The 53,718-nt window shown below is 66.6% G+C and carries 61 protein-coding genes and 1 tRNA gene (1 of these 62 cut by a window edge); 25 read left to right on the forward strand and 37 right to left on the reverse strand.

Features of this window, described 5'->3' with window-relative positions:
* Positions 1–2,126 carry the 5' portion of a GumC family protein gene (locus tag B6S44_RS05950; RefSeq protein WP_129155838.1) on the reverse strand. Its footprint begins 52 nt before the window's first position, so only the first 2,126 of its 2,178 coding nucleotides appear in the window; its start codon is at positions 2,124–2,126; the stop codon falls past the left edge of the window.
* A gap of 184 nt (positions 2,127–2,310) precedes the next feature.
* Here B6S44_RS05950 and B6S44_RS05955 point away from each other — a divergent pair, with 184 nt between their 5' ends.
* The 4 genes from B6S44_RS05955 to B6S44_RS05970 all read left to right on the forward strand — a co-directional run bounded on the left by B6S44_RS05955 (position 2,311) and on the right by B6S44_RS05970 (position 5,915).
* A complete protein-coding gene (locus tag B6S44_RS05955; protein WP_129155839.1) occupies positions 2,311–2,868 on the forward strand; it encodes a polysaccharide biosynthesis/export family protein in 558 nt (185 codons plus the stop codon).
* A gap of 22 nt (positions 2,869–2,890) precedes the next feature.
* On the forward strand, positions 2,891–4,054 hold the full coding sequence (locus B6S44_RS05960) for a glycosyltransferase family 4 protein (protein WP_129155840.1): 1,164 nt from the start codon (positions 2,891–2,893) through the stop codon (positions 4,052–4,054).
* A gap of 125 nt (positions 4,055–4,179) precedes the next feature.
* Positions 4,180–5,550 carry a sulfite oxidase gene (locus B6S44_RS05965; protein ID WP_129155841.1) on the forward strand — a complete coding sequence of 457 codons (1,371 nt, stop codon included), beginning with the start codon at positions 4,180–4,182 and terminating at the stop codon, positions 5,548–5,550.
* Positions 5,551–5,555: 5 nt separating this feature from the next.
* Positions 5,556–5,915, forward strand: a complete 360-nt coding sequence (locus B6S44_RS05970) for a hypothetical protein (RefSeq protein ID WP_129155842.1) — start codon at positions 5,556–5,558, stop codon at positions 5,913–5,915.
* Positions 5,916–5,930: 15 nt separating this feature from the next.
* Here the strand turns inward: B6S44_RS05970 and mdtI are convergent, their stop codons facing one another.
* Both mdtI and B6S44_RS05980 read right to left on the reverse strand, forming a co-directional pair.
* Positions 5,931–6,269, reverse strand: a complete 339-nt coding sequence (mdtI, locus tag B6S44_RS05975; protein ID WP_129155843.1) for a multidrug/spermidine efflux SMR transporter subunit MdtI — start codon at positions 6,267–6,269, stop codon at positions 5,931–5,933.
* The gene (locus tag B6S44_RS05980; RefSeq protein ID WP_129155844.1) at positions 6,266–6,622 is read right to left on the reverse strand and encodes a DMT family transporter; all 357 of its coding nucleotides are present in this window, start codon (positions 6,620–6,622) and stop codon (positions 6,266–6,268) included. Before B6S44_RS05980 ends, mdtI begins: the two co-directional genes overlap by 4 nt.
* A gap of 515 nt (positions 6,623–7,137) precedes the next feature.
* Between B6S44_RS05980 and B6S44_RS05985 the strand changes: the two genes are divergently transcribed.
* Positions 7,138–8,679, forward strand: coding sequence for an undecaprenyl-phosphate glucose phosphotransferase (locus tag B6S44_RS05985; RefSeq protein ID WP_129155845.1), 1,542 nt, complete (start codon positions 7,138–7,140; stop codon positions 8,677–8,679).
* Positions 8,676–9,929: an O-antigen ligase family protein gene (locus B6S44_RS05990; RefSeq protein ID WP_129155846.1), complete on the forward strand. Its 1,254-nt coding sequence runs from the start codon at positions 8,676–8,678 to the stop codon at positions 9,927–9,929. Before B6S44_RS05985 ends, B6S44_RS05990 begins: the two co-directional genes overlap by 4 nt.
* On the opposite strand, the gene B6S44_RS05995 is transcribed toward B6S44_RS05990, so the two are convergent.
* The 5 genes from B6S44_RS05995 to B6S44_RS06015 all read right to left on the reverse strand — a co-directional run bounded on the left by B6S44_RS05995 (position 9,902) and on the right by B6S44_RS06015 (position 12,368).
* The gene (locus tag B6S44_RS05995) at positions 9,902–10,714 is read right to left on the reverse strand and encodes a class I SAM-dependent methyltransferase (RefSeq protein WP_129155847.1); all 813 of its coding nucleotides are present in this window, start codon (positions 10,712–10,714) and stop codon (positions 9,902–9,904) included. The two genes, B6S44_RS05990 and B6S44_RS05995, sit on opposite strands and share 28 nt — an antisense overlap.
* A gap of 236 nt (positions 10,715–10,950) precedes the next feature.
* Complete coding sequence (locus B6S44_RS06000; protein WP_129155848.1) at positions 10,951–11,385, reverse strand: translation initiation factor 2; 435 nt, start codon at positions 11,383–11,385, stop codon at positions 10,951–10,953.
* Between the two features lie 233 nt (positions 11,386–11,618).
* A tRNA-Pro gene (locus tag B6S44_RS06005) sits at positions 11,619–11,696 on the reverse strand.
* Between the two features lie 68 nt (positions 11,697–11,764).
* Positions 11,765–11,968 carry a hypothetical protein gene (locus B6S44_RS06010; protein ID WP_129155849.1) on the reverse strand — a complete coding sequence of 68 codons (204 nt, stop codon included), beginning with the start codon at positions 11,966–11,968 and terminating at the stop codon, positions 11,765–11,767.
* A 115-nt stretch (positions 11,969–12,083) separates the two neighbouring features.
* Positions 12,084–12,368, reverse strand: a complete 285-nt coding sequence (locus tag B6S44_RS06015; protein WP_129155850.1) for a hypothetical protein — start codon at positions 12,366–12,368, stop codon at positions 12,084–12,086.
* 129 nt (positions 12,369–12,497) lie between these two features.
* Between B6S44_RS06015 and B6S44_RS06020 the strand changes: the two genes are divergently transcribed.
* The 3 genes from B6S44_RS06020 (at position 12,498) to B6S44_RS29265 (ending at position 13,999) form a co-directional block, all read left to right on the forward strand.
* Positions 12,498–12,800 carry an SH3 domain-containing protein gene (locus B6S44_RS06020; protein WP_129155851.1) on the forward strand — a complete coding sequence of 101 codons (303 nt, stop codon included), beginning with the start codon at positions 12,498–12,500 and terminating at the stop codon, positions 12,798–12,800.
* Positions 12,801–12,908: 108 nt separating this feature from the next.
* The gene (locus B6S44_RS06025) at positions 12,909–13,742 is read left to right on the forward strand and encodes a 3-oxoadipate:acetyl-CoA acetyltransferase (RefSeq protein WP_129155852.1); all 834 of its coding nucleotides are present in this window, start codon (positions 12,909–12,911) and stop codon (positions 13,740–13,742) included.
* A 107-nt stretch (positions 13,743–13,849) separates the two neighbouring features.
* Positions 13,850–13,999, forward strand: a complete 150-nt coding sequence (locus B6S44_RS29265; protein WP_164985736.1) for a hypothetical protein — start codon at positions 13,850–13,852, stop codon at positions 13,997–13,999.
* A gap of 6 nt (positions 14,000–14,005) precedes the next feature.
* Here B6S44_RS29265 and B6S44_RS06030 read toward each other — a convergent pair whose 3' ends face one another.
* Positions 14,006–14,635, reverse strand: coding sequence for an alpha/beta hydrolase (locus B6S44_RS06030; protein ID WP_129155853.1), 630 nt, complete (start codon positions 14,633–14,635; stop codon positions 14,006–14,008).
* A gap of 69 nt (positions 14,636–14,704) precedes the next feature.
* Entirely contained in the window at positions 14,705–15,637 is a 933-nt protein-coding gene (locus B6S44_RS06035) for a ring-cleaving dioxygenase (RefSeq protein WP_129155854.1), read from the reverse strand.
* A 184-nt stretch (positions 15,638–15,821) separates the two neighbouring features.
* Here B6S44_RS06035 and B6S44_RS06040 point away from each other — a divergent pair, with 184 nt between their 5' ends.
* Both B6S44_RS06040 and B6S44_RS06045 read left to right on the forward strand, forming a co-directional pair.
* On the forward strand, positions 15,822–16,247 hold the full coding sequence (locus B6S44_RS06040) for a DoxX family protein (RefSeq protein WP_129155855.1): 426 nt from the start codon (positions 15,822–15,824) through the stop codon (positions 16,245–16,247).
* A gap of 94 nt (positions 16,248–16,341) precedes the next feature.
* A complete protein-coding gene (locus B6S44_RS06045) occupies positions 16,342–17,295 on the forward strand; it encodes a LysR family transcriptional regulator (RefSeq protein WP_129155856.1) in 954 nt (317 codons plus the stop codon).
* 19 nt (positions 17,296–17,314) lie between these two features.
* On the opposite strand, the gene B6S44_RS06050 is transcribed toward B6S44_RS06045, so the two are convergent.
* Entirely contained in the window at positions 17,315–17,818 is a 504-nt protein-coding gene (locus B6S44_RS06050) for a YciE/YciF ferroxidase family protein (protein ID WP_129155857.1), read from the reverse strand.
* A 150-nt stretch (positions 17,819–17,968) separates the two neighbouring features.
* Here B6S44_RS06050 and B6S44_RS29270 point away from each other — a divergent pair, with 150 nt between their 5' ends.
* Entirely contained in the window at positions 17,969–18,136 is a 168-nt protein-coding gene (locus B6S44_RS29270) for a hypothetical protein (protein WP_164985737.1), read from the forward strand.
* Between the two features lie 32 nt (positions 18,137–18,168).
* On the opposite strand, the gene sugE is transcribed toward B6S44_RS29270, so the two are convergent.
* From sugE to B6S44_RS06085, 7 genes are all read right to left on the reverse strand, one after another.
* Positions 18,169–18,483 carry a quaternary ammonium compound efflux SMR transporter SugE gene (gene sugE / locus B6S44_RS06055; RefSeq protein ID WP_129155858.1) on the reverse strand — a complete coding sequence of 105 codons (315 nt, stop codon included), beginning with the start codon at positions 18,481–18,483 and terminating at the stop codon, positions 18,169–18,171.
* A gap of 129 nt (positions 18,484–18,612) precedes the next feature.
* Positions 18,613–19,167: a MerR family transcriptional regulator gene (locus B6S44_RS06060; RefSeq protein WP_129155859.1), complete on the reverse strand. Its 555-nt coding sequence runs from the start codon at positions 19,165–19,167 to the stop codon at positions 18,613–18,615.
* A 35-nt stretch (positions 19,168–19,202) separates the two neighbouring features.
* Positions 19,203–19,517, reverse strand: coding sequence for an integration host factor subunit alpha (locus tag B6S44_RS06065; RefSeq protein WP_110492580.1), 315 nt, complete (start codon positions 19,515–19,517; stop codon positions 19,203–19,205).
* A 201-nt stretch (positions 19,518–19,718) separates the two neighbouring features.
* Positions 19,719–20,696 carry a beta-ketoacyl-ACP synthase III gene (locus tag B6S44_RS06070; RefSeq protein ID WP_129155860.1) on the reverse strand — a complete coding sequence of 326 codons (978 nt, stop codon included), beginning with the start codon at positions 20,694–20,696 and terminating at the stop codon, positions 19,719–19,721.
* A 15-nt stretch (positions 20,697–20,711) separates the two neighbouring features.
* Positions 20,712–21,776, reverse strand: a complete 1,065-nt coding sequence (gene plsX, locus B6S44_RS06075; protein WP_129155861.1) for a phosphate acyltransferase PlsX — start codon at positions 21,774–21,776, stop codon at positions 20,712–20,714.
* A gap of 112 nt (positions 21,777–21,888) precedes the next feature.
* Positions 21,889–22,440: a YceD family protein gene (locus B6S44_RS06080; protein ID WP_129155862.1), complete on the reverse strand. Its 552-nt coding sequence runs from the start codon at positions 22,438–22,440 to the stop codon at positions 21,889–21,891.
* Complete coding sequence (locus tag B6S44_RS06085) at positions 22,437–22,988, reverse strand: ubiquinol-cytochrome C chaperone family protein (protein WP_248309465.1); 552 nt, start codon at positions 22,986–22,988, stop codon at positions 22,437–22,439. The genes B6S44_RS06080 and B6S44_RS06085 overlap by 4 nt, the downstream gene beginning before the upstream one ends.
* A gap of 124 nt (positions 22,989–23,112) precedes the next feature.
* On the opposite strand from B6S44_RS06085, the gene B6S44_RS06090 reads away from it, so the two are divergent.
* Entirely contained in the window at positions 23,113–23,610 is a 498-nt protein-coding gene (locus B6S44_RS06090) for an outer membrane protein assembly factor BamE (RefSeq protein ID WP_129155863.1), read from the forward strand.
* A 78-nt stretch (positions 23,611–23,688) separates the two neighbouring features.
* Here the strand turns inward: B6S44_RS06090 and B6S44_RS06095 are convergent, their stop codons facing one another.
* From B6S44_RS06095 to nrdR, 11 genes are all read right to left on the reverse strand, one after another.
* Entirely contained in the window at positions 23,689–24,609 is a 921-nt protein-coding gene (locus B6S44_RS06095; RefSeq protein WP_129155864.1) for a DMT family transporter, read from the reverse strand.
* Between the two features lie 99 nt (positions 24,610–24,708).
* A complete protein-coding gene (locus B6S44_RS06100; RefSeq protein ID WP_129155865.1) occupies positions 24,709–24,957 on the reverse strand; it encodes a hypothetical protein in 249 nt (82 codons plus the stop codon).
* A 130-nt stretch (positions 24,958–25,087) separates the two neighbouring features.
* Complete coding sequence (locus tag B6S44_RS06105) at positions 25,088–27,244, reverse strand: sodium-translocating pyrophosphatase (RefSeq protein ID WP_129155866.1); 2,157 nt, start codon at positions 27,242–27,244, stop codon at positions 25,088–25,090.
* Positions 27,245–27,512: 268 nt separating this feature from the next.
* Complete coding sequence (gene allE, locus B6S44_RS06110; RefSeq protein WP_129155867.1) at positions 27,513–28,310, reverse strand: (S)-ureidoglycine aminohydrolase; 798 nt, start codon at positions 28,308–28,310, stop codon at positions 27,513–27,515.
* Positions 28,311–28,382: 72 nt separating this feature from the next.
* On the reverse strand, positions 28,383–29,588 hold the full coding sequence (locus B6S44_RS06115; protein WP_248309466.1) for an MFS transporter: 1,206 nt from the start codon (positions 29,586–29,588) through the stop codon (positions 28,383–28,385).
* Between the two features lie 35 nt (positions 29,589–29,623).
* Positions 29,624–30,619 carry a thiamine-phosphate kinase gene (gene thiL / locus B6S44_RS06120; RefSeq protein WP_129155868.1) on the reverse strand — a complete coding sequence of 332 codons (996 nt, stop codon included), beginning with the start codon at positions 30,617–30,619 and terminating at the stop codon, positions 29,624–29,626.
* Between the two features lie 8 nt (positions 30,620–30,627).
* Positions 30,628–31,095: a transcription antitermination factor NusB gene (nusB, locus tag B6S44_RS06125; protein WP_126112650.1), complete on the reverse strand. Its 468-nt coding sequence runs from the start codon at positions 31,093–31,095 to the stop codon at positions 30,628–30,630.
* Positions 31,092–31,589, reverse strand: a complete 498-nt coding sequence (ribH, locus tag B6S44_RS06130) for a 6,7-dimethyl-8-ribityllumazine synthase (RefSeq protein WP_129155869.1) — start codon at positions 31,587–31,589, stop codon at positions 31,092–31,094. Before ribH ends, nusB begins: the two co-directional genes overlap by 4 nt.
* Positions 31,590–31,622: 33 nt before the next feature.
* A complete protein-coding gene (locus tag B6S44_RS06135) occupies positions 31,623–32,270 on the reverse strand; it encodes a riboflavin synthase (RefSeq protein ID WP_129155870.1) in 648 nt (215 codons plus the stop codon).
* Entirely contained in the window at positions 32,270–33,400 is a 1,131-nt protein-coding gene (ribD, locus tag B6S44_RS06140; protein WP_126112653.1) for a bifunctional diaminohydroxyphosphoribosylaminopyrimidine deaminase/5-amino-6-(5-phosphoribosylamino)uracil reductase RibD, read from the reverse strand. Before ribD ends, B6S44_RS06135 begins: the two co-directional genes overlap by 1 nt.
* On the reverse strand, positions 33,393–33,890 hold the full coding sequence (gene nrdR / locus B6S44_RS06145; protein ID WP_129155871.1) for a transcriptional regulator NrdR: 498 nt from the start codon (positions 33,888–33,890) through the stop codon (positions 33,393–33,395). The genes ribD and nrdR overlap by 8 nt, the downstream gene beginning before the upstream one ends.
* A 272-nt stretch (positions 33,891–34,162) precedes the next feature.
* On the opposite strand from nrdR, the gene B6S44_RS06150 reads away from it, so the two are divergent.
* Positions 34,163–35,113 (forward strand): hypothetical protein, encoded by a 951-nt coding sequence (locus B6S44_RS06150; protein ID WP_129155872.1) that lies wholly within the window; start codon positions 34,163–34,165, stop codon positions 35,111–35,113.
* 25 nt (positions 35,114–35,138) lie between these two features.
* On the opposite strand, the gene glyA is transcribed toward B6S44_RS06150, so the two are convergent.
* A complete protein-coding gene (gene glyA / locus B6S44_RS06155; RefSeq protein WP_057192216.1) occupies positions 35,139–36,437 on the reverse strand; it encodes a serine hydroxymethyltransferase in 1,299 nt (432 codons plus the stop codon).
* A gap of 203 nt (positions 36,438–36,640) precedes the next feature.
* Between glyA and B6S44_RS06160 the strand changes: the two genes are divergently transcribed.
* The 3 genes from B6S44_RS06160 to B6S44_RS06165 all read left to right on the forward strand — a co-directional run bounded on the left by B6S44_RS06160 (position 36,641) and on the right by B6S44_RS06165 (position 38,555).
* Entirely contained in the window at positions 36,641–37,135 is a 495-nt protein-coding gene (locus tag B6S44_RS06160) for a TetR/AcrR family transcriptional regulator (protein ID WP_248309467.1), read from the forward strand.
* Positions 37,129–37,272 carry a hypothetical protein gene (locus B6S44_RS29790; RefSeq protein ID WP_248309468.1) on the forward strand — a complete coding sequence of 48 codons (144 nt, stop codon included), beginning with the start codon at positions 37,129–37,131 and terminating at the stop codon, positions 37,270–37,272. The genes B6S44_RS06160 and B6S44_RS29790 overlap by 7 nt, the downstream gene beginning before the upstream one ends.
* Before the next feature lie 62 nt (positions 37,273–37,334).
* A complete protein-coding gene (locus tag B6S44_RS06165) occupies positions 37,335–38,555 on the forward strand; it encodes an MFS transporter (protein ID WP_129155873.1) in 1,221 nt (406 codons plus the stop codon).
* Between the two features lie 25 nt (positions 38,556–38,580).
* Here B6S44_RS06165 and B6S44_RS06170 read toward each other — a convergent pair whose 3' ends face one another.
* Positions 38,581–39,033: a helix-turn-helix domain-containing protein gene (locus B6S44_RS06170; RefSeq protein WP_129155874.1), complete on the reverse strand. Its 453-nt coding sequence runs from the start codon at positions 39,031–39,033 to the stop codon at positions 38,581–38,583.
* Positions 39,034–39,100: 67 nt separating this feature from the next.
* On the opposite strand from B6S44_RS06170, the gene B6S44_RS06175 reads away from it, so the two are divergent.
* Together B6S44_RS06175 and nhaA are read left to right on the forward strand one after the other, a co-directional pair.
* A complete protein-coding gene (locus tag B6S44_RS06175; RefSeq protein ID WP_129155875.1) occupies positions 39,101–40,309 on the forward strand; it encodes an MFS transporter in 1,209 nt (402 codons plus the stop codon).
* Between the two features lie 163 nt (positions 40,310–40,472).
* A complete protein-coding gene (gene nhaA, locus B6S44_RS06180) occupies positions 40,473–41,732 on the forward strand; it encodes a Na+/H+ antiporter NhaA (protein WP_465246089.1) in 1,260 nt (419 codons plus the stop codon).
* A gap of 270 nt (positions 41,733–42,002) precedes the next feature.
* Here nhaA and B6S44_RS06185 read toward each other — a convergent pair whose 3' ends face one another.
* The 4 genes from B6S44_RS06185 to B6S44_RS06200 all read right to left on the reverse strand — a co-directional run bounded on the left by B6S44_RS06185 (position 42,003) and on the right by B6S44_RS06200 (position 45,745).
* Positions 42,003–43,244, reverse strand: a complete 1,242-nt coding sequence (locus B6S44_RS06185) for a L,D-transpeptidase family protein (RefSeq protein ID WP_129155877.1) — start codon at positions 43,242–43,244, stop codon at positions 42,003–42,005.
* A gap of 286 nt (positions 43,245–43,530) precedes the next feature.
* Positions 43,531–44,043, reverse strand: coding sequence for a transcriptional regulator LdtR (gene ldtR, locus B6S44_RS06190; protein WP_129155878.1), 513 nt, complete (start codon positions 44,041–44,043; stop codon positions 43,531–43,533).
* Between the two features lie 207 nt (positions 44,044–44,250).
* Complete coding sequence (locus B6S44_RS06195; protein ID WP_129155879.1) at positions 44,251–44,688, reverse strand: DUF6163 family protein; 438 nt, start codon at positions 44,686–44,688, stop codon at positions 44,251–44,253.
* A 1-nt stretch (position 44,689) separates the two neighbouring features.
* Positions 44,690–45,745, reverse strand: a complete 1,056-nt coding sequence (locus B6S44_RS06200; RefSeq protein WP_129155880.1) for an enoyl-CoA hydratase/isomerase family protein — start codon at positions 45,743–45,745, stop codon at positions 44,690–44,692.
* 209 nt (positions 45,746–45,954) lie between these two features.
* Between B6S44_RS06200 and hemB the strand changes: the two genes are divergently transcribed.
* Both hemB and B6S44_RS06210 read left to right on the forward strand, forming a co-directional pair.
* Positions 45,955–47,019, forward strand: coding sequence for a porphobilinogen synthase (hemB, locus tag B6S44_RS06205; protein ID WP_129155881.1), 1,065 nt, complete (start codon positions 45,955–45,957; stop codon positions 47,017–47,019).
* Between the two features lie 119 nt (positions 47,020–47,138).
* On the forward strand, positions 47,139–47,618 hold the full coding sequence (locus tag B6S44_RS06210; RefSeq protein WP_129155882.1) for a hypothetical protein: 480 nt from the start codon (positions 47,139–47,141) through the stop codon (positions 47,616–47,618).
* Between the two features lie 145 nt (positions 47,619–47,763).
* Here the strand turns inward: B6S44_RS06210 and B6S44_RS06215 are convergent, their stop codons facing one another.
* Positions 47,764–48,390, reverse strand: coding sequence for a class I SAM-dependent methyltransferase (locus B6S44_RS06215; protein WP_248309469.1), 627 nt, complete (start codon positions 48,388–48,390; stop codon positions 47,764–47,766).
* Positions 48,391–48,548: 158 nt separating this feature from the next.
* Here B6S44_RS06215 and B6S44_RS06220 point away from each other — a divergent pair, with 158 nt between their 5' ends.
* Genes B6S44_RS06220 through B6S44_RS06230 form a run of 3 tightly spaced genes read left to right on the forward strand, consistent with a single transcriptional unit; the run spans position 48,549 to position 51,673 of the window.
* A complete protein-coding gene (locus B6S44_RS06220) occupies positions 48,549–49,880 on the forward strand; it encodes a branched-chain amino acid ABC transporter permease (RefSeq protein WP_164985738.1) in 1,332 nt (443 codons plus the stop codon).
* Between the two features lie 18 nt (positions 49,881–49,898).
* Entirely contained in the window at positions 49,899–51,143 is a 1,245-nt protein-coding gene (locus B6S44_RS06225) for a threonine ammonia-lyase (RefSeq protein ID WP_129155884.1), read from the forward strand.
* A gap of 56 nt (positions 51,144–51,199) precedes the next feature.
* A complete protein-coding gene (locus B6S44_RS06230; protein WP_129155885.1) occupies positions 51,200–51,673 on the forward strand; it encodes an RDD family protein in 474 nt (157 codons plus the stop codon).
* Between the two features lie 116 nt (positions 51,674–51,789).
* Here B6S44_RS06230 and B6S44_RS06235 read toward each other — a convergent pair whose 3' ends face one another.
* Positions 51,790–52,620, reverse strand: a complete 831-nt coding sequence (locus B6S44_RS06235; RefSeq protein WP_129155886.1) for a class I SAM-dependent methyltransferase — start codon at positions 52,618–52,620, stop codon at positions 51,790–51,792.
* Positions 52,621–52,776: 156 nt separating this feature from the next.
* Here B6S44_RS06235 and B6S44_RS06240 point away from each other — a divergent pair, with 156 nt between their 5' ends.
* A complete protein-coding gene (locus tag B6S44_RS06240; RefSeq protein WP_129155887.1) occupies positions 52,777–53,523 on the forward strand; it encodes an arginyltransferase in 747 nt (248 codons plus the stop codon).
* The last annotated feature ends 195 nt before the right edge of the window (positions 53,524–53,718 follow it).

Below are 53,718 nucleotides of genomic sequence, written 5' to 3' on the forward strand. Positions count from 1 at the left end.
GCATCGATCATGACCAGCGCGATCGGGGCGCCGGTCAGGTCGGTGAGGCGATAGGCGGCTTCGACCGCGTGGCCGTTGCCGGCATGGCCGGCCATGACCAGCGCACCCTGGGCCCGCGCCAGCAGGGGCGTCAGCACCTCGGCCTCGTCGGTCGAGGCGGCGGCGACCAGCACCCAGTCATAGGTCTCGCAGAGCGCGTCGAGCGCGACATCGACGATATCCGGCGCCGCCAGCACCGCAGCGCGCCCGGCCCGACCCGGCGCGATCTCGTGCAGGCGCGAATCCTCCTCGCGGGTGATGATGTCGGAGAACATCGCCTCGCCGGCGAGCAGTTCGGAGAAGCCGGCCCGGTCGCGGCTATCGCTGGCGAGATCGACCAGGATGCAGCGGCTGCGCTCGGACAGGAGCTGCGCCAAAGCGCGCGGCGAGGCTTCGCCGGGCTCGGCTCCGTCGAGCACCAGGACGAGCGGCGCATGGCCCTCGCTCGCCTTGTTGACGCTGGCGGCGAGTTCGGCCGCGCCGGCATCGGGATCAGTGAGATCGAGATTGAGCTGGCCGATGCGCCCGCCATGGGTCAGGAGCCCGGCGATGCGCTCGCGGCGACGCGGCGGTGGGGCTGCCACCTCGCCCTCGCCGTCCTCGTCCTCGGATGCGCCGACGGCCGGTTCGACACGGCCCGGCGCCTTGCGCCGCGGCGCGTCTTCGGCCGGCGCAGGCGAGCCGCCGTTCAGGAGTTCGCGCGAGACGACGGCGGCGAGTGCCACCAGGAAGGTCGCCAGCGTCGCAACGAGCATCGTCGGCAGCTTCTTCGGGAACGAGGGCTGCGTCGGCTCGATGGCGCGCGAAATGACGCGCGCATCGGCCGGCGTCGCGTTCTGGCTGTCGCGGGCGAGCGCCTCGCGATAGCGCAGCATGTATTGCTCGAGCTGGTCGCGCTGGGTCCGCGCCTCGCGCTCGAGCGCGCGCAGCTGGACCTCGTCGTCATTGGCGCCCGAGGCGGTCTTCTTCTGGCCTTCGAGCGCGGCGGTGACGCTCTCGACGCGCTGGCCGGCGATCTTGGCCTCATTCTCCAGCGTGCGCACGGCGCGCTCGGCGGCGGCGCGGATCTGGCCCTCGAGATCGGCGAGCTGGGCGTTCAGCTCCTTGATGCGCGGATGCTCGGAGAGAAGATTGCGCGATTCGAGCGCGAGCTGGGCCCGCAGGTTCACGCGCTGCTCGATCAGGCGGCGGACGAGTTCGTTGTTGGCGACATCCGGAATCTCGAAGGTGCGCCCAGCCTTGATCGCGTCGCGGATGATCGAGGCCTTGGCCTGCGATTCGGCCTGCTGGTTGCGCGCATTGGAGAGCTGCGTCGACAGATCGGCGAGCTGCTGGGCCGTGATCGTGGTGTTGTTGGCGCCGACGAGCAGGCCATGGCGGGAGCGGAATTCCTCGACCCTGGCTTCCGATTCCGCCAACCGCTTGCGCAGCGGCTCGATCGTGGTCGAGAGCCAGGACGAGGCGCTGCGGGCCGTGTCCTGCTTGGCCGCCTCCTGCATCTCCAGATAGACGGCAGCGATCTCGTTGGCCGCCTTGGCGGCGAGCGCCGGATCCTGCGAGGTGAACTCGATCGAGACGATGCGCGAGCGCCCGACAGGAAACACCAGGAGCCGGTCGTAATACTTCTCCAGCACCCGCTCCTCCGGCGAACGGTCGGCCGGGTGGGCGCCGATGCCGAGCAGGACACCGACCTTCTTCAGCGCGCCCAGTGCGCCTGCGCCTGAGTCGAACTCCGAATTGCCGACGAGGCCGATCCGCTTGATCGCCTCACGCGCCAGATCGCGCGACATGATGACCTGGACCTGGCTCTGCACGCCCTCTGAGTCGAACTGCTGGCCGGAGGTCTCCGACGGCGCCTGCCCCGGCCGCGTGTAGAAGCTGTCGCGATTTTCGAGCAGCAGCCGCGCCTCGCCGGTGTAGCGCGGCGTGACGGCGTTGACCGCGACGAAGGACAGCCCGAGCGCGGCCAGCGTCGGCCCGATGATCCAGAGCTTGCGCGCCTTGATCGCGGCCCAGAGAGCCGGCAGGTCGAGCAGATCGGAGCGGCTCTCGCCGGCGGCCGCGACGGTATCGTAGCGAGCGGTCATGAGGCTTCCATTCACGCAGAACTCTCGCCTCTCGCGAGAGACGCAGCGTCATGTGAGCCCATTAAGGTTAGTGCTGGGTTAAGAGCCGCAACCTTTAATATGCGGCGAAGGGCGACCCGATCAGGTTTTGTTAACCATGACGACCTATCCCTAGGGGCATGTCTCGATGGGTTTGCCGGCGATGATGAGTAGACATCCCGTCTGTCTGGTGCTTGCCGCCGTGCTAGCCATGGCCGGCTGCGCGCCTCGCATGGTTGCGCCGGAATTCGCCGTGGAGACCGCAGCTCCCTACCAGCTCGCCAGCGGCGACCGACTGCGCGTCATCGTCTTCGGCCAGGACAACCTCTCGAACGTCTATGCCGTCGACGGCTCCGGCCGCATCTCGATGCCGCTGATCGGCGCGGTCGAGGTTCAGGGGCGCACGACGCAGCAGCTCGAGCGCGCGATCGAGGCGAAGCTGCGCGGCGGTTATCTGCGCGAGCCCAAGGTTTCGGTCGAGGTCGACGCCTACCGCCCGTTCTTCGTGCTCGGCGAAGTCACCAATTCCGGCCAGTTCCCCTTCGTCAACGGCATGACGGTGCAGACGGCGGTCGCGATCGCTGGCGGTTTCACGCCGCGCGGCCAGCGCAATTATGCCGAGGTCACCCGGCTGATGGACGGCCAGCTCGTCACCGGCACCGTGCCTGTCACCTATCCGGTCAGGCCCGGCGACACGATCGTGATCAAGGAACGCTGGTTCTGACCACGACCCGGAGCGTTTGACCATGTCCGCCGCGGCCGGCTCCGCTCCCCTGACGATTCTGCACGTCTTCCGCGCGCCGCTCGGCGGCCTCTTCCGGCATGTGCTCGACCTCGCCCGCGGCCAGATCGCGCGGGGTCACGCGGTCGGCATTTTCTGCGATTCAACCACCGGCGGCGCGCGCGCCGACCAGGTCTTCGCCGAGCTCGAGCCGCAGCTCTCGCTTGGCGTCACGCGTGTGCCGATGTCGCGCTATCCGAGCCTCGCCGACATGCGCGCGCAAGCTTCAGCTGCGTCGACACGCAAGCGGATCGGGCCACAGATCGTGCATGCGCACGGCTCGAAGGGCGGCGTCTATGCCCGCCTGCCCGCTCTGGTCTCGCCCGGGCGGAGCTATGCCACTGCCTACACGCCGCATGGCGGCAGCTTCAACTACAAGCCGGGCAGCGCCGAACACCGCATCTACATGGCGATCGAGCGCCTGTTCGAGCCGGCGACGGACATGTTCCTGTTCGAGAGCGCCTTCATCGCCGGGCGTTTCGAGGCCCATGTCGGGCACAAGCCGCGCACTGACCATCGCATCGTCTTGAACGGCATCTCGGAGGCCGAATTCGAGCCGATCGACCATGGCGAGGCCGCGTTCGATCTCGTCTATCTCGGCGAATTGCGCTCGGCCAAGGGCGTCGACACGCTGATCGAGGCGCTGGCGCTGCTGAAGCGCCGCGATGGGCTGACGCCGCGCATCCTGATCGTCGGCTCCGGCCCGGACGAGGCGCTGCTGCGACAGATGACTGTCGACCAGGGCGTCGCCGCGCAATGCGTGTTCGAGCCGCCGGGGCCGATCCGCGCCGCGCTCGCCAAGGCGCATGTCATGGTGATCCCGTCGCGTGCGGAATCGCTGCCTTACGTCATCCTGGAGGCGGCGGCCGCGGCGCAGCCGCTGATCGCGACGGATGTCGGCGGCATCAAGGAAATCTACGGCCCCGGCCATGCCGGCCGGTTGATCCCGCCGAACGAGCCGATCGTCCTGGCCGACACCATCCAGAAAACGCTGGCGACACCAGCCGCCGAGAGAATGGCGCAAGCGGCCGATCTCGCCGCGCATGTGAAGGCCAATTTCCGGCTCGACGCCATGGTCGACGGCGTTCTCGACGCCTATCGGGCCGCACTCGCCAAGCGCGTCGGCTGAAAGCCGGCTGAGCGGTATCTGCTGATCGGCCGATCCAGAGCGGTACCTTGCCGGTAGAATAATCTTCTGGGTTCGCGCATCCTCCTCACCGGATGCAGGATCAACCGTGCCCCCAGGAGGAAACGATGGCGAAGCCGGAACGCTCCCTCAGCGAACTCTATGGCGATGATCCGGAACGCGGCGACGCGCTGGCCTTCGGCCGCCGTACCGGTTCCTCGCGCCGCGGCTTCCTGGGTGGCGCCGGGCTCGTGACGATGGGCGCCGCGGTCGGCGGCACGATCCCGTTCTCGGAGCAGATGCCGGCCGGACTGATCCCGGCCGCGCTGGCGCAGGGCGCACCGCCTGCCTCTCCCGCCCCGTCCGCGGCCCCGGCAACCGCTGCGCCGAAGGGGCCGCAATTGCTCGATTTCCCCGGCAAGGCCAAGGGCCTCGTCCTGCTCGGCGACCGGCCGCTCGTCGCCGAGACACCCGAGCACCTGCTCGACGACGACACCACGCCGTTCGAGAAGTTCTTCGTCCGCAACAACGGCCAGACCCCGGACGACTTCAAGGAAGGCGACGCCTGGGAGTTTTCGATCGACGGCGAGGTCAACACGCCGCTGAAGCTCAAGCTCGGCGAACTCAAGCAGAAGTTCACGCACAAGACCTACCGTATGGTGCTGGAATGCGGCGGCAATGGCCGCTCCTTCTTCCAGCCGCAGGCGCGCGGCAACCAGTGGACCAATGGCGGCGCCGGCTGTGCCGAATGGACCGGCGTGCCGCTCGCCGACGTGCTGCAGAGCGCCGGCATCAAGTCGAGCGCCATCCACACCGGCAATTACGGCGCCGACCAGCACCTTTCCGGCGATGCGACCAAGGATGCGATCTCGCGCGGCGTGCCGATCGCGGCGGCGCTGGAACCGCATGCGCTGTTGGTCTGGGCGATGAACGGCCAGCCGCTCCCGGCCATCCATGGCGGGCCGCTACGGGTGGTCATCCCCGGCTTCCCGGCCTCGGTCTCGCATAAATGGTTGAAGCGGATCGCCATCCGCGACAAGGAGCATGACGGCCAGGGCATGGGCGGCACCTCCTATTCGGTCGCGATCAAGCCGATGATCCCCGGCGGCAAGACCGACGATTCCAACATGCGCACCATGACCGACATGCCGGTGCGCGGCATCATCACCAACCCCGCGAACGGCACGCGCATCGCAGCCGGCACGCGCAAGCTCGCTTTGCGCGGCGCAGCATGGGACGGACATGAAGGCGTCTCGCGCGTCGACGTCTCGATCGACTTCGGTGCGACCTGGCAGCCGGCCAAGGCCGCCGAGCCACGCAACCGTTATGACTGGCGGCGCTGGACGGCCGAGGTCGAATTGCCCTCCGACGGCTATTACGAGCTCTGGGTCCGCGCGACCGACAGCAAGGGCCGCGGGCAGCCGCATGTCGCCGGCGGCTGGAACCCGCAAGGCTACGGCGCCAACCCGATGCACCGGGTCGCGGTTCTGGTCGGGTGAGCGCCATGATCGGACGCATCCGCCGCGCCGGGCTCGTGCTCGGCGCGGGGCTTCTGTTCGCCGCGTCGTCGGCGCTGGCGCAGGCCCCTGCTCCCTCGGAGGAAACGCCGGAGATGTTCCCGGCCGGACCGAACCGCGACGAGGCCTTCTATGCCTGCATCGCCTGCCACAACTTCAAGCTGGTCGCTGCCCAGGGGCTGAGCCGTGAGAAATGGGGCGAGACGCTCGACTGGATGGTCAGCAAGCACAACATGCCGGCCCTCGAAGCAGAAGAGCGCGGCAAGGTGTTGACCTATCTCGCCGAGACCTTCCCGGCCAAGGCGCCGGCCCAGCAGGGCGGGTGGAAGAACCCGTTCCTGAACTGAGGCAGCGCCTTCCGGTCAAAAGAACTTGAGCGCGACCACGCCGGCGACGACCAGCGCGATACCGAGCCAGCCGGCCGGGCGGATGCGCTGACCGAAGGCAAGCGAACCGACCACGGCCGTCAGCACCAGGCCGACGCCACCCCAGACGGCGTAGGCGACCGAGAGGTCCATGCCGCGGATCGCCTGCGCCAGGGCGGCAAAGGCGCCGACGACGCAGAGCACGCCGAGGGCGCCGACGAGCCGGCGCTTGAGCCCGTCGGAGAGCTTGAGCAGGCTGGTGCCGATCACCTCGAGGGTAACGGCGAGCGCGAGCCAGGCAAGCGCGAAGGCCTGCGCGGAGGCAGCGAAGGTCACACCAGCCTCCGCTCATCCTTCTCGGGAGCGTCGTGACCGACGCCGCGTTCCAGCAGCACGATGCCGCCGATGATCAGGGCCAGCGCCAGGATGCGCGAGACCGTGAGGTGCTCGGCGAAGAAGGCATGGCCGATCAGGGCGATGCCGACGATGCCGAGGCCTTCCCAGACCGCATAGGCAACGGCCATGGGGATGACGCGCAGCGCGATGCTGAGCAGGGCGAAGGATAACCCGATCAGCACGAGCGGCAGAACCGCGACGAGGACCGGGGCTGCGACAAAGGCCTTCAGCGCCGACGTCGCGAGCAACTCGACGGCGATGGCCGCGAGCAGGATCAACCAATGGAAAGACATAAGTCACACAGGGGCGCTGGCCCAGGGCGCAGGCGGCGCGGGTGCGGCGTCTGCGGGGTGCGCATCGTTAGCGTTTAAAAGACGATGTTCGAGATGAAGGGAGCGCTCAGGCTTTCGCCGAAGGCCAGCACACCACCATGCCCAAATGTTACGGAAATACCCGTGGGCAAAGTCGATAAACTATGTGCTTCTCAGACACTCATCGGAGCCTAAATGCCTGAATCTATGCTTTTTGTCAACTCGACCATGACTTTCACGGTACTTTTCGACCCATTTTCGGCCGGTGAAGCCCCCAGCTAATACCTTGAAGGCCCGAGCGAAAATCGCCCTTTCTCCAGCCGTGAAAAATCTCTCTCGAAGACGCTGCTTCAGACCGTTCGCAATGGGCAGAAATCGCTTCAAATCCCGATCGCTTCCGCAGAGTCCGATTAAGTCTTCCGAGAGCAATTTGCGCTAGGTCACGATGGCTTTCAGCGCGGATGGCGTGTCCGTCCCGCGCGCGAGGACTGGATGAGATGGGCGCTTTCGACGTTCGCGACCTGATCAAGGCGGATTCGGCCGGCACGGCGCCGACCAGCGGCGAGCCCGCCAGCACGCGGGCCTTCCATCCGCTGGCCGAGCGCATCGCCGCCATGCCGGTCAAGCAGACTCTGTCGCCGGTGCTCACCGAAGGGCTGGTCCGCCTCGCCGACGTGCTGGTGATCCTCGGCGTCGGTGGGCTGGTCTTCGCCTTCTATGTCGCCGGCGCGGTCGATTACACCCTGCCCTACCAGGTCACCGTACCGCTGATGGCGGTCGGCGCGCTCGCCGTCTTCCAGGCGCTGCACCTCTACCATGTCGGCGCGCTGCGCAACTTCATCAGCATGGCGGTGCGGATCATTGCCGGCTGGACCGTGCTGTTCCTGCTGGCGCTCGCCGGCTTCTTCTTCCTCAAGGTCGGCGACCAGGTCTCGCGCGTTTGGCTCGCCAGCTTCTACGCGATCGGCCTCGTGCTGCTGCTCGCCGAACGCCTGGCGGTCTCGCTCATCGTGCTGCGCCTCACCCGGATGGGGCGCCTCGAGCGACGCACAGCGGTCGTCGGCGGCGGACCGGCCGGCGAGGAACTGATCAAGGCACTGGAAGCGCAACGCGACACCGGGCTTCGGATCTGCGGCGTGTTCGACGATCGCAATGACGACCGCTCGCCCGATCTCGTCGCCGGCTATCCCAAGCTCGGCACGATCGACGATCTCGTCGAGTTCGCGCGCCGCACCAAGCTCGACCTTGTGATCTTCACGCTGCCGATCTCGGCCGAGGCGCGCCTGCTCACCATGCTGCGCAAGCTCTGGGTGCTGCCGATCGACATCCGGCTCTCGGCCCATATGTCGAAGCTCAGGTTCCGGCCGCGCTCCTATTCCTATATCGGCGCGGTGCCGGTGCTCGACGTGTTCGACCGGCCGATCGCCGATTGGGACATCGTCGTCAAATGGCTGTTCGACAAGATCGTCGGCACATTGGCGCTGATCGCGCTCTCGCCGCTGATGCTGGCGACCGCCATCGCGGTCAAACTCGACTCCAGGGGGCCGATCCTGTTTCGCCAGAAGCGCTACGGCTTCAACAACGAGATGATCGAGGTACTGAAATTCCGCTCGCTCTATCACGAGATGAGCGACCACGCCGCAGCCAAGCAGGTGACCAAGGACGATCCGCGCGTCACCCGCGTCGGCCGCTTCATCCGCAAGACCTCGATCGACGAGCTTCCGCAGCTCCTCAACGTCGTGTTCAAGGGTAATCTCTCGCTGGTCGGCCCGCGCCCGCATGCCATCCACGCCACCGCCTCGAACCGCGCCTATGAGCAGGTCGTCGACGGCTATTTCGCCCGCCACAAGGTCAAGCCCGGCATCACCGGCTGGGCCCAGGTCCATGGCTGGCGCGGCGAGACCGACACGGAGGACAAGATCCAGCGCCGCGTCGAGCATGATCTCTACTACATCGAGAACTGGTCGGTACTGCTCGACCTCTACATCCTGATCAAGACGCCGTTCTCGCTGATGACCAAGAACGAGAACGCCTATTGAGCGCGCTGGCGCAGGCGCAGGCCGGTGAAGCCCGCCACAGGCGGCTGACGATCTCCCATGCTGCGATCAAGCGCGGCGCGCTCTGGCTGCTGACGGCCGTGAGCGGCTTCGCCCTGATCGAACCCTCGCCCTACGAGTTCGTCTTTCTCGTCGCGCTCCTGGTCTACGCGCTCACCGGCATCCGCTTCTCGCAGAAGCTGCTGCCGATGATGACCCTGCTGCTGATCTACAATATCGGCGGCGTGATCTCACTGGTCCCGTGGATGGACGACCCGGCCTCGGTCCGCTTCACCGCCGTCTCGGTCTATCTGATGCTGACCGCGCTCTTCTTCGCGGCGATCATGACGGAAGACCCCCTCGGCCGCCTCGAGACGCTGCGCAAGGGCTATCTGTTCGCCGCCTGGTGCGCGGGCCTTGCCGCGGTGCTTGGCTATTTCGATGTCGGCGGCCTCTCCGGCGTGTTCACCTACGCCTCCCGGGCGTCCGGCACGTTCAAGGACCCGAACGTGCTCGGACCGTTCCTGGTGGTGCCGCTGATCTATCTGCTCCACGCCGTACTCACCGGCCGGATCGGGCTGGCGAAGGGTTTCCTGCTGATGAGCGTCCCGCTGCTGGCACTGTTCCTGTCGTTCTCGCGCGGCGCATGGGGCAATCTCGTCGCCTCGACGCTGCTGATGACGGGACTGACCTTCCTGACCTCGACCAGCACCGCGCAGCGCGCCCGCATCGTCTTCCTGACGCTGGTCTCGCTGGTGCTGGTCGTGGTGCTGCTCCTGATCGCGCTCTCGTTCGAGCCCATCCGCAGCGTCTTCGAGATCCGCGCCAGCCTGGACCAGTCCTATGACCAGGGCGTCACCGGCCGCTTCGGCAACCAGCTGCGCTCGATCCCGATGCTGCTCGAACTGCCGAACGGCTTCGGGCCGCTACGCTTCCGCTGGTTCTTCCCGGAAGACCCGCACAATGTCTACATCAACGCCTTCGCCTCCTATGGCTGGCTCGGCGGCTTCGCATACCTCGCGCTCACGGCCGCGACCTGCATCGCGGGCTGGCGAGTCGCATTCCGGCGCGCGCCCTGGCAGGGCCATGCGATCGTGCTCTGGTCGGTCCTGTTCGTCACCATCCTGCAAGGGGTGCAGATCGACACGGACCATTGGCGGCATTTCTATCTGCTGCTCGGCCTGATCTGGGGGCTGGCGGCCTTGCCTTCACCCGCGGCGAGCGATCAACGCTCCTTGCGGACGACGACATAGGCGTAGGTCGTCACGAAGCGCCAATCCGCCCTGGCGGCTAGCCGGTTGAACGCCGCGTCGAGGCCGCGCAGGCCGGGCATGCGCTTGAAATACTCATGTCCCCAAAAGGGCTGGATGTGGATGTCGCGGAAGCCGGCGCGCCGCAGCATCGGCTCGAGCGTGGCGCGGCTGCCGCGGCAGCAATCGTAGAAGGCCGGGAAGATCGGGTCGTCGCCGCCTTCGCGGCGGGCGGGGAAGAGCGCCTGCACGATGGCGCGCGAGGCCTTCTTCGGCAGGACATGGTTGAGCGCGAAGACCGGAGCCCAGAGCGTCGGCATGAAGGCGAGGCCGATTCCGCCCGGCGCCAGCAGGGCGTGGATATTGCTCCAGGCGCGCTCGACGTCATGGACATGCTCGAAGACCATGCGCGAGACCATCATGTCATGGCCGCTGCGCGCGACATCCGGCTCCGAGAGATCCCCGGCGATGTCGAAGCGGGCGGTGCGCAGCCCCTTCGGCGTCAGGGCGAGCTCGCCTGCGTCGATGTCGTTGACGACGAGGTCGAGCCCGTAGCGGCGCGCTTCCTCCACAGTGAACAGCGGATCGCGGCCGCCACCGATCTCGCAGAGCCGCTGCAGGCCGAACTGATGCATCAGCGCCAGGATCGTCGCTTCGTAGTGGTCCCAGGCCCAGCTGGAATGCCAATCGGGCTGGAGTCCGGCGAAGAAACTCTCAAGCGAGCCCCGGCCAGTCGCGGCGGCGCCCTGCGGCCGGACCGGCCGATCATCGGTCAACGCCATCGACATGACGACACTCCGCGCTCTTCTGCTGTGAGGTGTCGATCCTGCGCCTGCCGTGACAGCTGCGCAATCGAAGCCTTAAGAGAGAGTTAATGCCAAGCAGGCCCGTCCGCATCGAAACGAGACGGACGCTCTCTATCCCGCATGCGCTGCGCGACGCCGATCGAGCAAGCCCGAGGGGTGATGACCGACAGCCTGAAGACAATGCGCCGGCAGCCTCCCGTCGGCGAGGCCCGCCCGATTCAGGACGTCGCGGCCCGCCCTCTGCGACCGCGCTGAACCGGCGCAGCACGAGGCTTTGCGATCGGCTCCATCCTGGCGAAGACGGGATTCGGCTTGTGGTCGAGCGCGGCTCCGGTGGCCACGTCGACGCCCATGCCGATCACGCCACCAATCAGGACGTTGCCCGCGAAACCGGCCGCCCCGCCACCGCTGACATCGGTCGTGACATTCACCTGCTGATCCCTGTGGCCCTCCAGCGAGAAGGTCGCGACGAACTCCTGACGCCGCGAGATCGGCAGCGTGCAGGGCGTGACCGGACAGGTCAGCCCGGTCGAAGTCCGCATTTCTGCCCCAGGCGGCTCGGAATTGAAGGTCACGTCATTCGTCGTGCCACGCGTAACCGTGCCGCACGCGCCCAGCCCGAGCGCGACGGCACATGCCATCAGCTTCTTCATGTGATTGCAGCCCCATATTCCCCGTACCGGGAGTTGCATAGGCGGCTGCATTCGTCGACCGGTTCCGCAACTTTTCCACAGCGGCCAGGCTGTTTCGTCGAAGCGTCAGCGGCACTCAGTCAATTCGCCGTTGCTGATCTTATGCGTATGGCAAGTCGCAGGATGCGCCTCATCGCCTGCGCCGGCCGAGGCCGTCAGAGCCAAGCTCAAATAATTCAAATATAAGAAGAAAATGGTCGGAGCGAGAGGATTCGAACCTCCGACCCCTTGTCCCCCAGACAAGTGCGCTAACCGGGCTGCGCTACGCTCCGACGCGACGGCTTATAGAGGGCCGGCCGCCGCGATGCAACGCGTCAATCGCCGGGTGACGCTGCTCGATTCACAGCTGTCGATCATCATGTGAGGGCGGCGCGACCTCGGCCGGCGTGATGCCTCTCCGGCCCGAGCGGCGGACCAGCGTGCGGATGAGGCCGGCAAGCACGATCACCAGCGGCAGGGCCAGCGCCGCATTGTTCTCGAAGGCGAGCCAGAGCGAGGCGGCCAGCGTCGCGATGATCCCCAGGATCAGGAGGATGTTGGTCATGCTGCCTCCGTCCGGCTACGGAGCGCCTGGCGGTGAGGCAGGCCCCCGCGCCACGGCCAATCTACCATTCAGCCGGCCAACCATATCCGGACTTTCCGGGCGAAACCTGAAACCGTCAAGCGAAGGTGGATGCGAGACCCCTGCCTTGGCGCTGAGGTCGCTTGACCGCGGGGCCGGAACTCACCTTTTCGCGGCGCTCGCTTCTCGGACGTGGCGGGCGCAAGCTTGCGCTGGCAGCCGACACAGGCACCAGCGAGGGTTCGACCGCGGCCAATGTCATATTAAAGGGATCGGCGACGTGCGCGAGGGTCCGTGCGCCGATACGCGCCTGCGCGCTGGCATAGTCGGCAGCCTGATCGCGCACCCTGTCGGCGATCACCTCGAAAAGCTGGAAGATCATGGCGTTGTTCTCCGCGCCGCATCGCGGCTCCGCGATGACAACGCGCGAAAACGGCATAGGTGCCGCTGGACGGCGACGGCCGAGGCGTTTCGCGGCATGGTGAGGTGCCCGAAGCCAAGGAACGGCACCATGATCCGCCCTGCCCTGCTCGCTATGCTCGGCCTTCTTCTCCATGGCGGCGACGCCAGGGCCTCGCTGTTCTGTCTCGTTCCCGAAACGGCAGACAGCTTCGTCGCGCTTCGCGCCGCGCCTGGCGCGCAGGGCCGGCTGATCCTGCGCATGAAGCCCGGCGACGAGGTCCAGATCGTCGAAGGCGGGCGCGGCGGCTGGAGCAAGGTCAGGCATTGGCCCGGCGATGCCAGACTGGCGAAGGGCTATGGCGGCTTCACCGAAGGCCATGTCGCGCGCCGCTTCCTCAGGGATTGCGGCTGAACCGCAGCTTGGGACGCACAAGCGAGTTCCGGTCCATGAAACGCCGTCGGTGACTTTGCCGGCGCAAGTGGAATCGGCTTCAGTGGCCGGAACTGGAGAGCACCACCCATGACCACGCCCTGCATCATCACGGTTGCGATCACCGGCTCGCTGCCGAGCAAGCGCGATAATCCGGCGGTGCCGATCACGATTCCCGAGCAGGTCGAATCGACGCAAGCAGCCTTCGAGGCCGGAGCGAGCCTGGCGCACTGCCATGTCCGCAGCGACGAGGGCACGCCGAGCTCCGATCCCGAGCGCTTCGGGCGGCTGCTCGAAGGCCTGCGCAAGCATTGCCCCGGCATGATCGTGCAGTTCTCGACCGGAGGCCGCTCCGGCGCTGGGCGGGAGCGCGGCGGCATGATTCCGCTCAAGCCCGACATGGCCTCGCTCTCGACCGGTTCCTGCAATTTCCCGACGCGGGTCTACGAGAACAGCCCGGAGCTGGTCGACTGGCTCGCAGCCGAGATGAAAGCCCATGGCGTCAAGCCGGAGATCGAGGCCTTTGACCTGTCGATGATCTTCAAGGCCGCCGAGATGGGGATGGCGGGCGCGATCGAGGGACCGCTGCACATCCAGTTCGTGATGGGCGTGAAGAACGCCATGCCGATCGACCGCGCCGTCTTCGAATTCTACATCGCGACGCTGAAGCGCCTCGCCCCCGACGCGACCTGGACCGGGGCCGGCATCGGCCGCGACCAGATCACGCTGAACCGCTGGTCGCTCGAGCTCGGCGGCCATTGCCGTACCGGGCTGGAGGACAATGTCCGATTAGACCGCGACAGGCTGGCACCGTCGAACGCCGCGCTGGTCGAACGCATCGTCGCGCTCTGCCCAGAATATGGCCGCCGGCCGGCGACGGCGGCCGAGGCGCGCGCGCTGCTGAAATTGCCTCCGGCCGCATGAGGAAGCACTCGCAAGAGTAAGATTTGATTAACGCATTCTGTTCAAATGCGGTTCACAGGGTGAAGGTTATCTTCATGATACTGGCACCGATTCGTGGAGGCCCCGTCATGATCCTGGACTGGCGTAACAGCCTGATGCTCGGCTTCATCGCGGCCGTGTTCGTCGCCTGCCTGTTCGGCCCCTATATGATCTCGGTGATGCTCGGCGGGCTCGGCCTGACGTGCTATCTCTCGAAGCACATCAGGCCTGGAGCCTAGGCGTACTCAGGCTGCGAGCGCCGGACGCTGCGCGAACCAATCCCGCACCAGCCCCAGATCCGCCTGCGACAGGCCATGACCGGTCGGCAGGCTGCGATGCTCGACCGCGGCTCCTGCCCCGCCAAGTGTCGCCGCCAGCCGCGCGGCGTTTTCCTCCGGAATGATCGGATCGAAACTGCCGGAGACGATCAGCACGGGCTTAGCCGTCAGTGCCGCCACCGGCGGCTTGACGAAAGGCGACATCGCCCGCAGCAGCACGGCCCCCGAGAGCGCCTCCGGCCTCAGCAGCAGCATCGCGGCGGCGATGTTGGCGCCATTGGAGAAGCCGAGCGCGATCGGGGCCGGCAGCCCGTATTCCGCCCTCGCCTGCTCGACGAAGTCGGCGAGCTCATGCGTGCGCCGGCGAAGATCGTCCTCGTCGAAGACGCCCTCGGCCAGTCGGCGGAAGAAGCGCGGCATGCCGGCCTCGAGCGTTCGGCCGCGTGGCGAGAGCAGCGCCGCGCCCGGCGCGACGCTGTGCCCGAGCGGCAGCAGATCGTTCTCGTCGCCACCGGTGCCGTGCAGCAGCAGGAGCGGCGGCAGGCCTGGCGCGGTCGCCGGCTCGAAGCGATGGATGAAGGTTTCGGGAGTGCTCATGGCACGACCTCCTCTCGTAATCTTGGTCCGTAGGGGCGCTCCGCCCGGAGGCGGAGCGCTTCTTGAGATTCAAGCCAGCGCCGGCAGCACGGCCTCGATCTCGGCGCGGCGTTTCTCATACTGCGCCGGCAGCTTGAGTGCGCCGCCGAGCCCATCGGCCGGCTCGTCGACGGTGAAGCCGGGCGCATCGGTCGCGATCTCGAACAGCACGCCGCCGGGCTCGCGGAAGTAGACGGAGCGGAAATAATCCCGATCTCTCTGCCCGGTGGTGCGGAGCCCGAATGTCTCGGCGAGTTGCTTCACCATCCGCTCCTGCTCGGCGTCGTCGCCGGCGCGGAAAGCGATGTGGTGCACCGAGCCCGCCCCCATCCGAGCCGGCAGGAAACCGCCGGCTGCGCGCAGGTCGACGATGCCGCCATGAGCTACACCTTCAGCCCGCATCCGGACGGTGTTGTCCTCACGGCCCGCTTCGACGAAGCCGAAGACATCGCGCAGGATCGCTGCAGTCGTCTCCGTCTTGTCGAGCAGCAGGGTGACGCCGTGGAAGCCGCGGACCGCGACCTCGACGGGCACCTCGCCATTGTCCCAGGCCGGCTCGCTCTCGCTGCCGGGCACCGCGACGAGTGCGAGCCGCGTGCCGTCCGGGTCACGGAAGGCAAGCACCGTCTCACCGAGGCGCTTCTGCGGCGTGTCATGCGCGACGCCAAGGGCAATGAACCGATGCGTCCAGTAGCCGATCGCCGCTTCCGGGATACGGAACGCAGTCTCCTGCGTCTCGCCGACACCGAGCCGGCCGGGCGCGACATGCTCCCAGGGGAAGAAGGTCAGGATCGTGCCCGGATTGCCGTCGGCATCGCCGAAATAGAGGTGCCAGGTGGTCGGGTCGTCGAAGTTCACCGTCTTCTTGACCAGGCGCAGGCCGAGCACGCGGCTATAGAAGTCGAGATTGCGGCGCGCCGGGCCGGCGATGGCGGTGACGTGATGGATGCCGTTGATCTGCATGATGTCGTCCTCCGGGCTGCAGGAGGCTGCCCTCGTTGACGCCAAGATGGGGCGGCGGGCTCGGAAAGTCAGCGGCCGATCATTGCTTTGATGCAATATCGATCTGTCGATATACCAACTGGAATTGCGAATGAGCTGAGAGCAACTTTTGTCGCAACCCAACCCGGTCCTTCGGAGAAAGACCATGATCGATACCCGTTTCGCTCCCTATGGCGCGCTTGCCCTGCGCGTCGCGCTCGGCACCATGTTCATCGCCCACGCCTATCTGAAGCTCGTCATCTTCACGGTTCCCGGCTTTGCCGGCTTCCTCGGCCAGATCGGTCTGCCCGGCTTCCTCGCCTGGCCGATCATCCTGGCGGAGACGCTTGGCGGGCTCGCCATCCTCACCGGCTTCTATGGCCGCTATGTCTCGCTCGCCCTGCTGCCGATCCTGCTCGGTGCGCTCAGCGTCCACGCCCCCAATGGCTGGCTGTTCACCGCCCCGAACGGCGGCTGGGAATATCCCGCCTTCCTCGCCGTCGCTGCCCTTGCCCATGTCCTGATCGGCGACGGCGCGCTGGCGCTGCGCCCTGCCGCCTTCGGCGGCGCTTCGAAGCCCGCTCTCGCCTGAGCGCTTTTACTGTCAGACAGAACGGGCGACAGGTTGCTGCAACCTGTCGCCCGTACCATGTTCAGATGAATTGATCCCGCCTGGAGCCGCCTGCTTGCCGAACGCCACCTCGCCGATCGCCTGGGACGACTTTCGGCTGATCCGTGCCATCGCCGAAGCGCGCAGCCTGCCAGCCGCCGCCGAGCTGATCGGCCTCAACCACTCCACCGTCTTCCGCCGGCTAGGCCAGATCGAAGCTTCTCTCGGCACGCGCCTGTTCGAGCGGCATCGCTCCGGCTACGTGCCGACGCCGGCGGGCGAGGAGATGGCCGGCCTCGCCGAGCGGCTGGAGACCGACATCGCCGGCTTCACCCGCCGCCTCGCCGGGCGCGAGATCCTGCCGGCAGGCGAATTGCGCGTCACCACCAACGACTCGCTATTGGTCGAACTGCTGACGCCGCTCTTTGCCGCCTTCATGAAGCAATGCCCGGACATCCGGCTCGACGTGCTGCTCGGCAACCAGGCGCTCAACCTCAGCAAGCGCGACGCCGATGTCGCGATCCGCGCCACCGACAGCCCGCCGGAGAACCTGATCGGCCGGCGCGTCGCCCAGATCGGCTGGGCGCTCTACGGGCGCGCAACCGACTTTCCGGAGGGCGCGCCCTCCGACCAGGCCGAACTCGCGCAGCTGCGCTGGATCTCGCTCGGCGACCAGTTCAGCAATTTCAAGGTGGTGCAATACCGGCAGAAGCACATCCCGGCCGATCGGACCGTCTACAAGCTTAACACGGTGCTTGGCCTCGCCGAAGCGGTCGAGGCAGGCATCGGCATCGGCTTCCTGCCCTGCTTCATCGCCGACAAGCGGCCCGGCTTGAAACGGCTCGCGCCACCACAGACCGGCTATGCCGCCGATCTCTGGCTGCTGACCCATCCGGATCTGCGCCATTCGCCGCGGGTGCGGCTCTTCCTCGACTTCATGGCAGCCGAGCTCACCAAGCTCCGGCCACTGATGGAGGGCGGCGCGACAAGCCGGGAGGACGCCGAGGCGCCCTCACCGGCAGAGTTCTGACGAAAGGCCGGGCCAGGCGTCAGGCCGCCTGGCGGTTGATCCCGGATTCGGCCAGCTTGGTCAGCTTGCTGTCAGCGGCGTGTTCCTCGTCGAGATTCTGCTGCAGCAGGGCAGCGCAGTCCTCGCGGCCGAGCTGCTTTGCCCAGGCGGTGAGCGTGCCGTAGCGCGTGATCTCGTAGTGCTCGACGGCCTGCGCCGCGGCAATGATCGCCGCATCCAGCACCTGCTTGTCCTCAACTTCGCCGGTCACGTCATCGGCCTCCTCGAGAATGCCGTCGATCGCCGGGCAGTCGACGCCCTTGGCTTCGGCGCCATGCTGCTGGAAGACCTGCTCGAGCCGGCGAATATGGCCTTCGGTCTCGCCAAGATGAGCCTGCAGCCCGCTGCGCAGCTGCGCATCCGTCGCTTTTTCGATCATCTTCGGCAGCGCCTTGATGATCTGCTTCTCGGCGTAATACACATCCTGGAGCTGATGCACGAAGAGATCGTCCATCGTCTTGATATCCTTTGAAAATAGACCCATGCCGTCCTCCTGCTCGTATTGTCCGGATTGCTGACCGGCGCCGCCTTTCTAGCGACGCGCTTCCCTGTCGCTGCAACGTGTGCCGCCGCGAACTGTTCCGGAGCCCCGATGGTGGATGCGGCCCATGCCGGCCTGCGCTAGGCTCGCCCGATGGAACTGCTCATTCCCCTGCTCGCCGGCATGGCGCTGATCTGGCTGGTCGGCCGCCACGTCCCCTGGAACGCCAAGCTGATCATCGTCGTGACCCTGGCGGTCATCGTCGTGATCGTTCTGCTCGAGCGCAACGGCTTCTGGCCCGAGGCGTTCCGGCGGCAGTGAACCGCCGCCGGCTGGGCTCGGCGAGCCGCTTCTCAGGAGACGAGTTTCAGCCCGACGATGCCGGCGACGATCAACCCGATGCAGGCAAGGCGCAGCGCCGTCGCCGGCTCCCCGAACAGGATGATGCCGAGGATGGCGGTGCCGATCGTGCCGATCCCGGTCCAGATCGCGTAGGCCGTGCCGAGCGGCAGACTCTTCAGCGCAAGACCAAGCAGCCCGAGGCTCACCACCATGCTGCCGACCGTCAGAACAGTCGGGATGAAGCGGGTGAAGCCGTGCGTGTATTTCAGCCCGATGGCCCAGCCGATTTCGAACAGACCGGCGAAGAAAAGATAAGTCCAGGCCATGGCGGCCCTCCTCATGAGAAGGGCGGGGTCGTCCACGCCTGTTGGAAAACGCGCGCTCAAGGCACCGCGGAGGTCGTCCTCGCCGCTGATCTAGCGATCCTTGACCGGCGGTTCAAGCGCCCGAAGCGCTCAGGCGTCCTCGGTTGCCGCCGTCGCCAGGGCGCCATGCAGCAGGCGCCGGCATTCGATCAGTTCGGAGAGCGTCGCCTTCAGGAAGGCGAGATCGTCGGCGCCGATCAGCGGTTGGGCCGAGCGCGGCAGGGAGGAGAGCAGCGCCTTTGCAGCAAAGCCGGGCTCGGCGGCGGCCGCAGGATGATGGTACTGCGCCGATGGCGGCGCCTGCATCGGCTCCGGGCGCGGCGGTGCGGTTTGCGCAGCAGACTGGGCACCGGGAGCGCCGACGATCTCGCCGCCGCGGCCGATCGCCTGGACATGGCGCGGCCCCTGTTCCTTCAGGATGCGCTGCAGGCCCTTGATGGTGTAGCCCTCGCCGTAGAGCAGACGGCGGATGCCCTTCAGCAGGGCGACGTCGTCGGGCCGGTAATAGCGCCGGCCGCCACCGCGCTTCAGCGGCTTGATCTGGGAGAAGCGCGTTTCCCAGAAACGCAGGACGTGCTGGGGAATGTCGAGGTCGTCTGCGACCTCGCTGATGGTTCTGAATGCGTCTGGGCTCTTGTTATCCAATTCGGCCTCATATCCGCCGTCGTGGAACTCCAGAGTCACTCTTCCTCACCCACGCCATTCAATCCGTTGATCCTCGCCTTCATCACGTTCGACGGCTTGAACACCATCACGCGACGCGGCTCGATCGGAACTTCGACGCCGGTTTTCGGATTACGCCCGATTCGCTCGCCTTTGTCGCGCACCACGAAGGAGCCGAACGAGGACAATTTGACGTTTTCCCCACGCGCGACCGCGTCGCAGATCTCGTCCAGCACTGTTTCAACGAGCTTGGACGACTCCGTCCGTGACAGGCCGATCTTCTGGTAGACTGCCTCGCACAGATCAGCCCGCGTAATCGTTTGCCCCGCCATCAATTCCTCCAAGGCGTTTCTTCAAACAGCGGCGTCCCTATCAACCTCGCCCCACCGGAGGCGGACGCTAGGCGGCGAGGCGATTGCGGTCAATCCTCGGCGCGCTCGCACAGGTTGAAAAACGCGGAAAATCCGCGCTGACGCCGCTAAGAAAATGTCATAAATCCAAAGCGCTTAGCTTGGACGGCCAATCCGCCGCCGCTACCAGCGGATCAGCGCCGAGCCCCAGGTGAAGCCGCCACCCATCGCCTCGATCAGGACGAGCTGCCCCGGCTTGATGCGCCCGTCCATATGGGCCTGCGCCAAAGCGAGCGGAATCGAGGCGGCCGAGGTGTTGCCGTGCTTGTCGACGGTGACGACCACCCGGTCCTCATCGATGCCGAGCTTGTGGGCGGTGGCGTCGATGATACGGCGATTGGCCTGATGCGGCACGAACCAGTCGATGTCGGCGCCGGTGAGCCCGGTTTCCTCGAAGGTGTGGCGCACCGTATCGGCCAAGTTGACCACCGCGTGCTTGAAGACCTCCCGGCCCTCCATGCGCAGGAAGCCGACCGTCTTGGTCGAGCCCGGGCCGCCATCGACATAGAGCTTGTTCATGTAACGCCCGTCCGAGCGGATATGGGTGGTCAGCACGCCGCGATCGGCCAGCGTACCCTCGCCTTCCTCCGCCCTGAGCACCACGGCGCCTGCTCCGTCGCCGAAGAGCACGCAGGTGGCGCGGTCCTCCCAGTCGAGAATGCGCGAGAAGGTCTCGGCGCCGATGACCAGGGCCGTCTTCGCCGCGCCGCTGGTCAGGAACTTGTCGGCAGTGGCAAGCGCGAAGACGAAGCCGGAACAGACGGCCTGCAGATCGAAAGCCGCGCCTTGCGTGATGTCGAGCGCGGCCTGAATCTCGGTCGCGGTCGCAGGGAAGGTATGATCGGGCGTGGCGGTCGCGACGATGATGAGGTCGACCTCGCTCGCCGGAATCCCGGCATCGGCGAGCGCGGCCTTAGCCGCCTTCAGGCCGAGCGTGCCGGTGGTCTCGTCATCGGCAGCGATATGACGGGCGCGGATGCCGGTGCGCTGGACGATCCATTCATCGTTGGTGTCGACCTTCGCCGCCAATTCGGCGTTGGTCAGGATTCGCGCCGGCAGGTAGGAGCCGCAGCCGCGCAGGACGGATCGCATTCTGGACAAGGACGTTTCTCTTCCCTACTCGCCGGCCGCGACCTGCGGAACTGCCGGTGCTGCGCTGGGCCGCGCCGTCGCGGCGACCATCTCGCGCACCTTGGCCATCAGATTCTCGCGCGCCATCTCGTATCCGAGTTCGGTCGCGCTGGCGAACCCGACGGCATCCGTGCCGCCATGGCTCTTGATCACAATGCCTTCAAGACCCAGAAAGACGCCGCCATTGACCTTGCGCGGGTCCATCTTGTCCTTCAGCGCCGCGAAGGCGCCACGGGCTAAAAGATAGCCGATTTTCGACATCAGCGAACGGCCCATCGCCGCACGCAGATATTCGCCGATCTGCTTGGCCGTGCCTTCGGCGGTCTTCAGGGCGATATTGCCGGTGAAACCCTCGGTGACGACGACGTCGACCGTGCCCTTGCCGAGATCGTCGCCTTCGACGAAGCCGTGATAATCGAGATGCGGCAGGTTGCTCTCGCGCAGGATGCGGCCGGCCTCCTTGACCGCCTCGACACCCTTGATCTCCTCGACACCGACATTGAGCAGGCCGACGCTCGGCCGGTCGAGATCGAAGACGACGCGCGCCATCGCCGCGCCCATCACGGCAAGGTCGACCAGATGCTGGGCATCGGCGCCGATGGTGGCGCCGACATCGAGCACGACGCTCTCGCCGCGCACCGTCGGCCACAGGCAGGCGATCGCCGGCCGGTCGACTTGTGGCATCGACTTCAGGCAGAATTTCGACATCGCCATCAGCGCGCCGGTGTTGCCGGCCGAGACGGTGACATCGGCCTCGCCGGTCTTGGTTGCGTCGATGGCGCGCCACATCGACGATTTGTAGCGGCCATAGCGCAAGGCCTGGCTCGGCTTGTCGTCCATCTTCACCGAGACCTCGGTGTGGTGGAAGGTCGTCACCGCCTTGAGCGCGGGGTGCGCCTCGAGGAGCGGCAGGACCAGCGCCTCGTCACCGAAGATCACGAACTTCGCATCGGGGCGGCGTTCGAGCGTGAGCGCGGCGCCTGGAATGACCACGGACGGGCCGTGATCACCGCCCATGGCGTCGAGCGCGATTGTAACCGGACGTGTCATGAGACGGTGGTCAATTCCAGCGGCTGCGCCTCCTGCCGGGGCGGCCGGGCGGGCGGCGGACCATAGCGGGTTGGCCGCCCGCCGCAAGCGAAAGCGCTGAGGTTTTTAGCGATCATTCGCCGCGTTTCAGCTGCAGGAGCGCGGCGAAGGGCGATTCGGCTGCGGTCTCGGGGGCCGGTTCGCTGAACGCGACGCCAGGCTTGCGCGGATAGGGATCGAGCGCGAGCGCCAGGAATTCGAGCGTGACCACACCCAGATCGATCGTGCCGTCGATGATCGGCTCCGGCGGCTCCTCCTCGTTCAGCAGAACCTCGATGTCGATCTCGTCATCCTCCGACGGCCGCGCCAGGGCGGCGATCTCGGCCTCCGGCGCGAAGTCGAGCTTGACCGGCACATTGAGTTCAACCGGGAAGGCATCGAGGGTGACGACGCAGTTCTGGTGCAGGCTCGCCTTGATCATGCCCTCGAGCTTGAGCCGCTCGCCATTGCGCGACAGAGAATAGCTCGCCTTCAGCACCTCGGCCGATGCGACACCGAGGAAGGTCGCAACCGCCGCGAGGTCGCCCTGCTCCGCCACCACGTCGACGACGACCGGGCGCAGGGTGATGGTCTCGACACGGATCGGGCGGCGAAGAGGCAATGTGTCCTGGCTGGAAACGGTCATGTGGCGATGCTGTCTGCGAAGAACGGGAACAAAGGATCGGCGGCGAGGATATCGTCGAGCGTGCGTGTGGCCAAGACGGCGGCGCCGGCTCTGACATGGCGTGCGAGCGCCGGCGCATCAACCCCAGCCCCGACATTGCGCAGCAGAGCCACATCGAGCGCATCGGGCGCCGCGGCGGCGAGCGCCTCCTCATAGCCGCCGAGGCGACCATAGAAACTGCGCCCGATCTTCTTCATGCGCTTGGGCACCGCGACATCGCTGATGCCACCCTGGCGGAAGCCGAGCTCGAGATAAGCGAAGCTGGCATCGATCAGGTCCTGCGCCACATCGGCCGCCGGAGCCGGCAATTCGCGCAGGCGACGCAGCACCAGGCAGAGGTGGAGTGTCAGGGCCTCGAACCGGCCCTCGAAATCATCGGGCACGCCCCCTTCACGATAGAGGGCGGGCTCGCGCGCGGCGCCGACGATGCGCTCCAGCAGCGCATTGACCGGCGCCATGCGCGCGCGCTTCCTGCCGAACAGGCCGAAGATCACAGCCTCTACCCTCACCTTTCCCGACTTGCTTAGCTAAAAAGCGACTTGCCTTGCCAAAGCCATGCTCGGGCGTTACGCCAAGCGCACCCACCCTGACAAGCGCGGCAGCACCGCGCGCCTGCCTCCGGATCCGCCAAGCATGACCGCTCCGACCCGCCGTACCGTCCTGATCGGCTCGCTGGCCGCCGCGTTGCCGCTGGCAGGCTGCGGCACTGCAACCAATCTCGGCTTCCGCACCCCGACCTCCGCCGGCCTCAACGAGGAGTTCACCCGCGGCTTCGTCATGGACGACGAGCTGATCGGCAAGGTGAAGCCCGGCATGGACGTGCAGACGGTGCTGACCACGCTCGGCACGCCATCGACCACCTCGACCGTCGGCAACCGCACCTTCTATTACATCAGCCAGAGGGTGCGCCGGCGCTTCCAGTTCCAGGAGTTTGCCGTCATCGACCAGCAGGTCCTGGTGATCTATTTCAACAAGGGCTTCAAGGTCGAGCGTATCGCCAATTACGGCCTGCAGGACGGCGTGATCTTCGACTTCATCAGCCGCACCACGACGACCGGCGGCGAGGAGCAGAGCTTCCTGCGCAACCTGTTCCGCGGCGTCACCAAGTTCTCGCCGTTTGGAGCCAGCTGACGGACGCGCCCTCGCATGAAACAAAAAAGCCCCGCGGCGCTGCCGCAGGGCTTTTTCTTTGTCACCCGCCCACAGGTCTCAGCCGGCCTTCGGCTTGCGCTCCGGCAGCGTCATCGCGAACACCCCGACGATGACCAGAGCGAGCCCAGCCCAGGCCGTCGTGCTCAAGCGCTCGCCGAGGAACAGGACGCCGATGGCGACGCCGGTCGGTACGCGCAGATAGGCGACCGAGGTCGTGCCGACCGTGCCGAGCCGGTCGATCAGCCGAAAATAGATGATGAAGGCGAGCGCAGTCGAGAACACCGACAGCGCCAGCAGCGCCTGGATCGATTCAGGGGACGGCAAGAGCGTCCAGGGCCGATCGACGAGCAGGCTGAAGGGGATCAGGATCACCGCGCCGCAGATCAGCGAGCCGGCCGCCGGCATGATCGGGTCGAGGCCCTTGAAATTGCGCCCGAACAGCGCCGCCCCGCCATAGCAGGCCGCTGCGGCGACGAGGGCGAACTGCGCCCAGAGCTCGCGGCCAAAGCCCGACAACGCCTCGACGCCGATGATCAGGCAGACGCCGAGCATGCCGGCGGCGACGCCGAAGAGCTTCCGACCCGCAGCCGCCTCGGCGCGAAAGAGCAACAGGCTCAGCAGGAAAGCGAAGATCGGCGAGCCGGCGTTTAGGATTGCGGCGAGACCGGCATCGACGCTGGTCTCGGCCCAGGCGATCAGGGTGAAGGGGACGGCGCTGTTGAGGCAGGCCTGGATGAGGAAGCGCTGCCAGATGACCGGATCGCGCGGCAGCTTCAGCCCGCGCCAGCGGATGATGACGAGGAGAATCGCGCCGGCGATCAGCGTCCGCGCCGCGATCAGGGTCAGCGGCGGGATCGTCTCGACGCCGAGCTTGATGAAGCTGTAGGAAGCGCCCCAGAGCACGGCCAGTAGCACCAGCAGCGCGATGTCGGCGAGATGGCTGGATCGTGCGCTGGCGGAAGCGGCTGGGGCGGTCATCGGGTCCTCCTTGGATGGCCGGACCATGACAGGCGGCAGCACGTAGGTCGTGCTGGAACGCTACGGTTTCGGCCGTAGGTTCGCGAGTCTCGGCAATCTTCACCGGAGCAACACAAGAGCGACGATCACCACCGCGATCCAGAAGAACAGGCCATACCAGCCTGCCATGGTCGCCTCGATCCGGCAGGAGCCGTCGGGATTGCGCGCGAAACCGAACCAGTTATGCCGCTGAGACTCAGCGCGAAGGGCCTGCACACGAACGCTCCCGAACGTAAAAATCGGAAAGAGAAGGCGCGCAGTCGTGTAGCCGAGAGCATCGAGAAGGACGCTGCCGATCATGTCGATCAAGTCGTGGCTCCGAGTTTGATTCAAGCAGCTGAGAACTTGAATCTCATTCTCCTTCCAAACCATTCGCAACACACAAAAAACCCCGCGGATCGCTCCGCGGGGTCCGTGCTTGATCAGACTGCTCTCGCGCTCAGGAATGCGCCAGGATGGCGAGCAGCAGCAGCGCGATGATGTTGGTGATCTTGATCGCCGGGTTCACGGCGGGGCCGGCCGTGTCCTTGTAGGGGTCGCCGACAGTGTCGCCGGTGACCGAGGCCTTGTGTGCCTCCGAGCCCTTGAGATGGCGCACGCCGTCCTTGTCGACGAAGCCGTCCTCGAAGCTCTTCTTGGCGTTGTCCCAGGCGCCGCCGCCCGAGGTCATCGAGATCGCGACGAAGATGCCGGTGACGATCACGCCCATCAGCATGGCGCCGACCGCGGCGAAAGCCTGGTTCTTGCCGGCGATGGCATTGATCGCGAAGAAGGTGACGATCGGGGCGAGCACCGGCAGCAGCGACGGCACGATCATCTCCTTGATCGCCGCCTTGGTCAGCAGGTCGACGGCGCGGGCGTAGTCCGGCCGTTCCGTGCCTTCCATGATGCCGGGCTTCTCCTTGAACTGGCGGCGGACTTCCTCGACCACCGAGCCGGCGGCGCGGCCGACCGCAGTCATGCCCATGCCGGCGAAGAGGAAGGGGATGAGGCCGCCGAGCAGCAGGCCGACGACGACATAGGGGTTCGACAGCGAGAAATCGACGACGACGCCCTTGAAGTACTGGAAGGTCGTCGAGCCCGCCTTGTTGGCCTCGGCCACGAAGAAGTTGAGGTCCGAGGTGTAGGCGGCGAACAGCACCAGCGCACCGAGGCCGGCCGAGCCGATGGCGTAGCCCTTGGTGATCGCCTTGGTGGTGTTGCCGACCGCGTCGAGCGCATCGGTGGAGTGGCGGACCTCCTTGGGCAGGCCAGCCATCTCGGCGATGCCGCCGGCATTGTCGGTGACCGGCCCGAAGGCGTCGAGCGCGACGACGACACCGGCCAGCGCCAGCATCGCGGTGGTGGCGATGGCGATGCCGAACAGGCCGGCGAGGCCATAGGAGACGATGATGCCGGCGATGATCACGATGGTCGGCATCGCCGTCGATTCCAGCGAGACCGCGAGGCCCTGGATGACGTTGGTGCCGTGGCCGGTGACCGAGGCCTGGGCGATCGAGACGACCGGGCGCTTGCCGGTGCCGGTGTAGTATTCGGTGATGACGACGATCAGGAGCGTCACCGCGAGGCCGACCAGCGCGCAGCCGAACAGGGCGCCCGAGGTGAAGGTCACGCCCTGCCCCGTGGTGAACGAGGCCGCAAAGCCGCCGAACATCAGGTAGTTGACCGCCGCGATCGCGCCGACCGAGAGCACGCCGGCGGCGATGAAGCCCTTGTAGAGCGCGCCCATGATCGACTGGTTGGCGCCGAGCTTGACGAAGAAGGTGCCGATGATCGAAGTGACGACGCAGGCCGCGCCGATCGCCATCGGGTAGAGCATCATCGTGCCGAGCACCGGCTGGCCGGCGAAGAAGATCGCAGACAGCACCATGGTCGCGACCAACGTCACCGCATAGGTCTCGAACAGGTCGGCGGCCATGCCGGCGCAGTCACCGACATTGTCGCCGACATTGTCGGCGATGGTGGCCGGGTTGCGCGGATCATCCTCCGGAATTCCGGCCTCGACCTTGCCGACAAGGTCGGCGCCGACATCGGCGCCCTTGGTGAAGATGCCGCCGCCGAGACGGGCGAAAATCGAGATCAGCGAGGCGCCGAAGCCGAGTGCGACGAGCGAGTCGATGACGACGCGGCTCGAGGGAGCAAAGCCCTGCATCGAGGTCAGGAAGCCGTAGTAGACGGCGACACCGAGCAGAGCGAGGCCCGCGACCAGCATGCCGGTGACAGCGCCCGCCTTGAAGGCGACGTCGAGGCCGTCGCCGAGCGACTGCATCGCGGCTTGCGCAGTGCGGACATTGGCGCGGACCGAGACGTTCATGCCAATGAAGCCGGCGACGCCCGAGAGCACGGCGCCGATCAGGAAGCCGATGCCGACATAGGCGCCGAGCAGATAGGTCAGCCCGACGAAGAGCACGACACCGACCATGGCGATGGTGACGTATTGGCGCTTGAGATAAGCCTGCGCGCCTTCCGCGACCGCGCCGGAAATCTCCTGCATGCGCTGGTTGCCGGCATCGCGTTTCATCACGTCGCCATAGGCCCATAAGCCGTAGACGATCGATAACGCACTCAAGACAATGATGATGAGCAAGGCCGACATCGAATTTCCTATCCCTGAGAATTCGTCATCCGGGGCAGAACGCCCCGACGGAGCCGGTTTTCCGGTTCTTTGAACGCAAGGAAGGGCTCTGTCGGCCTCACGAAGAATCAGGCCTGCAGCGCCGATCACCAGTGTCGGCGGGATTGTTGCCCAGTTTCCGCCGGAATCGCAAACGGGTCGGCTGACAAAATCGCACGAATGTCAGGCAGTTGGGACAAGGGCCGACGCGCAGCGCATCACCGCATCGTCGGCCAGCGGCTCCATGAGGTCAGAGCGCAACGTCGCGGTTGACGTTCTTGTAGAGCAGATAGGCCGCATCATCGAAACCGGTCGGATAATATTGCTGCGGGCAGAATCCGCCCATCCAGATGAAGTCCCCTGCCCAGATCTCGTGCCATTCGGTGCCGAGAAAATAGAGGCCCTGCCCTCCCAGCATATAGAGCCCGTGCTCCATCACATGGGTCTCGACATCGGGGAAATAGGCGCCCGGCTTGAACCACATCAGGTTCATCTCGAAATCGAAGCGCATATCGCCGCGCGGCAACAGGAACTGGAAGCCACGTCCTTCCATGCCGGTATGGTTGGTGACCGGAACCTCGTCGCGATGGGACAGGATCGGGTCGGGCTGCGGCAGGCCGACCGCCTCGTAGCGCTTGCGCAGGCCGAGGACGCGCAACTGCTCCGAGCCGGTATTGCGAAGCGAGAAGGCGGCACCGGGCGGGACATAGGCGAAGCTGCCCGGCCGCAATTCCACAGCCGCCGCCTCGCCGATGGCGAAGCGGCCGGAGCCCGACAGGACGTAATAGAAGTGCTGGATGCCGTCCTCGCCGAACGGCACCGGCGTGCCGCCTTTCGGCTCGATCTCCAGCAGATATTGCGCGAAACACGCGCCGAGCACCGGCGCGGCGAGAACACGCACGACCGTGTCGTCGAAATGCGGCAGGCGGCTGACCAGCACGCCCTCCGGCGGCATGAAGGCGTAGTTCGGCCGCACCACCCCGCGATTATGGCCGATCGCCCCCGGAACAGGCCGTCCGGGTGTCGCGGGAAGCTGGTGCGGGCGCATGGGAAAGCCTTTCGTCGAGAGCCGATGAATCGCGGTGATCTTGCCGGCTCGACCTTGGCTAGGAAAGCCGCCTCAAGCGGGCCGCGCTTGCGTTTGCAGGCCTTGCCAGGCGACCAGCGCGAGCGCGATCACGACCGGCGGGAAGACCAGCCAGTTGACGCTGTCCCAGCCGCCGGCGCTGAGCAGGCCACCGGAGGAGAACGAGGCGATCGCGACCGAGCCGAAGACGAGGAAATCGTTGGCGGCCTGGACCTTGACCCGCTCCTCGGGGCGGTAGCAATCGGTGACCAGCGCGGTCGCGCCGATGAAGCCGAAATTCCAGCCGACGCCGAGCAGCACGAGCGCGACCCAGAAATGCGCGACGCTGAGGCCGTTGAGGCCGACCACGGCGGCGAGTGCGGTCAGCACCAGGCCGGCAGCGGTGAGCTTCTCCTTGCCGAAGCGCGCGATCAGTCGGCCGGTGAAGAAGCTCGGCGCGAACATGGCGAGCACATGCCATTGGATGCCGAGCGCCGCATCGCCGACGCTGTGGCCGCAGCCCACCATGGCAAGCGGCGCCGCGGTCATGACGAAGCTCATCAGCCCATAAGTGACCAGCGCCGCGATCACCGAGGCGATGAACTTCGGCTGGCGCATGATCTCGGAAAGCGGCCGGCCGCCGCTCGACTTCGCCTGCGCGACCGGCGGAGCGCGCAGCGCCAGCACGACGCCGATCGCGAGCAAGGCGAGCGCGCCCTGCGCCAGGAAGCTCGCGGCGAAGGGCGCGGCCGGCGTCAGGTCACGCGTCCAGTAGACCGATTGCGGCCCGATGACCGCCGCGGCCAGCCCGCCGATCATCACCCAGGAGATGGCGCGCGGCTTGAAGCTGTCGCTCGCGGTGTCGGCGGCAGCGAAGCGGTAGCTCTGGACGTAGGAGCCGTAGAGCCCGCAGAGGAAGGTGCCGAGGCAGAACAGCCAGAACAGGCGCTCGGCCACGCCAGCGGCGGCAATTGCAGCACCGACCGCGCCAAGCAGCGCGCCGATGATATAGCCGCTGCGGCGGCCGAGCCGGCGCATCATGAACGCCGCCGGGATCACGCCAGCGGCAAGCCCAAGCTGCATCAGGCTGACCGGAACGGTGGCGAAGGCCTGGTTCGAGACCAGCTGCGAGCCGACGATGCCACCGAGCGAGATCACGATCGCCGGGCTCGCGCCGCCGAGCGCCTGGGCACCGGCGAGCACGAGCGCATTGCGCCTGGCGAGCGTGTCGCCGTCCATCACCGGAACATGCTGGTTCATCGCAGCCGCCGCCCTTCGCGGCCGCTTGGCCGCCGTCAGAAATGAGCGAAGGAGCCGCGTGCGAAGGTTCGCGACCGGCCCGCTTCGGTATAGTGCACGCTCCCGGCCTCGGCGGTCACACGCCCGATGCGTGCAAGGCTTAAGCCCGCCGCCTCGGCGGCGGCAACCATAGAAGGATATTCTCCTTCTGGAACCGTACAGAGAATTTCGTAGTCGTCTCCGCCCGTCCAGGCCAGTTCCGCCAATGCGGGATCGGCCATGACGGCATTGCGGGCCGCGGGCGAGAACGGCACGGCATCGAGATCGATCTGGGCGCCGACTTTCGATGCCGCCAGCAGCTTGGCGAGGTCACCGACCAGGCCGTCGGAGATGTCCATCGCTGCCGACGCGTTGCCCTGCAGAGCGGTAGCGAGTGCAATCCGCGGCTGCGGGTGCAGATAGCGGTCGGCGAGGAAGGCGCGGTCGGCTTCGGTGAGCTTGCCGACCCAGCTAGGGCGATCCGGCCCATGCGCCATCAGCCCGAGCGCACCATCACCGATCGTGCCGGTGACGGCGATGATGTCGCCGGGCTTCGCTCCGGAGCGCAGCAGCATGCGGCCGGCCGGCACGCTGCCGAAGGCGGTGATCGAGAGCATCAGCGGTCCCGGCGTCGAGACCGTGTCGCCGCCGATCAGCGGGCAGGCGCCCTCGCCCGCCATGGCGCCGAGCCCTTCGGCAAAGCTGGCGAGCCAGCCCTCCGTCCAGCCTTTCGGCAGCGCAAGTGTCAGCACGAAGCCGTCGGGCCTGGCACCCTTGGCGGCGAGATCGGAGAGATTGACGCCAAGCGCCTTGCGCCCGATCGAGGCGGGCGGATCGTCCGGGAAGAAGTGCACGCCGGCGACGAGCGCATCCGCCGTAACGACGAGCTCATAGCCGCGCGCCGGGCGCAGCAGGGCGGCATCGTCGATGAGGCCGAGCCCGTCGCGGCCGGCGATCGGGGCGAAATAGCGGGCGATCAGTTCGAATTCGCCGGGCGTCTGGGGTCCGGCCATGGCGCCGCTCAAGCCGCCGGCGCGTCGAATTCCTCGGCGCGGACGTCGCGGGCCAGCTTGTCGAGCACCGCGTTGACCATGCCAACCTCGTCGCCCTCATAGAAGGAGCGGGCGACCGCGACATATTCCGAGATCACGGCGCGGGCCGGCACGTCCTTGCGGAAGGCGATTTCATAGGCGCCGGCGCGCAGGATGGCGCGCACCACCGCCTCGACGCGCTTCAGCGGCCAGCCGGAGGCCAGCGTCTCGTCGACCGAGCGATCGACCAGGCGCTGCTCGCGGACGACGCCGCCGAGCAGGTCGCGGAAGAAAGCGATCTCGGCCTTGGGGAGCTCGATGTCCTCGACCTCCTTGCCGATCCAGAAGGCTTCGAACTCGGCCATGGCCTCGACCACGCCGCGTCCGCCGATCTCCATTTCGTAGAGCGCCTGCACGGCCGAGAGCCGGGCACCGCGGCGCATCTCGGATCGGCTCATTTCGACTCCTCCGCCAGCGAGCGCTTGTAGCGCAGCACTGCGAGCGCAGCTTCCGCCGCGCCGCCGCCCTTGTCCATCTCGCTGCGGTTGGCGCGAGCCCAGGCCTGCGCCTCATTCTCGACGGTCAGGATGCCGTTGCCGAGCGGCAGGGCGAAAGCGACCGAGAGGTCCATCAAGGCGCGTGAGCTTTCGCCGGCGACGATGTCGTAGTGACCCGTCTCGCCGCGGATGACGGTGCCGAGTGCGACCACGGCCTCATAGGGATCGACCGACTCGTCGGCGGCGCGCAGGCCGATGACGATGGTGGAGGGGATTTCGAGCGCGCCGGGGACGGTCACGACGTCGACGCGGCAACCGGCCTTCTCGAGCGCGGCAAGCGCGCCCGCGAGCAGTTCGTCGGCGAGCGTGTCATAGAAGCGAGCCTCGACCACGAGCACGCGGGCGCCGTCGAGTGGGGTGACCGAAACAGCCGATGATTGCCGGGGTCCGGCCATGATGAAGTCCTCGTCTGGGATTGAGGACGCTGGTTAGCCGCCCGGGCGCGCCTCCGCAAGCCGCGCGGCATACCGCGCCATCAGATCGACCTCGACATGGACGCCGTCTCCCTTCCTGCGCTCGCCCCAGGTGGTGACGCTGAAGGAATGCGGGATCAAGAGCACGGTGAAGACGTCGTCCTCGACCGTGTTGACCGTCAGAGATGTCCCGTCGAGGCAGATCGAGCCCTTGGCGGCGATGAAGCGGGCTAGCCCTTGCGGGGTCCGGATATGGAAGCGCGCCGTCGCACCCCAGGGCTCGCTCGGGTCAGCGGCGATCTCGTCGATCTTCAGGATCCTGCCGACGCCGTCGACATGGCCGGTGACGAGATGGCCGCCGAGCTCGTCGCCCATCTTGAGCGAGCGTTCGAGATTGATCTTGGTGCCGAGGCCCCACTCGCCGACCGACGTCTTCGCCAGGGTCTCGGCGGCCGCCTCGACCTGGAAGGCGCAGCCGGGCTCGCCATCCTGGCGCGGGTTCAGCGCCGTCACGGTCAGGCAGACGCCGGCGCAGGCGATCGAGGCACCGATCTCGATGCCGGATGCTTCCCAGGGACAGGAAATATCGAACTGCTTGAGGCTGGGGCCCTTGCTCTCGGCGCGAGTGACGGTGCCGATGGCGGTGACGATGCCGGTGAACATCAGGCGATCCTCGTGAAACGTTCGAAACGGTCGCAGCCGATCTGCCCCGCTTCGGTGACGGCGTAAATCTCGGGATCGGCGAGCAAAGCCGCAAGTCCCGGCCTGACCGCGACGATGCCATCGCCGCCGAGGGGGTTCGGCGAAGTCGAGACGATGACCTCGTCGGCGAAGCCTTGCAGCGCCAATTGTTCGCCCACGGTCGGCCCACCTTCGGAGAAGACGCGGGTGATCCCGCGCGTCGCCAGCAAGCGCAGCGCCTCGCCAAGATCGAGATGGCCATCGGCGGCGCGGGAGACGCGCATGACTTCGACACCGGCGGCGACCAGCTTCCCCTCCGCGGCGATCGGCGCATCCTCAGCCGCGATCACCCAGAGCGGTACGGTCGCAGCCCCTTGGACCAGCTTGGCGGTCAGCGGCAGGCGGAGCGCGGAATCGAGCACGACGCGGATGGGCGAGCGGATTTCGAGCCCGGGCAGACGTACGGTCAGCAGTGGGTCATCGGCAAGGACGCTGCCGATGCCGAGCATGATCGCGTCGTGGCTGACGCGCAGGCGGTGCACCCATTCGCCCGATTCCGGGCAGGAGATGGAAAGGCGCGCGCCCCCTGCCCCGCCGGCGAAGCCATCAGCCGTACGCGCAACCTTGAAGGTCACCATCGGCCGGCCTTCAGTCACCCGCAGGACATGGCCGCGATGGCTGCGCTGCGCCTGATCCTCGAGCACGCCGACCTTGACCTCGACACCCGCCATGCGCAGCAGGGCGTGGCTGAGACCGGCGATCTGCGGATTGGGATCGGCCATGGCGGAGACGACGCGCCTGACGCCGGCGAGCAAGGTGCGCTCGATGCAAGGGGTGCCGCCACGGACGGTGCGATGCGAGCAGGGCTCCAGCGTGACGTAGAGCGTACCGCCGCTCGCGGCCGCTCCGGCCTGCTCGAAGGCCATCGCCTCGCCATGCGGCCGGCCACCGGGCTGCGTGCGGCCCTCGCCGACGACCACGGGCCCATCCGGCCCGTCGCGCACCACGACGGCGCCGACGCTCGGATTCGGCCAGGTCTGGCCGAGCCCGCGCGCGCCGAGCTCCAGCGCCCGCGCCATGAAGGCGCGATCGATCTCGTCCTGGTCAGGCATCGTCGCGGGCAGGCGCCGGCTTGGTATCGGGCTCGATCTCGTCACTGCCGAGCTGGCCGAGGAGCTCCTCGAAATCGCGGGCCTCGCGGAAGTTCTTGTAGACCGAGGCGAAGCGGACATAGGCGACGTCGTCGAGCGCCTTCAGCCCTTCCATCACCAATTCGCCGATCGCCGAGCTCTGGATCTCGCCCTCGCCCGAGCTTTCGAGCTGGCGGACGATGCCATTGACCATGCGCTCGACGCGCTCGGGCGCAACGGAGCGCTTGCGCAGCGCCACCTCGATCGAGGTCTGCAGCTTGTCGCGATCGAAGACGGTGCGCCGGCCCGAGCGCTTGACCACGGTGAGCTCGCGCAGCTGCACGCGCTCGAAGGTGGTGAAGCGGCCGCCGCAATCGGGGCAGACGCGCCGGCGCCGGATCGAGGCGTGATCATCGGTCGGCCGCGAATCCTTCACCTGCGTGTCGAGGGAGCCGCAATAGGGACAACGCATGGCGAGGCCTCGGGGTTACCGGGCAACGATATCGCCCGCGGCCCTTCATTGCCCCAGCCATGCCGTCGCAGGCCAGCGAAAAACGACCAGCCGTCGGCAAGAGAGCCAGCACGAGATCGCATGACGCCCCGGCCAACGGATCGCAGCCCCTCGCAAAAAGAACGCCGGGCGAGCCGCCTTCCCATGGCAAGGTGTCGTCCTGCGCCCCGCCTGCCAGTCACCTTTTGCGCCTGCCTTCCGATCTCCCCTGTTCGCCAATCGGAGTTTCGCAGATGTCCAATGACACTATGGGCGACGCCTTCGGCGGCCTGGTCGTCCTGGCGTTCGACCTTCTCGACAGCGAGATTCAAAGGTCCCCCGAACGTCTCGCCGAGATTCTCAAGAGCCCGGTCGTGCTGGCGACGGCGCAGAAGGGCCTGCTCAGCTTCGCGAACGCGAAACTCAAGAGCCAGAGCACCCAGCTCTCACCCGAGGACATCCAGAAGCTGCGCTCAATCGGCGACGATGTCCTGTCCAAGGCGGCCGACGAGTATTTCAAGCAGATCAAGAAGTCGTCGAGCTACAAATCCCTGGAAAAGCAGGTCGATGCCTTCAAGCAAGCCGCCAGTTCGTCGGCGCTCGGCGTCTGGGTCGATCAGCATAAGGGCATTGTCTATGTCGTCGGCGCGGCACTCGCGCTCGGGGCGGGCGCCGCCCTCTTCGTCACCAAGCCGACCAATGGGGCCGTGACGCTCGGCCTGCAGCAGCTGGAGAAGCTGAAATTCGAGGTCGTGAAGCTCGGCGCGCTCCAGCTCGGCGTCGGCGGCATCGTCTTCGATCCGACGGCCGAGTTGGTCGGCGCCAAGCTGACCGGCAAGCTGAAATGGGAGCGGCTGAAGCTCGACCTCTCGCTTCAGGTGGTGACCAAATCGGCCGCCATCGAGAAGGTTGAGGGCGAGGTCATGGTCCAGTACGGCTCGTTCGAACTCAGCGGCATCGTCAAGAAGGACGTGAACAAGCCGACCGTCGACCTCAATCTCAAGCTGAGCGCGACGGATGACCGATTCAACGTCTCCGTCGCCGCGCAGGTCAAGGACGGCCAGTTCGGCGGCAGCGCCTCGGCGGGCTACAAGATCACCAAGGGGCTCGATCTCAACGCGGAACTCAGCCGGACCAACCGGGGCGATGCGCCCGGCGGTCCGGAGAACCTGTTCATGATCAAGCTGACCGGGACCTTCCCCTAAAGGAGAGGTCCCGGCGATTTCCCGTTCAGTAGATCGGGAAGCGCGCGGTCAGCTCGTGGGCCTTGGCCTTGACCGCCTGCTCGACGGCGGCGTTGCCCTCCTCGCCATTGGCGGCGAGGCCGTCGAGCACCTCGGCGATCAGTTCGCCGACCTTCTTGAACTCGGCGACGCCGAAGCCGCGCGAGGTCGCTGCCGGGGTCCCGAGGCGGATGCCCGAGGTGACCATCGGCTTTTCCGGATCGAAGGGGATGCCGTTCTTGTTGCAGGTGATGTGGGCGCGCCCGAGCGCAGCCTCGGCCGCCTTGCCGGTCACCTTCTTCGAGCGCAGGTCAACCAGCATCAGGTGGTTGTCGGTGCCGCCGGTGACGAGGTCAAAGCCCTTGCTCTTCAGCGTCTCGGCCAGCGCCTTGGCGTTGGCGACGACGGCGTGGGCGTAGGTCTTGAACTCCGGGCGCAGCGCCTCCTCGAAGGAGACGGCCTTGGCGGCGATGACGTGCATCAGCGGGCCGCCCTGCAGGCCGGGGAACACGGCCGAGTTGATCTTCTTGGCGATCGCCTCGTCATTGGTCAGCACCATGCCGCCGCGCGGGCCGCGTAGGGTCTTGTGCGTGGTGGTGGTGACGACATGGGCGTGCGGGAACGGCGAGGGATGGGCACCGCCCGCGACCAGCCCGGCGAAATGGGCGATATCGACCATGAAATAAGCGCCGACCTTGTCGGCGATCTCGCGGAAGCGGGCGAAATCCCAGTGGCGGGCATAGGCCGAGCCGCCGGCGACGATGATCTTCGGCTTGTTCTCGACCGCGAGGCGCTCCATCGCATCATAGTCGATGACCTGGTCGACGACGCAGACGCCATAGGGCACGACCTTGAACCACTTGCCCGACTGGTTGACCGGAGCGCCATGGGTCAGGTGACCGCCGGCAGCGAGGTCGAGACCCATGAAGGTGTCGCCGGGCTGCATCAGCGCCATGAACACGGCCTGGTTGGCCTGGCTGCCGGAGTTCGGCTGGACATTGGCGAACTGGCAATCGAACAGGCGGCATGCGCGCTCGATCGCGAGCTTCTCGGCGATGTCGACGAACTGGCAACCGCCGTAATAGCGCCGGCCCGGATAGCCCTCGGCGTACTTATTGGTCATCACCGAGCCCTGCGCTTCCAGCACGGCGCGGGAGACGATGTTCTCGGAAGCGATCAGCTCGATCTCGTCGCGCTGGCGACCGAGCTCGAGCTCGATGGCGCGGGCGATCTCCGGATCGACATCGGCAAGCGACGCGCCAAAGAAGGAGTTGGAGAGGTGCTTGTCCAGCGCGGCTTCGGTCATGTCCGGCTCCTGAAGTATGGGGCGGCCGATCGCGGCCCGGCCCCGTGCGCGGTCCCTATCACGCGATGTGAGGCTGTCCAAGTGATAGATGGCCGCGGCGAATGCCTTGGCCGGACGGGCCACGCGCCGGAATGAAAGCCGTGTAACCTCGGGCCGAGGCGAGGCATCCGCCGCCGCCATATCAGCAGCCGAGGGCAAGGCAGATGGCTGAGTCGGACACACGCTCCCGGATCATCGCGGCGGCCGAGGTCCTGTTCTATGGGCATGGCCTGCACAGCGTCGGCGTCGATGCCATCGCCGAGGCGGCCGGCGTCACCAAGCGCACGCTCTACAATCACTTCCAGAGCAAGGACGAGCTGATCACCGCCTATCTCACCGCGCGCGATACGCCGGCAATCGAGCGCTACCGGCAATGGCTCGGCGATCCCGGCCGGCCGCTGCCGGAGCGAATCGCGAACCTGTTCGGCGAACTGGCGGACCACGCGAAGCGCCCGAAATGGCGAGGCTGCGGCTTCACCCGCGCCGCGGTGGAACTCGCCGGCCAGCCCGGCCATCCGGCGGTGGCGATGGCGGCCAATCACAAGCGTCGCTTCGAAGCCTGGCTCGCCGGGGAACTGCGCGAAGGCGGCCTTGCCGACCCGGAGCGATCGCCCGGCAACTCGCGATCCTCGTCGAAGGTGCGATCGCGCAGATGCTGATCCATCGCGACATCAGCTATGCACTCTCCGCGGGCGAAGCGGCGGTGCTCATCGTCGCGAGCCATCTCGATGCGGCGGCGCACCGACTGCAGCGCACCACCACCTCCTCTCCGCAGACGGCCCTGTATACCGACTAGTGAATTTCATCTGACCGGCCGGTCCCTATCGTTCGCCCTCGCATCTGCGGGGGAGACCGATCGTGCCGACACCGACGCCCAATTCCTGGCCACCAGCCCTGGTCCTGTCGCTCGTCGCGGCCGGAACGATCCTCTCGATCTCGATGGGCTTGCGGCAGAGCCTCGGCCTGTTCATGGAGCCGATGGTCCAGAACGCCGGCGTCTCCGTCGCCACCTTCGGCTTCGCCATGGCGCTGCAGAACCTGGCCTGGGGCATCGGGCAGCCCTTCATGGGCGCGCTCTGCGATCGCTATGGCGGGCGGCTCGTCGTGATCGCCTCATCGGCGCTGTTCTGCGCCGGTCTCTATCTGATCGGGACCGGCAGCCCGCTCGGCCTTCAGCTCGGTGGCGGGCTGATGATCGGCATAGCCGTCGCGGGAACCTCGCATGGCGTGCTGGTGGGCATCGTCTCGCGCCTCGCCGCCCCGGCCGTGCGCGGAACCGCGATCGCGATCCTCGCCGCCACCGGCTCGCTCGGTACCTTCGTGCTGGCGCCGACTGCGCAGGCGCTGATCGAGCGCTGGTCCTGGCAGGGGGCGTTGGGCGGGTTGGCTGTGCTCGCAGCCGGCATGGCGGCGGTGGCCTTCCTCTTCCGGACCGCCAGCCCCGGCGCCGCAGCGGGACCGGCACAGCAGAAGCCAGATGCGCGCCGCGCCATCGCAGAGGCCATGGCCGACCGCTCCTTCGTGATCTCGACCGTCGCCTTCTTCGCCTGCGGTTTCCAGCTGATCTTCATCGCGACGCATCTGCCGAAATACATCGCCATCTGCGGGCTGCCGCCCTCCGTCAGCGCCGAGGCGATTGCGCTCATCGGCATCTGCAATGCGGTCGGCACTCTCGTCGCCGGCTATCTCTGCCAGCGCTGGGGCAACAAGACCGTGCTGGCGCTGATCTATCTCCTGAGGACGGCCTCGATCGCCGTGTTCTTCTCCTTGCCCGTCAGTGTCGAGACGACGCTCGTCTTCGCCGCCGCCATGGGGTTTCTCTGGTTGAGTGTCGTCCCGCCGGTCAGTGGCCTGATCAATGGGCGCTTCGGCACGGCCAATTTCGGGACACTGTTCGGCGTGATGTTCCTCAGCCATCAGCTCGGGGCCTTTCTCGGCGCCTGGCTCGGCGGGCTGAGTTATGAATGGAGCGGCAGCTATGCGATCGCCTGGATCGCACTGATCCTCGTCGGCACACTGGCCGCGATGCTGCAGTTCCTGGCTGAGGACGAAGGGTCACCACGGCCGCGGCCGGCATAAGGTCTTCCGTCGCGGAGGCGGCAGTTCAAGGCTTCGACGCCACCTTTCGGCCGGACCGAGGACCATTCGTTGGACGATAGGCGAGCTTTCTGTGCGATGCCGCCTGCATGAGCTTGCGGAAGGTCGGGCATTCCAGATGGCTCGGGGCCGGGCAGTCGGCGACGTGGCGCAGGACATCCCGCAGCGTGCGCAATTCGACCATCTGCCGCTGCAGCTCATCGGCCCTGAGGCGCAGCTGGCCGCGCGGGATGTCGGGCCTGCCATCCCGCCCGAACATGCCGGCGATCTCGTCCAGCGAGAAGCCGGCCGCCTTGCCCATTGCGATCAGCGACAGCTTCAGCAGCACGTCGGCATCGAACTGCCGTCGTAGGCCGTGCCGTCCGAGCGAGGCGATCAGGCCGATCTCCTCGTAATAGCGCAGCGTCGATGGCGCCGCGCCCGAGCGGCTGGCGACCTCTCCAATATCCAGAACGCGCATGCTTGACCTCAAGCTGACTTGAATTCGTACACTCTGCCGAACCCATGCATTCGGCAAGAGGAACATCATGGAAGCCATTCTCGCTACAAGGCAAATTCCGATCTGGCAGGACCGGCGCGCCATCGCCCTTTTGATGGCGGCATCGCTCACCACCATGGCGAATGCGACGATCGCGCCGGCCCTGCCGGGACTGGAGCGCCTGTTCGCGGACGACCCCAACGCCGCGCTGCTGACGCGGCTTTTAGTGCCAGCGCCGTCGCTCGCCGTCGCGATCTGCGCCCCGCTCGCGGGAATCGCGGCCGACCGGATCGGACGGCGCCGGCTGCTGCTGTTCGGCGTGGTCCTGTTCGTCATCTCAGGCTGCGCCGGGCTTGTCCTGCCCGACCTGCCGGCGATCTTCTTGAGCCGCCTCGTACTGGGCATCGCGGTCGCCCTGATCATGACCGCGCAGACGGCCTTGATCGGCGACTACTTCACCGGCGACGACCGCAACGCCTTGACCGGCCTGCAGATCTCGGCCCGCAATCTCGGCGGCCTCGTCTTCATCCTCACCGCCGGCTGGGTCGCGACGCTCTCGCCGCGTCTCCCCTTCGCGATCTACGGGCTTGCGGCCGCCTTCCTGCCGCTGATGTGGCTGGTCATCGTCGATCCGCCGCGTCTGTCGCCGGCGACTCGGCCGGGCCAGATAGGGGCTGGTGACGATCGCTCTCCCTGGCGGCTCCTCTTCGCCTCGCTGGTGCTGCTGCAGGCCGTTACCAACATGATCTTCTTCATCATGCCGACACAGCTATCCTTCTTTCTGGACGCGCAGGGTTATGACAGCGCGATCATGACCGGCTCGGCGCTCGGCGTGCTGATGCTGTCGGGCGGCGGCTTTGCGCTGCTCTATCGTCGCATCCAGCGCGCCGTCGGCTATGCCGGCATCTTCGCGCTGGGCTATGGCGCGATGGCGCTGGGCTTCCTGCTGCTGGTCACCACCTCGACCACCCCGGCGATCTTTGGCGCCGTCGCGGCGATCGGCGCAGGCTACGCTTTGGTCTCGCCGAGCTTCGTGGCGCTGGCCCTCAACCTCGCACCACAACAGAAGCGCGGGCTCGCAGGCGGCATCCTCACCGCCTCGATCTTCATCGGCCAGTTCTGCTCGCCGCTGCTGAGCACGCCCTTGATCGCAGGCTATGGCTACCCTGCCCTCTTCGGCGGCACAGCCGTGCTCCTCGCGATGATGACAGCGACAGCCCTCGCGGCAGACGGCGCGAAACGGCTCCGCCGGCGATAGTGCGACGAAATGGAATGCGGCCGCGCGCCCGCTCTGCTCTATTCCACAACCTGAGGAGGCCGACTCGCTTCCGCGTAGCGCAACCGTCGGCTGCAATCGAACCGACATCGGGATGTCGCAGGGGCCCTGCGATATCCTGCAACGAGAACAGGGGGATGCCGGCGTGACCCAGGATGCGCAGCAAATCGGAGCCGAAACTCCGGAATGGCCGCCCAAGCGCCGCTCGCCCCTGCACGCCTTCTTCGAGAGCGGCGCCGCGGCCGGTGTCCTGCTCGTCCTCGCTGCCGCGAACGCGCTGATCATCGCCAATTCGCCGCTCGGCCTGCTCTATTTCAAGGTGCTGGAGGCGAAGGTCGCCGGCCTTTCCATCCTGCACTGGATCAACGACGCGCTGATGGCGCTGTTCTTCCTGCTCGTCGGGCTTGAGATCAAGCGCGAGTTCATCGAGGGCCAGCTCGCGACCTGGAGCCGGCGCGCCCTGCCCGCCTTCGCCGCGCTCGGCGGCATGATCGCGCCCGCGCTGATCTATGTCGCACTCGCCCGTGGTGACGCCGAGGCGATACGCGGCTGGGCCATCCCCGCCGCGACCGATATCGCCTTCGCGCTCGGCGTGCTTGCCATCCTCGGCTCGCGCGTGCCGGTCTCGCTCAAGATCTTCCTGACCGCGCTCGCCATCCTCGATGATCTCGGGGCGATCCTGATCATCGCCCTGTTCTATTCGGGCAATCTCTCGCTGCCGATGCTGGCCGGCGCCGCCGCCTGCCTCGCCGTGCTGATCGCGCTCAATCTGCGCGGCGTGCGCTCGCTGCCGCTCTATCTCGTCATCGGCGCCGTGCTCTGGTTCTTCGTGCTGAAATCCGGCATCCACGCCACGCTCGCCGGTGTCGCGCTGGCGCTGACCATTCCGCTCGCCGGCCGCGGCACCGAGAGCGACGAGCCTGAGCATTCGCCGCTGCATACGCTGGAGCACAGGCTCCATCCCTGGTCGTCCTATTTCATCGTGCCGGTCTTCGGCTTCGCCAATGCCGGCGTCTCGATCGCCGGAATGTCGCCCTCGCTGCTATTGACGCCGGTGCCGCTCGGCATCGTGCTCGGGCTCTTCCTCGGCAAGCAGATCGGCGTCTTCGGCTTCGCCTGGCTCGCGGTCCGGCTCGGCCTCGGCACCATGCCCGCCAAGGCGACATGGGCGCAGGTCTATGGCGTCTCGCTGCTTTGCGGCATCGGCTTCACGATGAGTCTGTTCATCGGTGCCCTCGCCTTCGCGAACAATGCCGCGCTCAACGACGCGACCAAGATCGGCGTGCTCGCCGGCTCGGCGCTGTCGGCGGTGATCGGCTACGTCGTGCTCCACATCGCCGGCCGGCATCTGGCGACAGAGGATGAGCCCGCGCCGGCGCTCGTGCCGCGCAAGCGGAAGCACTGACAGACGTCACCACAAAATCGTCGCAGCTGTGGCGGAACCAAGGCGGCGCCTCGACGTTGTCTCCGCAGCGGCGGAGGTAGCGATGGCTTTCAGTCTTCTGGAAATCTCGATCGTGATGGCGTGCATCTCGTTGCTCGGCTTCCTGATCGCCGACAACATGGTCTGAGCCGACCGGATCGGGACGAAGGCGGGCCGAAACGGGCCCTTCCCCGAAACGAAACGACCCGCCGTCTCCGGCGGGTCGCGTCTTCGATCATCAGATCGAAGAGATCAGATGTCCTGATCGCCCTGCAGGGCTGCGACCGGCACCGGGCCGAGCCCGTCCTTGTTGTAGATGTCGTCGCGGAACTGCACGCCGCCATCGGGCGTCGCCCAGGCGGTGACATAGACCCAGTAGCACGGCACCGGGTTGGCGATGCGGGCGTTGACGCGCTCGCCCGAGGCGATGGTCTCGTCGATCTTGGCGCGATCCCAGCCGGGCGTCTCCTTGAGCAGGAAGGCGATGTAGTCGCGCACGTTCTGGACGCGGATGCAGCCAGAGGAGACGAAGCGGAAATCGTCGCCGAAGATGCCCTTCGACGGCGTGTCGTGCATGTAGACGCCGTGCGAGCTCGGAATGTTGATGCGCACGAAGCCGAGCGAGTTGAACTCGCCGCCCGGATCCTGGCGGAAGGTGTAGCGCGTCGCTTCATCCGAGCGCCAGTTGACCCGCTCCGGCGGAATCTCGCCGCTCGGCCCGATGATGCGGATCTTGTTCTCGGTCAAGTAGGTCGGTTCCTTCTGCATCTTCGGAATCAAATCCTTGCGGATGATCGAAGCGGGAACCGTCCAGGTCGGGTTGAAATTGACCTCGGGGATCTTGGTCTGCAGCAGCGGCGACTGGCGGTCGATCTTGCCGACGCCGGCGGCGTGGCGGGTCGCGACATGGCCATTCTCGACCGTCTCGACCGCGGCCGCCGGGATGTTGGCGACGACATAGCGATTGCCGAGATTGCCCGACCAGGTGCGCAGGCGCACGATATTGGTCTCGAGCTGGCGGATGCGCCGGTCGACCGGAACGTTGAGTGCGGTCAGCGTCGCGCGGTTGATGCTGCCGGTGGTCGACAGGCCCATGCGCGACTGGAACCGGCGCACGCCGCCCTCGACATAGGAATCATAGATGTTGCTGTCGCCGGCGGAGACATCGAGATCGCCGGTGATGATCAGCCGCTGGCGCAGTGCGACGACGCTGGCGCCGCGTGAGCCGACGGCGAGCTTGTCGCTGACCTGGAGAGGCTGCCAGCCGCCGCGCGCGGCGAGCGCGCGATAGGCCTCGACGGCCTGCTCGGTCGCGGCCAGCGCGGCCGGCGACAGCATCGGCGTCGAGGAACGCGCGACTGCATTGCGCGCGCCGGCATCATAGCTCTGGCGCCATTCGGCCTGCTGGGCGAAAGCCGGCAGGCTGACGCCCGCGGCAGCGCTCGACAACAGGGCCAGGACCGTCTCGCGACGTGTCAGGCTGAGTTTCGGCATCGATCGTACCCCTTGGACTTCGCATATCATCGGAGCGGGACGCGACCCGCCCCTTCGGCCTGGCATCTGCCACGCCGGTCGCTGGGGACGATCCCTTACCACAGTTAACACCCTATGATGAGCGCGGCATTTTTAGGGCGGCGATGCGTCGCGCTCACGCGGGTTTGATCGCTGTGGCCGGAATGAAATCGCTGTTGCCGAAACGAAACAGGCGCACGCGCTCCGGCCGGGAAACCGAAGCGCGCTGCGGGATATCCATTGAAAGGGGGCCAAATGCCCCCGCCTCTCAGAGCTTGTAGCGGATCTGGTCGGTCCAGAAGCGCTCGAGACGCAGCAGGGCGTTGTTCATGCGCTCGAAATCGTCGGCCGCGATGCCGCCGATCTGCTCGACCGTGCGGACATGCTTGTCGTAGACGCCCTTGACGATGTTGTGCACCTCGCCGCCCTTTTCGGTCAGGCTGATGCGCACCGAGCGACGGTCGATCCGCGAGCGGGCATGGTGCAGGAAGCCGAGCTCGACCAGCTTCTTGACGTTGTAGGAGACGTTCGAGCCGAGATAGTAGCCGCGGGTGCGCAGCTCGCTGGCCGAGAGCTCGGCGTCGCCGATATTGTAGAGGAGCAGCGCCTGCACGCTGTTGACGTCGTCGCGGTTGCGGCGCTCGAACTCGTCCTTGATGACGTCGAGCAGCCGGCGATGCAGCCGCTCGACCAAGGTGAGGGACTCAAGGTAAAGCGGCTTCACCTTGAGCTGAACCTCGTCAGCGGCAGCTGGCTCCACAGTCTTTACATTGCTCTTCATGGTATATCCCGCCTGTTGCATGTCGGCCAGGATTTGTCTCCCGGTCCGCTTCTGAGAGACACCATAGGCAGTGCGGATGAAAACGAGTTTAAATATCAGGATGAATCAGGGATTTACCCATTTGGGTGAATCCAAAATGAACCGGAAGTCTCTTAAGCTAAAGCGTTTCTTACCGCGGCCTGCCGCATTCGAGGCAGGCTCGCCGGTTCAGGATTCCTGGTTTTCCGCCGCCCAGGTCGCCAGGAAATAGGCCAGCATCAGGCCGACATAGATGCCGATCAAAGCGGGCGACAGCGTCAGCCAGCGCGGGAAGAAGAAGCCGAGCAGGAGCTGACTGACGGCGGCGAGCAGCCAGAGCACGCCGCCCCAGGTCGCGGTCAGCCAGAGGCCGACGCCGGCGACGAGATCGAAGACCGCAAAATAGACGGTGATCGCCTGGAAGGTCAGCGGGCGCGTCTCGAAGGCCGGGCCGGTGTCCAGTCCGAGGCCGAGGATCATCGCCCAGTGGTAGAGGCCTTTGCCGATCCACACTACCGAGAGCAGCCGCAGCAGCCAGACCAGGAGCAGCCGCCAGCGCATGCCGCGCCTGGCCTCGCCGGCCGGGCGCGGGCCACGCAGAACCTCGCCGTCGCGCAGGACCGCCATCTCAGCCGCCCACGACCAGCTCGGTCGCTTCGAGCGGGACGAAATAGGCGGCCACATCAGCCGGATCGAGCTCTTCCAGCGTCTGCGGCCGCCAGGACGGCGCCTGGTCCTTGTCGATCACCACGGCGCGGACGCCTTCATAGAAATCATGGCCACGGGAAATCCGGGAGACGATGCGGAATTCGAGCTGCATCGCCTCTGCGAGGTTCAGCGTGGCGCCACGGCGCATCTGCTCGAAGGCGATGGCGACGCTGGTCGGCGACTTGCCTCGGATCGTCGCGAGCGCTTTCGCGGCGAAGGCATCGCCGGCTGCGGCCTTGGCACCCAGCCGGCCGAGAACGTCAGGCAGCGTCGTCGCGCCGAAGCAATGCGCGATCGTCTCCCGCTCCGGCGCGAGCTTGCCCGGTCCGGGATCCCCAGCGAAGCGAGCGATGGTGGCGTCGACGGGCTCGGTTCCGGTCAGCGCCTCGGCGAGCTCGGCCATGCGCACCGAGGGAACCGCATGCGTCGCGAGCCCGAGCGCCAGCGCATCGGCCTGGCCGACGCGGTCGCCGGTCAGGGCGAGATAGCTGCCGCTGTGACCCGGCAGGCGCGGCAGGGCATAGGTCGCGCCGACATCCGGGAAGAAGCCGATGCCGACCTCCGGCATGGCGAAAAGCCAGCGCTCGCCGGCGACGCGGTAGCTGCCATGCAGGGAGAGGCCGACGCCGCCGCCCATGACGATGCCGTCAACCAGCGCGACATAGGGCTTGGGATAGCTCTGGATGCGGGCGTTGAGGATGTACTCCTCGCGCCAGAAGGCGAGCATCTCGTCATATTGGCCGGCCTTGCCGAGGTCATGCAGGCTGCGGATGTCGCCACCGGCGCAGAAGGCCTTCTCGCCGGCGCCGGTCACGACGATGCGCGTGACGGCGGGATCGTGCTCCCAGGCGTCGAGCGCCTTGGCCAGTTCGCGCACCATGACGAGATTGAGCGCGTTCAACGCCTTCGGCCGGTTGAGCACGACGAAGCCGGCGCTGCCGCGGGTTTCGCAGATGATGTCCGGCTCGTCCGACATGGTGCGCTTTCGTCTGGTCCGGTCCCGTGTTTGGGCGTTGGCCGGAGGCCTGTCAACGCGTCCGCCGGCGCGCAGCCGCACGGCGCGTTTTTGGCGAAGTGCCCGCGCGACGGGCGTGGCTGCATGCGACCATCGCGACTGTTTTGGAATGGTTCCGATGTGCTAAAGCATCGCCGGCAAGCAAGATCGCGTTCGAAGCGGAGGCGTTTATGGCATCTCGGGTTGTGCGGCCTTTCCCCGCGCCGCAGGCGCGGCAGGCCGAGGCTGCGGTCGCCATGACGGACGCGCTCGGGCTCACCCGCCGCATGCGCCGCAACCGCAAGGCGGACTGGTCGCGCCGGCTGGTGCGCGAGAACCGCCTCACCACCGACGATTTGATCTGGCCGATCTTCCTGATCGATTCGGCCGAGCCGATTTCGCCGGTCGCCTGGATGCCGGGTGTCGACCGGCTCAATATCGACGAGGCCGTGCGCCAGGCGGAAGCTGCGGCCAGGCTCGGCATCCCCGCGATCGCGCCCTTCCCTTATGTCGACCCGGCCTTGCGCGACGAAACCGGCTCCGAGGCAATCAATGGCCGCAACCTGATGTGCCGCGCGGTCAGGGCGATCAAGGCGGCGGTGCCGGAGATCGGCATCATCTGCGACGCGGCGCTCGATCCCTATACCTCGCACGGCCATGACGGCGTGATGGATGGCGAAAAGATCCTGAACGACGCCAGCGTCGGCATCCTCGTCCGCCAGGCGCTGGCGCTCGCCGATGCCGGCGCCGACGTGATCGCGCCCTCCGACATGATGGACGGGCGCGTCGGCGCGATCCGCGCCGCGCTCGATGCCGGCGGTCATGAGGACGTGCAGATCATGGCCTATTCGGCCAAATACGCCTCGGCCTATTATGGCCCGTTCCGCGACGCGATCGGCACCAACGCCACGCTCATCGGTGACAAACGCACCTACCAGATGGACCCGGCCAACACCGACGAGGCGATCGCCGAGGTCGCGCTCGATCTCGAGGAGGGCGCCGACATGGTGATGATCAAGCCCGGCCTGCCCTATCTCGACGTGATCGCACGCGTGAAGGACACCTTCGCGGTGCCGACCTTCGCCTACCAGGTCTCCGGCGAGTACGCGATGATCATGGCCGCGGCCAACAACGGCTGGCTCGACGGCGACAAGGCGATGCTGGAGAGCCTGCTCGCCTTCAAGCGCGCCGGCGCCGACGGCGTGCTGACCTATTTCGCGCCGCGGGTGGCGAAGATGCTGAAGGAGCGTGGCTGAACTGGGCTGCCTGCCGCCCAACTCGCCATTGCGGCGAGCGCCTCGATCTTGAACACTACCCGCAACCGATCAAGCAAAGGCGCCTCTTTCTAGGCCCTGATGATTTTGTGAGATGGCGCATGATTGCGAGATCTTCGTCGATCAAACTGCGCCTCGTTTGCGCTTTAATGGCGTTACAATTTGGCTTGGCAGCACCCGCACTATCCGAAGACGAAGACCTGCCCAGCTGGGACATCCTTGAAAACAAGATCGTATACGGCGTACCAAACTCAGATATCATTGGTTTTGTGGCAATATGCGGTCCCCGTGAAAAACAGGTTAAAGCAATTATTGCAGTTAAACCTTCTTCTGAAGATATCAAAAGCGGCCAAAAACTTGTACTTCAGGCTGGAAAATCGCGAATCGAAACGACATTCACCCCCGACGACGTCGATGGCGAGACGGTAATATTCTCAACCGAACTCAAGCCGCTTTTAGCGCTGCTTCGCAGCGAGGGCACGATCACAGCTAAGATCGGAAAATCGACGACCTCCCTGCCACCTCTCGGGCAATCGCGTGCGCTCGCCACGCGCAAGTTCGAGAGCGGTTGCGCTCGATAGTCACCTCGACACCCAGCCCGTTACGCGGTCGAGAACTAGTCGATCAGGCGATAGACGGAAACGTGCGAGCGCGACTCCGCTGTGAAGGGCGACCCGGCCCAATCGCCATGCCGGCTCTCGAGTTCGAAGCCGGCCAGCTGAGCCATCAGGTCGAGCTCCGCCGGCCAGATGTAGCGATGTGGTGAGCGGAAGACTTCCGCCTGCCCGCCCTCGCCGAACCTGACATGATGGGAGACCAGTTGCTGGCGCAGCGTGTCGTAGGTATCGAGGCCGATATAGCCCGCCTCCGACTGCCAGACGACCGCCTGCTCCCGGGCGACAGCTTGCGCAGTTCCGGCACCCCGAGCTCGACCACAAAACGGCCGCCAGGCGAAAGATGGCGCGCCGCATTGCGGAAGCAGGCCACTTGCTGCGCCTGCGTGAGCAGGTTCGAGATCGTGTTGTAGACGAGGTAGACGAGCGAATAGCTGCCGGGAACGGTGACGGTCGCCATATCGCCGATCACGACGGGAATGGTTGCTTCATCCACCTTGGTCCGTAGTTCGGCGACCATCGCTGGCGAGAACTCGATGCCGGCCACGGGAACCTTCCGCTCGCTAAGCGGCACTGCGACGCGGCCGGTTCCGATCGCGAATTCGAGCGCTGCGCCGCCCTCTGCGAGTTGCGCCAGCCGCTCAACCGCCGGCTCCAGCACGTCGGGCGAGAACATTCCGGTGCCGGGCGTGTCATAGGATTTGGCCGCGTCGTTGTCCCAGATCTCATCCTGCTGCATGCCAGATCTCCCGCCGCGCGACCGGGCCGGCCAGCATCCGCTACAGCCCGGACCGGATGTGCACCGCCCTGTCGATTTATCAAGGCCGCGACGAGCATATGACGAGCGCCAATGCTGCGAGTTCCAACGCCTCGGTTCTCGCGCTAGCGTCACCGTCGATGCGCGCCCTCTTCACGTCGATTCTGCTCTGCCTCGCGCTCGCTGCCTGCGGGCGCTTCGACACCGATCAGGTCCGTGCCTGCCGGCTGGCAATTCCGGCGCTGAACCCATCCGGCACCACGATTACGATCGAGGGCACCGGCACCGGCCCGCGCGCCGACATCCTGCGCATCGCCTACCGGGCACAAGCGCCGGATATGCAGCCGCGGCGGCGTACGATCGACTGCGTCTTTGCCGGCGAAGGCACCACGCTGCAGCGCGGCGCGCTGGCGGGCCTCGCCTCAGACGGCGAGCCGATGACCGATGCGAGCTTCCTGCTGCTGCGGCGCTTCTATCTCGAATACAAGGCCGAGCCGCCGGTCGATCCAGGCGCCTCGGCGGGCGCCGACCTGCTCACCCTGCCGCCTGGGCTCGCCTACGGTCTGCAGCAGGGGCTCGCCGCCCTGCCCTCGGCCGCGATCTATGCCCTGCTCGCCAGTGCCTATGCCCTGATCTACGGGCTCAACGGCCGCATCCTGCTGACCTTCGGCGAGTTCTCGGCGCTGGGCGCGCTTGCGGCGGTCGTCGGCGTGGCGCTGACCTTGTCGCTCGCCGTCTCGACGCCGGTCTCGGGCCTGTTCATCGCCTTTGCCGTCGCCATCGCGGTCAGTGCGCTGCACGGCTTCGCCATGGGCCGCTTCGTGCTGCGCCAGCTCGACAAGAGCAATGGCCAGCAGGTGCTGATCGCGACGATCGGGCTCGCCATCGCGCTCTCGGAGTACTTACGCCTCGCCCAGGGTCCCGAACTGCGCTGGCTGCCACCGGTATTCAACGAGCCGCTGCCGCTGGCGCGGGCCGAGCAGTTCATCGTCACCGCGACGCCGGTCTCGCTCGCCATGGCGGGGCTCGGCTTCTCGGCTGCGACCTGCCTCATCCTTTATCTTGCCCGCTCGTCTTACGGCCGGGCCTGGCGCGCGGTCTCCGACGATGCCCGCACCGCCTCCCTCTTCGGCATCGACCCGCGCGCGGTGCATGACCGGGCGTTGATCATCGCCTGCGCGATCTGCGGGGCTGCCGGCGTCATCGTCACGGTGATCTATGGCGGCATGGGCTTTTCAGGCGGTTTCACGCTCGGCCTCAAGGCGCTGGTCGCCGCCGTGCTCGGCGGCATCGGCTCGGTACCCGGCGCCTGCCTCGGCGGGCTCGTCATCGCCGCCTTCGAAGTGCTGTGGTCGGCGACGATGCCGCTCGAACAGCGCGACATCGCGGTCTATAGCTTGCTCGCCGTGACGCTGATCCTGCGCCCCGGCGGCTTCTTCGGCGACGGCGCGCTGACGCCGCGCCAGGTCTAAAAAACAGCGGGGGAACGGATGGGCAGCGGCTTTGCGATCAGCTTCGCCGATATCGAAGCGGCTGCGCGGACCATCGAAGGTCATGTGCTGAAGACGCCGCTGATGCCGGCGCCGCGCCTCTCGGCACTGACCGGCGCCGAGATCTTCGTCAAGCACGAGAACATGCAGGCGACGGCCTCCTTCAAGGAACGCGGCGCGGTCAACAAGCTGCGCAGCCTGAACGACGACGAGAAGCGCCGCGGCGTCATCGCGATGTCGGCCGGCAACCATGCCCAGGCAGTCGCCTATCACGCCAGGCGCTTCGGCATCCCGGCGACGATCGTGATGCCCGAGACGACGCCGCTGGTGAAGATCGAGAACACCCGCGCCTATGGTGCCGAGATCGTGCTGTTCGGCGAGACCCTCTACGAGTCGGCGCAGAAGGCGCGGGAGATCGCGGCCGAAAAGAGCCTGGTCTTCGTCCACCCTTACGACGACGCGGCGGTGATGGCCGGCCAGGGCACGGTCGCGCTGGAGATGCTGCGCGAGGCGCCCGATCTCGACATGCTGCTGATCCCGCTCGGCGGCGGCGGGCTGATGGCCGGCAACGCCATTGCCGCCAAGGCGCTGAAGCCGTCAATCGAGATGATCGGCATCGAAGCGGCGCTCTTCCCGTCCTTCCACAATGCCGTGCATGGCACCGAGATGCCGATCGGCGGCGCGACGCTGGCGGAGGGCATTGCGGTCAAGACCGTCGGCACACAAACCCTGCCGGTGATCAAGGAGCTGGTCTCCGACATCGTGCTGGTCGGCGAGGATCTGATCGAGCGCGCCGTCAACGCCTACGCGACCTTGCAGCACACGCTGGCGGAGGGCGCCGGCGCCGCCGGCCTCGCCGCGATGCTAAAGGAGCCGGAGCGTTATCGCGGACGCAAGGTCGGGCTCGTGCTCTGCGGCGGCAATATCGACCCGCGCCTGCTCGCCGCGATCATGGTGCGCGAGCTCGAGCGCGAGCAGCGCATCGCCGCCTTCCGCCTCACTGCCAGCGACCGACCCGGCCTGCTCGGCAAGGTCGCCAGCCTGTTCGGCGCGCTTGGCGCCAACATCCTCGAGGTCAGCCATGGCCGGCTCTTCCTCGACGTGCCGGCCAAGGGCGTGACGCTCGACGTCACCGTCGAGACCCGCGACGAGGCGCACACCGCCGCGATCGAGGAAGCGTTGCGCAAGGAAGGCTTCGCGCCGCGTCGAATCTATCCCCGCGGTCTTGCGGAACCCGGTGGCTGATCAAACATTGTCCACCAGCGGGCACTTTCCGCCCGCAGGAGATTGGAAAGCCATCGATGTCGAACCCGTCCTATCGCCAGCCGCCGATCGTCGCGCTGGAGGACCGGCCGCTGCAGAATACGCGCGGCGTGCTCGGCTCGCGCCTGTTCGCCTGGATCGGCGACGTCGTCGTCCTGTTCATTCTGGGTAGCATCGTCTGGTTCCTGCTCGCGATCCTGGGCATCGTCACCTTTGGCCTGACCTGGCTGCTGATGGGCGGAGCGACGATCGCAGTCGCGCTCGGCTACGCCGCCATCACGATCGGTGGGCGCAAGCAGGCGACGCTCGGCATGCGCATGGCGGGGCTTCGGGTCGAGACCGCCTCGGGCGGGCGGCCGGACGCGTTGGCGGCGGCAGTGCACGCGCTGTTCTTCTATGTCGCGGCCGGCACGGTCGCCCTCTGGTTCCTCGATATCGCCTGCGGGCTGGTGCGCGGGGATCGCCGGCTCGGCCACGACATCCTGACCGGCCTCGTGGTGGTGCGCGCCTGAACGCGCAATCGTCATGCTCGCCCTTGTGGCGAGCATCCACGTCTTGAGCGCCGCATAGCACCAGCGAAGACGTGGATGGTCGGGACAAGCCCGACCATGACGGCAACGGCTCTGCGCTAAAAGCGATAGCGCAGCAGCAACCCGATCCGCGCCAGCGGCGGGATCAGCGAGAAGAACTGGATCGCCAGCCGCGCCGGCCAGGACATCCGGGCGATCTGCTCGGGATCGTAGCCATCCGGATCATAGGCCGTCAGCTCGGTCATGAGCGTCAGGCCCGGCACCTGCCGCTCCAGCTCGGCGGGATCATCGAGCGCCCAGTGCAATGTCGCGCCGGTCGCCTTGATCGAGGGCTGCAATGCGATCATGCGCAGGCCGAAAGCGCTATAGGCATCGAAGATGATCTCGCCGGCCGGACAGTGCCGCACCAGCCGCTCCAGCAGCAGCGGCACCTCCTCTTCCGGCAGATAAGGCAGAAGGCCTTCGGCGACGATCATCGCCGGGCGGTCCTGCGGCAAGTCGGCGATCCAGCCGGGCTCCGTCACCGATGAACCGATCAGGTGGCAGTTCTCGCGCGCCGAATAGAGCTTTTGCCTGAGCGCGATGACGTCCGGATAGTCGATATCGTACCAGTCGACGCCCGCAGGCGGATCGATCCGGGAGATGCGGCTGTCGAGCCCGCAGCCGAGATGCAGGACGATCGCATCGTCATGCCTCCCGAGAAAATCGCGCGTCCAGCCGTCGAGGGTATGGGCGCGCATGGCGAGGCCGACCATCAGGTCGCGGTCAACCTTGAGCCTGGCAAAATCGTAATCGATGCGGGCGGCGGCCTCCGCAGCGAAACGATCCTTGAGCAGCGAATCCGGCAGGCGGCTCTCGCCGGCCTTGGCCCAGAGCGTGATCAGCAGGGTTTCCTTCTCGCGGGTCAACGCGACCGTCTCGGTCTGCATCCGATCGCCCTTATCCCGAGGCCTCCGCTCGCGCGAAGACTAGCACCGGCTGGAGGGTTATCCCATGTGGTGCGGGCGCCGCAGGGATGGTGCTTGTTGCCGCCGCGTCGGCTGCTAAACTCGCTCTGATTTCGGCCGTTTCGGAGTCACCCCGACGTGACGCGCCCCTTGCGGGATGCCCCGCAATTCTACCTGACCTCGCCGACGCCCTGCCCCTATCTGCCGGGCCGAGAGGAACGCAAGGTGTTCACCCATCTCGTCGGGGCGCGGGCGCGCGACCTCAACGACGTGCTCTCGCATGGCGGCTTCAGGCGCTCGCAGAGCATCGCCTATCGCCCGGCCTGCGAGACTTGCCGGGCCTGCGTTTCGGTGAGGATCGTCGTGGCCGATTTCCGGCCCTCGCGCAGCTTCCGCAAGATCCTGTCGCATAACAGCGACCTGATCGGCGAGGCACTGCCGCCGCAGCCACGCTCGGAGCACTATTCGCTGTTCCGCGGCTATCTCGACGATCGCCACCCCGAAGGCGGCATGGCGACGATGTCGGCGCTCGACTTCGCCATGATGGTCGAGGACACCCATGTCGAGACCAGCCTGATCGAGTATCGCCGGCGCGGGCCCGACAGCGGCTTCACCGGCCGCGGCCAGGGCGACCTCTACGCCTTCGCCCTGACCGACCGTCTCAGCGACGGACTCTCCATGGTCTATTCGGTCTACGATCCCGCTCTCGAGGCCCGCTCGCTCGGCACCTTCATGGTGCTCGAACATGTCGAGCGCGCCCGCAAGCTCGGCCTGCCTTACGTCTATCTCGGCTACTGGGTCGAAGGCTCGCCGAAGATGGCCTACAAGGCCCGCTTCCTGCCGCAGGAGCGCCTGATGCCGCAGGGCTGGGAGCGCTTCGGCTGAGCGGGTAGACGCCTGTCGCGCGTCAGTCTCGGGCGGAGCAAAGCGCAGACCCGAGAATCTCTGGCAAGCGATGCTCGGGTCAAGCCCGAGCATGACGGGAATCGTAATTTAAATCGTTTAATACGCACGTCGGCGCTGCAAAAACCGCACTTGCCCGCTGCGCTGCCCTCTGTGCAAGGTGGCTGCAAGGCCGCC

The organism is Allobosea sp. Tri-44 (genome assembly GCF_004123845.1).
Classification (GTDB): domain Bacteria; phylum Pseudomonadota; class Alphaproteobacteria; order Rhizobiales; family Beijerinckiaceae; genus Allobosea.

Bases quoted from the DNA above. Each gene is read 5' to 3' on its own strand.
- B6S44_RS05955 (WP_129155839.1), top strand. From the start codon at position 2,311: ATGAGTAGACATCCCGTCTGTCTGGTGCTTGCCGCCGTGCTAGCCATG.
- B6S44_RS05960 (WP_129155840.1), top strand. From the start codon at position 2,891: ATGTCCGCCGCGGCCGGCTCCGCTCCCCTGACGATTCTGCACGTCTTC.
- B6S44_RS05965 (WP_129155841.1), top strand. From the start codon at position 4,180: ATGGCGAAGCCGGAACGCTCCCTCAGCGAACTCTATGGCGATGATCCG.
- B6S44_RS05970 (WP_129155842.1), top strand. From the start codon at position 5,556: ATGATCGGACGCATCCGCCGCGCCGGGCTCGTGCTCGGCGCGGGGCTT.
- B6S44_RS05980 (WP_129155844.1), bottom strand. From the start codon at position 6,622: ATGTCTTTCCATTGGTTGATCCTGCTCGCGGCCATCGCCGTCGAGTTG.
- B6S44_RS05985 (WP_129155845.1), top strand. From the start codon at position 7,138: ATGGGCGCTTTCGACGTTCGCGACCTGATCAAGGCGGATTCGGCCGGC.
- B6S44_RS05995 (WP_129155847.1), bottom strand. From the start codon at position 10,714: ATGTCGATGGCGTTGACCGATGATCGGCCGGTCCGGCCGCAGGGCGCC.
- B6S44_RS06000 (WP_129155848.1), bottom strand. From the start codon at position 11,385: ATGAAGAAGCTGATGGCATGTGCCGTCGCGCTCGGGCTGGGCGCGTGC.
- B6S44_RS06010 (WP_129155849.1), bottom strand. From the start codon at position 11,968: ATGACCAACATCCTCCTGATCCTGGGGATCATCGCGACGCTGGCCGCC.
- B6S44_RS06015 (WP_129155850.1), bottom strand. From the start codon at position 12,368: ATGATCTTCCAGCTTTTCGAGGTGATCGCCGACAGGGTGCGCGATCAG.
- B6S44_RS06020 (WP_129155851.1), top strand. From the start codon at position 12,498: ATGATCCGCCCTGCCCTGCTCGCTATGCTCGGCCTTCTTCTCCATGGC.
- B6S44_RS06025 (WP_129155852.1), top strand. From the start codon at position 12,909: ATGACCACGCCCTGCATCATCACGGTTGCGATCACCGGCTCGCTGCCG.
- B6S44_RS29265 (WP_164985736.1), top strand. From the start codon at position 13,850: ATGATCCTGGACTGGCGTAACAGCCTGATGCTCGGCTTCATCGCGGCC.
- B6S44_RS06030 (WP_129155853.1), bottom strand. From the start codon at position 14,635: ATGAGCACTCCCGAAACCTTCATCCATCGCTTCGAGCCGGCGACCGCG.
- B6S44_RS06035 (WP_129155854.1), bottom strand. From the start codon at position 15,637: ATGCAGATCAACGGCATCCATCACGTCACCGCCATCGCCGGCCCGGCG.
- B6S44_RS06040 (WP_129155855.1), top strand. From the start codon at position 15,822: ATGATCGATACCCGTTTCGCTCCCTATGGCGCGCTTGCCCTGCGCGTC.
- B6S44_RS06050 (WP_129155857.1), bottom strand. From the start codon at position 17,818: ATGGGTCTATTTTCAAAGGATATCAAGACGATGGACGATCTCTTCGTG.
- B6S44_RS29270 (WP_164985737.1), top strand. From the start codon at position 17,969: ATGGAACTGCTCATTCCCCTGCTCGCCGGCATGGCGCTGATCTGGCTG.
- sugE (WP_129155858.1), bottom strand. From the start codon at position 18,483: ATGGCCTGGACTTATCTTTTCTTCGCCGGTCTGTTCGAAATCGGCTGG.
- B6S44_RS06065 (WP_110492580.1), bottom strand. From the start codon at position 19,517: ATGGCGGGGCAAACGATTACGCGGGCTGATCTGTGCGAGGCAGTCTAC.
- plsX (WP_129155861.1), bottom strand. From the start codon at position 21,776: ATGACACGTCCGGTTACAATCGCGCTCGACGCCATGGGCGGTGATCAC.
- B6S44_RS06080 (WP_129155862.1), bottom strand. From the start codon at position 22,440: ATGACCGTTTCCAGCCAGGACACATTGCCTCTTCGCCGCCCGATCCGT.
- B6S44_RS06090 (WP_129155863.1), top strand. From the start codon at position 23,113: ATGACCGCTCCGACCCGCCGTACCGTCCTGATCGGCTCGCTGGCCGCC.
- B6S44_RS06095 (WP_129155864.1), bottom strand. From the start codon at position 24,609: ATGACCGCCCCAGCCGCTTCCGCCAGCGCACGATCCAGCCATCTCGCC.
- B6S44_RS06105 (WP_129155866.1), bottom strand. From the start codon at position 27,244: ATGTCGGCCTTGCTCATCATCATTGTCTTGAGTGCGTTATCGATCGTC.
- allE (WP_129155867.1), bottom strand. From the start codon at position 28,310: ATGCGCCCGCACCAGCTTCCCGCGACACCCGGACGGCCTGTTCCGGGG.
- B6S44_RS06115 (WP_248309466.1), bottom strand. From the start codon at position 29,588: ATGAACCAGCATGTTCCGGTGATGGACGGCGACACGCTCGCCAGGCGC.
- thiL (WP_129155868.1), bottom strand. From the start codon at position 30,619: ATGGCCGGACCCCAGACGCCCGGCGAATTCGAACTGATCGCCCGCTAT.
- nusB (WP_126112650.1), bottom strand. From the start codon at position 31,095: ATGAGCCGATCCGAGATGCGCCGCGGTGCCCGGCTCTCGGCCGTGCAG.
- ribH (WP_129155869.1), bottom strand. From the start codon at position 31,589: ATGGCCGGACCCCGGCAATCATCGGCTGTTTCGGTCACCCCACTCGAC.
- B6S44_RS06135 (WP_129155870.1), bottom strand. From the start codon at position 32,270: ATGTTCACCGGCATCGTCACCGCCATCGGCACCGTCACTCGCGCCGAG.
- ribD (WP_126112653.1), bottom strand. From the start codon at position 33,400: ATGCCTGACCAGGACGAGATCGATCGCGCCTTCATGGCGCGGGCGCTG.
- nrdR (WP_129155871.1), bottom strand. From the start codon at position 33,890: ATGCGTTGTCCCTATTGCGGCTCCCTCGACACGCAGGTGAAGGATTCG.
- B6S44_RS06150 (WP_129155872.1), top strand. From the start codon at position 34,163: ATGTCCAATGACACTATGGGCGACGCCTTCGGCGGCCTGGTCGTCCTG.
- glyA (WP_057192216.1), bottom strand. From the start codon at position 36,437: ATGACCGAAGCCGCGCTGGACAAGCACCTCTCCAACTCCTTCTTTGGC.
- B6S44_RS06160 (WP_248309467.1), top strand. From the start codon at position 36,641: ATGGCTGAGTCGGACACACGCTCCCGGATCATCGCGGCGGCCGAGGTC.
- B6S44_RS29790 (WP_248309468.1), top strand. From the start codon at position 37,129: ATGCTGATCCATCGCGACATCAGCTATGCACTCTCCGCGGGCGAAGCG.
- B6S44_RS06170 (WP_129155874.1), bottom strand. From the start codon at position 39,033: ATGCGCGTTCTGGATATTGGAGAGGTCGCCAGCCGCTCGGGCGCGGCG.
- B6S44_RS06175 (WP_129155875.1), top strand. From the start codon at position 39,101: ATGGAAGCCATTCTCGCTACAAGGCAAATTCCGATCTGGCAGGACCGG.
- B6S44_RS06185 (WP_129155877.1), bottom strand. From the start codon at position 43,244: ATGCCGAAACTCAGCCTGACACGTCGCGAGACGGTCCTGGCCCTGTTG.
- ldtR (WP_129155878.1), bottom strand. From the start codon at position 44,043: ATGAAGAGCAATGTAAAGACTGTGGAGCCAGCTGCCGCTGACGAGGTT.
- B6S44_RS06195 (WP_129155879.1), bottom strand. From the start codon at position 44,688: ATGGCGGTCCTGCGCGACGGCGAGGTTCTGCGTGGCCCGCGCCCGGCC.
- B6S44_RS06200 (WP_129155880.1), bottom strand. From the start codon at position 45,745: ATGTCGGACGAGCCGGACATCATCTGCGAAACCCGCGGCAGCGCCGGC.
- hemB (WP_129155881.1), top strand. From the start codon at position 45,955: ATGGCATCTCGGGTTGTGCGGCCTTTCCCCGCGCCGCAGGCGCGGCAG.
- B6S44_RS06210 (WP_129155882.1), top strand. From the start codon at position 47,139: ATGATTGCGAGATCTTCGTCGATCAAACTGCGCCTCGTTTGCGCTTTA.
- B6S44_RS06215 (WP_248309469.1), bottom strand. From the start codon at position 48,390: ATGCAGCAGGATGAGATCTGGGACAACGACGCGGCCAAATCCTATGAC.
- B6S44_RS06220 (WP_164985738.1), top strand. From the start codon at position 48,549: ATGCGCGCCCTCTTCACGTCGATTCTGCTCTGCCTCGCGCTCGCTGCC.
- B6S44_RS06225 (WP_129155884.1), top strand. From the start codon at position 49,899: ATGGGCAGCGGCTTTGCGATCAGCTTCGCCGATATCGAAGCGGCTGCG.
- B6S44_RS06230 (WP_129155885.1), top strand. From the start codon at position 51,200: ATGTCGAACCCGTCCTATCGCCAGCCGCCGATCGTCGCGCTGGAGGAC.
- B6S44_RS06235 (WP_129155886.1), bottom strand. From the start codon at position 52,620: ATGCAGACCGAGACGGTCGCGTTGACCCGCGAGAAGGAAACCCTGCTG.